The sequence below is a fragment of the Plantactinospora sp. ZYX-F-223 genome (assembly GCF_039649625.1).
In the GTDB taxonomy this organism is placed as follows: domain Bacteria; phylum Actinomycetota; class Actinomycetes; order Mycobacteriales; family Micromonosporaceae; genus Plantactinospora.
The window spans coordinates 1-52,221 of record NZ_JBDJAV010000058.1; the positions used below are offsets into that span (position 1 = coordinate 1).

Consider the following 52,221-nt stretch of genomic DNA (forward strand, 5'->3'; position numbering starts at 1 on the left):
GAGACCGGTAAGCCGAGCTACTCCGGCCGTACCTGCTCGAAACGGAACTCCCGGATGAAGCAGTCCCGGGGCTGGCCGACCGCGAACAGCACGCATTCCACCACCGACCGGGCGGTCAGCGGGTTGCCGCCGCCACGCGGCCCGTCCTGGACGAAGTCCGGCGGATACAGCGAGATCACCCGGATACCCTCGGCCCGCAGCCGGTGCGACAGGATGCCTGCGAACCCGGCCTGGGCATGCTTGGCCGCGTAGTACGCCGGGTGCGCGTCGGACCGGTGGTGGCCGACCTCGCCACAGGCGGAGACCAGGTTGACGACATCGGGCCGGTCCGAGACCCGGAGCAACGGCAGCAGGTGCCGGGTGAGCAGCACCGTGCCGGTCGCGGCACCGGCGATGGTGGCGATGATCTCGTCGTCGGAGGCGTCGTCCAGGCCGGCCCCGGGCAGGTAGTTGGCGCCGTTGTTGACCAGGACGTCGATCCGGTCGGTCCGGTCGGCCAGTGCCGCCGCGAAGCCGCGTACCGAATCGGGGTCGGCCAGGTCGCAGCGGTGCGCCTCGGCGGAGCCGGAACCGCCCCCGGCGACCAGGTCCGCCGTGCGGCCGGCCGCCGCCGGGTCCCGGGCCGAGACGACGACGTGCGCGCCGCGCTCGGCGAAGGCCAGTGCCAGGGTACGTCCGGTGCCCCGGCCCGCACCGGTGACGACGACCCGCAGTCCGTTGAAAACCACCAGCCGATTGCAGCACCTCCACCACGGTCGAGGTCAACCTCCGACCCTGGCGATCCGGTCAGCCGTCGGCAGCAGTAGCGGGGAGCGCGGCGAGCACGGTACGGACGGTCTCGGCCTCCAGGGAGTCCAGCTCGGTGTAGCCGGCGAGTGCGTGCGCGAAGTGCTGCCGCGCCCGGTCCAGGTCACCGACGTCCCTTCCACCGGGATCGCCTCGGACAGCGCCGCCCTGGTGGCCAGCGGTACCCCGATGACCAGCCCGCATGTGGCCGGCGCCGCCGTCCTCTACCTGGAGCGGCACCCGAACGCCGCGCCGGCGGGCAACCCCTGGAACCGACCGGGCCCGTCGGGCTCAGCGGTGATGGTTCAACAGCTCTGGACGGCGTACGGCGGAGATCCGCCGTACGCCGTCGACCTGGGCAGAGCACGCACTGTTCCTGCTCTGATACCCTCCGACACAGGGAGGGGCGTCGATGAATGTCGAAGTGCGGGTCGACCCGGCGCTGCTGGAGGCGAAGGCCGGCGTGGCGGCCGACCTCCAGGCGGGCCTCGACCGGGAACTGACGGACGTGGAGCCGGAGACCAGCCAGGCGGTCCGCGAGTTGCGCGGCTGGCAGACCGGGACCGCGCTGGAGAATCTCCTGCACTGGTGGCAGGACGATCTGGCCAGGCTGCGACAGTGGCTGAACGCGCTGGCCGGGGGCCTGCACCTGTGCGCCCGTGACTACCGGCAGAGCGACCGGGCCAGCGCGGAGAACTTCCGCGCCGTGGGACGGTGAACCCGGATGGTCACCTATGTCGAACTGCGGGACGCGCGGCTCGGCACCGTGACCGAGGCGGCGGAGGCGTGGCGTACGCTCGCCCGCCGCTCCGGCGAACTGGAACGGCGGGTCGTCACCGAGCTGACCGGCCCGCTGCGGACCTCCGGCTGGTCCGGGGAGGCGGCGTCCGCGCTCTTCGCCCGCCTCGACGTACTCGACGACGAGTTCGAGTTGGCGGCGCTGCTGCACCGGATGGCCGCGATCGTGCTCGGCAACGCCGCCCAGCGGCTACGTGACGTCCAGCAGCGTCTGCACGCCGCGATCGACGCCTGCGACCTGCTCGGACTGCGGGTGGAGGACGACGGGCGGGTGGTGCCGCCGCCCGCGCAGGACTGGCACATCCACCTGGACGACGGCCGGGCGGAGCGGGCGTTGCAGCACCAGAACGCCGAGATCTACACCGACCTGATCGGCCGGCTGCTCGCCGAGGCGGACGACGCGGACACGGACATCAAGCGCGCCCTCGGCAAACTGGAGCCGCTCGACCGCGGCGCCATGGACACCTTCGAGTGGAAGAACGCGATCCTGGACGCCCGGGAGGTCGCCGACCTGCTCGGCGTGGCGGAGTCCGCCATCCCGGAGGCCGGCGCCGATCCGGCGAGTGTCCGGGCCTGGTGGGACGGGCTCACCGAGGACCAGCGCCTGCTGTACCTGACCGCCCACCCCGACCGGCTCGGTGCGCTGGACGGGCTGCCGGCCGGCGACCGGAACGAGGCGAACCGACTGGCGTTGCGGGCGCACCTCGGGGAGTTGGGGCGGGCGCCGGAGTGGAGTCCGCAGAGCGGGCGTGACCAGGACCGGCTTCTCCACCTGCTCGACAAGCTGGAGGCCGCCGAGTACGGGCCACCCGGTCAGGGACTGTTCCTGCTCGGGTTGGAGAACACGAACGACGGCAGGGCGATCGTCGCGGTCGGCGATCCAGACACCGCCGCGCACACCGCCGTACTGGTCCCCGGCACCGGGACCGAACTCGACAACATGCGGGGCCAGATCGACCGGGCGGCCGAGGTCCAACGAGCGGCACAGCAGATCGGCGGCCCCACGGCCGGCGGAATCTCGGTGATCGCCTGGCTCGGCTACGACGCCCCCGGGTTCGACAGTAGCGCGATGGGTACCGGGCACGCCGAGGCCGGCGCCCCGGCCCTGGACAGCTTCGTCAACGGCCTTAACGCCGCACACGACGCCGGGCCGAGCCACACTACGGTGATCGGGCACAGCTACGGCAGCGTGGTGGTGGGCGAGGCGGCCAGCCACGGCGACGGCCTGGCCGTGCACGACATCGTCACGGCCGGCAGCCCCGGGATGTCGGTGGGCACCGCCGGAGAACTCCAGCTCGACCCCCGGCACGTCTGGGCGGGTGGCGCGGCGGACGATCCGATGACCGGCGCGACGGGCAGCATCCCGGGGATCCACGACAACGAACCGACCGACCAGGACTTCGGCGCCAACCGCTACCAGGTGGACACGTCCGGGCACAGCGGCTACTGGACGCCGGGCAGTGAGAGCCTGAAGAACCAGGGCCGGATCGTGCTCGGCCTCTACGACCAGGTGAGCCTCGATCACGGGCAGTCGCCACGATGAGGGTACGGGCGGCAGTGGTGGGGGTCGCCGCCGTGGTGGTGGTCTTCGCCGGATGCTCGGGTGCCGACAACGGGGAGGATCCGACGGTGCGAAGCCAGTCGAGGGCGGACGTCGAGGCGGCGACCCGCGCGCATCTCGGTGCTGCCACGGAGGCGATCGGCGAGGGCCTGCCGGATCCGGCGCCGTCCGTCGCACCGGCACCCTGCGACGGGTACCGTGACCACGCGGTGTTCCACGTCTCCGGGTTCAGCCATGTGACGCTCCCCGTCGAGCGCCATGCCCCGGTGCTGGAGCGGCTCCGCGACGAGTGGACCGCGAAGGGGTACGAACTCAAGAACTTCCGGCTCCTGCCCGAAGGCGCCGGTGCCGAACTGGATCTCGTCAACCCCGCCGACGGCTTCCAGTTCTCCTGGACGACCTCCGGCGACCGGGTCTGGATCGCCCTGATCGTCATGTCCCCCTGCGTCCGTTCACCGGACGGGAAGTACCCGGGCTGACCGAACTGCCGGGCCTGCCCGGTCGGGAGACGCCGAGTTGCCGGGCCCGCTCGCGCGAGGATGGCAGCCGCTCACCGGCCCGAGCCGGCCACGCCGGATCGCCCCCCGCAGTGCGCCCTCCAACCGCGCGCGGAGCGGCTCGCGGCTGTCCCGGTCGAGCGGTAGGAGAAGCTCCGGGCCGGAACCGCCCCACTCAACCACCATGGAATTCGTCGGCGCCAGCCCGCCGCGCCGCTCCGACCCGAATGACGGAGAGCCGCACACCAGGTAGGTCACACCAGGTAGGTCAGACCAGGTAGTAGGTGAGGAAGGCGAACGGGGCGGCTAGGAAGCAGATTCCAAAGCCGAGCCGGGCGTACCGGGCGGGCCGGCCGACGATCATCCGGGGCTTCCCCCAGACGCTGAGCGCGAGATAGCCGAGGAAGAAGACCATCGTCGGCAGCCCGGCACAACCCCAGGAGAAGACCGCGACCGTGCTGGCGTCGAGCCCCTTCATGCCCTGCACCTCGGCGACGGTGAGCACGATCCAGATGACGACGGTGAGCAGCCCGGCGCAGATCAGGTAGACCGTCGTCGCCCGGGCCAGCGGTGACATCGACGGAAACAGCGGCGCCTGCTGCGCCATCGTCTCCGCCTGCACGATCATCACGTCCGCGCCGTCGGCGGCCTGCCGGGCCAGTTCCAGCTCGCGCACCGGATCGACCGGCTGGGCCGGGGGCGTCCCCGGGCCCGCGCCAACAGCGGACGGCGCCGCGTCCGAGGGCAACCGAGGACCGGGCACCGGGCCGGCCGCCGGAGTCGCCGGCAGCGCGCGCCGCGCCGGACCGGCCGGCAGTTCCGGGTACGCCGCACCGGCCGCCTGCACCCCGCTCCCCGACTCTCCCGGGACGGGGCTGCCGAAGCCGCCGGGCCGGTAGACGTGCCCGGCCGGAGGCGACGGCTCGGACGGGTCGACGTGGTCCGGCCCGGCGTACTGAGCCGGCACGGTGGGGTGGCCGCCGGACCCGGGCGGGGGATATCCGGCCGGCGGCGGAGGGCCGGGCAGTGGCGGGCCGGCCGGTGGCGCCATCGACACCGACTTGCCGATCATCTGGCCGAGGGCCGTCAACCGCTGCTGCTGCACCGCGAGCCGCTGGTCCAGCCGGTCGGCGGCGGCGCCGGTGCTGCCCCGCGCCTCGGCGAGCTGGGCGGCGGTCCGTTCTCCGCTGCGGCGCAGCTCGTGCAGGTGCCGGGCCAGGGCCGCGTACTCGGCGAAGCTCGCCACCTCAGCTCCCCTCGTCGTCGTGCTCGTAACCGGCCCGGACGAACGGCACGATCAGGCGTACCCGCTGGTCGTGCCGGTCGACCAGCAGTGCCCGGTTCGCCCTCGGGGTGTAGGCCAGGTCGTGCAGCCCGAGATACATGCTCAGCTCCGACCCGGGCACGTTCAGCGCGACCAGGCAGGCGACGTCGTCCCGGTTGCTCGACCCGCCGATGTCGTCGGAGAGCCGGCGCAGCCCGCGCCACCAGCCGAGCAGGTGCACCCCGTACGCCGGGCCCTGCCGGAGCACCGCCTGGAGGTCGTCCAGCCCGGACTTGTAGTTCTCGTCCCGGGCGCCGAGGACGCCGCTGGCACCGTCCATGCCGTACCCGACCAGGAAGGTCCGGGCCGGTGGCCCGTCGGCCGGCTGTACGGCGAGCTTGCGTAGCTCGTCGCGGAGCCCGGCGGCGTCGAGCCGGTCGATCGGATGCCCGGCCGCGGTCAGTTCGGCGATCGTCTCCTCGGCGATCTCGTCGGCGACCGCGACCAGCGGGGCGACCAGGAACCGGGCGCTGCCCGGGGTGTGCTGCCGGGCCAGGCTGACCGTGGCGGCATGCAGCACGCTCGCCCCGACCGGCGAGGTGCCGACCACCGCCAGGTGCCGGCCCGGGGTGGCGTCCAGCGGGAACAGCGCCGAGGTCAGGTCCACGTCGACGGTACGGCCCACCAGCGCCAACGGCCGCCGTCCCCCCGGGACCAGTCCCCGGTACGTCGGGTCGTCCTCGACGTGCGCCGACTCGTACCCCTTGAAGACCGCCGGTGGCCGCGAGCCGGGCTTGCGGGCCTGCCACAGCTCGTGCCGTAGCTGGGCCACCTCGGCGGCGCTGGCGTGCGCGTCCGGGAACTGGACCACGGTGTTGGCGGCGGCCAGCCCGGCGGACGGGTTGACGATCGCCGAGCCGATCGGCAGGGCTCCGGCGGCATCGTTGAGCGTGTCCAGCACTCCCCCGCCGCCAGGCAGGGCCACCCGGAGCGGGAACTGCCCGAAGATCGAGTCGGTCTTTCCGTAGAGCGCCTCGATCCCGGTCATGCTCTGGCTGGCCAGCACCAGGTGGATGCCGTAGGAGCGACCCTTGCGGGCCAGCTCCTCCAGCAGCGACACCGCCTCCCTGGCCACCGCGTCGTTGCCGGCGAAGAGCACGTGGAACTCGTCGATCACCGCCACGATCCTCGGCACCGGCCTGCCGTCCCGGGGCAGGTCGGCCAGTTTGGTCACGCCGTGCCGTTTCAGCGCCGAGGCCCGCCGGTTCAGCTCCCGGCGCAGCTCGCGGAGCACGGCGACGCCGTACTCCCGGTCGGACTCGATGCCGACCGCCCTGGCATGCGGGATCCACGACGGGTCACGGCCGGTCGGCACGAACTCGGTGAAGCTGACGCCCTCCTTGAAGTCGAGCAGATAGAGCGAGAGCTCGTCCGGGGCATAGCGGGCGGCGAGTCCGTAGAGGACGTCGAGGAGGAAGACCGTCTTGCCGGCACCGGTCCGGCCGCCGACCAGCCAGTGCGGGGTCTGGTCGTCGAAGGCGCAGATCACCTGCTCCCGGCCGGCGCGGCCGACCACCGCACGCAGCCCGTTGCCGGACGACTCGGCCCAGGGCCGGGCCGGCAGCAGGTCGGTGAAGGTGAAACTCGACTCCCGCCGGTAGACCTCGCCGAGCCGGTCGGCCAGCGCCGCGACCGCGCCGGCCGGTGGTTCGCCGTCCAGGCGTACCGGGGCGGCCAGGCCGGTGCCGTCGGAGCTGAACGGGTGGCCGGGCGGATCGCCGATCCAGGCGTAGCCCTGCGGGTCGAGGCGGACCTGCGTGGTGCCGCCCAGCGGCGGCGGGGCGAGCCCAGCGCCCGGGGGCGGATATCCCGCGGCGATCACGCAGACCCCGGCGGTCGGGCCGGCGTGGGTGAGCGCGGCGAGCCGGCCGAGTTCCCGGCCCGCCGGCATCGAGGCGGCGACCAGGAGCAGCAGTTCCGGCGTGCCGGAGGTGGCCTGCTGGGCGGCCCGGGCGTGCCGTTCGGCGGCGTCGAGCGCGGCGGCGATCTCCGCATCGGTGGTGGCCGGCGGCGGCACCGCCCCGGCCTCGACCAGCACCCGCAGCGGCAGGAACGTGGCGCCGAGTGCGGCGCTGTCCAGGGTGGACACCCGGACCGAGCCGGCGGGTGCGGCGGCGAGCAGCCGGACCACCAGGGTACGCAGCAGCGCCGCCACCCGCCCGTCCCGGGCGTCGGCGTCGATCGCCAGGTGCGTGCCGCCGCTCAGCGGTACGACCGCCGGAAAGCTTCCGTCCACCGTGCTCGCCACGCCGAGCCGCACCGGCAGCGGGCCGGCGAAGAACCGGGCCGGTTCCGGTTCGCCGCTGACCGCCTCGCCGACCCGGCGCAGCCGGGCCACGACGTCGGCCGTCTCGCCGGAGTCGGGCGGCGGCCGGAGCTGGGCCAGCCCGTGCCGGGCCGCGTCCAGGTGCGCCCGGGCCTGCCGGTGTGCGGCAACCGCCCGCCCGAATGTGGCTGCGAGTCCCACCCTGCCCCCCACCGCCGGTACGCGTAGTCACCGGAACACTAACCGAAGCCGGCGCGGGAACGAACCAGGCCGGCCCCGAGCCGCGTCCCGTCCTCGACGGAGCTACGGATCGGGCCGGTCCTCAGGTCAGCGCGGGGGTGGCGGCCAGGGCGCGGACCCGGTCGTAGAGGGCCAGATAGGACCGGGCCATCACCTCGGGGCTGAACCGCCGGGCCGCCTCGGCCTGGCAGCGGCGCGGGTCGATCCGGTCGGCGGTGTGCACGAGTTCCACGAGATCGTCCTCGTCGGAGCTGAGCAGGCCCGTCTCACCATGCTGGATCAACTCCGGGAGGCAGCCCTCGGCCAGCCCGACGACCGGGGTGCCGAGGGCGAGGGACTCGACCACGGCCGTACCACCGGGCTCGGCCCAGCGCAGCGGGAAGAGCGAGGCCCGGGCGGTGGCGACCAGCTCGTCGCGCTGCCGGCCGGCCACGGTGCCGACCCAGCGCACCCGTACCCCGTCGACGTGCGGCGCGACCCGTTCCCGCCAGAACCGCACGTCGGGGTTGGCCGCCGCGACCGGATCGTGCGCGGCGGCGGCGAGGTCGGCCGGCTGCCGGTACGGGCCGACCGGCCCGGCGAGGACCAGGTCGAAGCCGGCCCGGTGGGCCAGCCGGGCGGCGAGATCCTGGCCCTTGCCCGGATGGATCCGGCCGAGCACGACGACGTGTCCGGCCTTGCCGGCGGGGCGACGCCGGTCGGCGCCGACGGCCAGCGGGGTGGCCAGGTGGACGTACCCGACCGAGTGCGCGCGGAGCGCCTCCGGTGCCCGGGCGAGCTGCGAGGCGGAGACGCCGTTGACGCGTACCCGGTCGGCGCCGTCGAAGTTGCCGTACAACTCGGGGTGCTTGGCCAGGTCCCAGTGCAGGGTGTGCAGCACCGGCGGGGCGTCCCGGCCGAGGGCGGCCAGGGTGGCCAGGCCTGCCGCCTCGACGTGGTCGTGCACCAGGTCGATGTCGTCGCGGTCCCGCAGTGTGCGCACCACCGCGTGCAGGTGGCTCTGCACCACCCCGCACGCCTGGTTGTACGGCCGTTGCAGGCTGCCGAACTGACCGTCGGCGAAGACCGCCAGCCGCTCGTCGACGGCCAGCTCACTGCTGCCGACGGTGGCCAGTACCACCCGTACGCCGAGCCGGCGCAGCTCGGGTACGAGGGTGGCGATCACGTTCTCGATGCCGCCGTACCCGTTCGGCGGCACCGGCAGCCACGGGCCGGCGTTGACCAGTACGGTGAGGCTCACGCGCCGGTCACCGCCCCGGTCACGGCTCGCCCGGCACCGGCCGGTGCGGCGACCGCCGGCCGGCGGGCCCGACCGCGGGCGATCCGGGTCCGCCGGGACAGGCTGGCCAGCGGTGGACGTTCGGCGACGGTCACGTCGGTGACGACGATCTCCCGGTCCAGGTTGGGCAGTGCCTGGTCACCGCCGCGCCGGAACTGGGTGAGCACGGCAGCCGGTGGCACCGGCTCGGCGACCAGGCCGCGCCGGTGCAGCCGGGACCAGACGGTGTAGAGGATCTGCGCCGACATCCGGCCCAGCGCCTCGGTGTCCTGGTGCCGGTGGAACCGCTCGCCGAGGTCGACCTGGGCCAGGGCGTCCAGCCCGACCAGGTCCAGCAGGTCGATCAGCATGGCGATCTCGACGCCGTACCCGGAGACGAACGGGAGCTGTTCGAGGATCTCGCGGCGGCCGGCGTACTCCCCGGCGAGCGGCTGGACGAAGCCGGCCAGCTCGGGCCAGAACATGCTGATCAGGGGCCGGGCCATCAGCTCGGTCACCCGGCCGCCGCCGTCGGGTTCGACGGCGCCGCCGCCGACCAGCGGGCGGTGGTAGAAGCCCTTGACGAACGCGACGGTCGGGTCGGCGAGCAGCGGCCCGACCAGCCCGGTGACGAACCGGGGCGAGAAGCGGCGCAGGTCGGCGTCGACGAAGGCGACGATGTCACCGGTGGCGGCGGCCAGCCCGGACCAGAGTGCGTCGCCCTTGCCGTCCAGCCGGGGCAGTCCCCGGGTCATCTCGTCCTGGCTCACCACCCGGGCCCCGGCGGCGGAGGCCACCGCCGCCGTCGCGTCGGTGGATCGCGAGTCCACCACGATCAGCTCATCGATGACCGGGGCCTTCTCGACCAGGTGTCGCCGCAGCGTGCCGACGATCGCGCCGACGGTGGCCGCCTCGTTGCGGGCCGGAAGCACCACACTGACCCGCTGCTCGCCCTTGATCTTCAATAGCCGGCGGGCCGTCCACCTTGCCGAGTTTCCGGTGCGGTACGTGGTCCACGCTTCTACGATGGGTGAAACTGTCGCTTCTGAATGCCGCACGGGCACACCCCCAATGTCGTGATCCGCGGCGCCGGGCCGAACCTTTTCCCCGAGCCGCTCGGGCAAACCCGAGACCGGCTAACAGCTTGAGCTCCGGATGACGGCGTCCCCGCACCGGCCGGGTGAACGGTTCGTTTCGGATGCCGGTCGGAGGTTTCCCGCCGGCCGCAGCCGGAGAAGGCGAGAGTCCGGTGCAGGTCGGGGAACGGGAGGTCGAGGATGCGGGTCTGCCGGGTGGGGCTGATCGGTGCGGGCGGTGTGGCGCAGCGGCACGCGCGGGTGCTGTCGGGCTTCGACGACGTACGGATCGTCGCGGTCACCGACGTGTCGACGGAGAGGGCCACCCGGCTGGCCGAGTCGACGCGGGCCCGGGTCTTTCCCGACGTCCCGACACTACTCTCCGCGGAGCTGGACGCGGCGTACGTCTGCGTGCCGCCGTTCGCGCACGGCGCGCCCGAGGAGGCGGTGCTCGGCGCCGGGCTGGCACTCTTCGTGGAGAAGCCGCTCGCGCTGGACCGGGAGACCGCGACCCGGATCAACCGGCTCGTCGAGGAGCGGGGCGCGGTGACGGCGGTCGGGCACTACTGGCGCTACCTGGCGGCGGTCGACCGGGCCCGGCGGCTGCTGGCCGACCGGCCGGTCCGGCTGGTCACCGGGGCCTGGCTGGACAAGGTGCCGCCGGTCGGCTGGTGGCCGCGCCGGGACCAGTCCGGCGGCCCGGTCGTGGAGCAGGCCGCACACGTCCTCGACCTGGCCCGTTATCTGGTCGGCGAGGTCGACGAGGTCTGGGCGGTGGGCAACGGCACGCCGCCGGCCGTGGACGGCGCGGACGTGGACGGCGCGACCGCCGCCGCGCTGCGGTTCGTCACCGGTGCGGTGGGCACGCTCGGCACGACCTGCGCGTTGGACTGGAAGCACCGGGCCGGCCTGGAGGTGTACGCCGACGGCCTGGCCCTGTCGATCGGCGAGGACGGCCTGCTGGTCCGGGACGCCGACGGTGAGCGGCGCGTCTCCGGCGACCTGGAGCAGGGCCGGACGGACGTCGACCGCGCCTTCGTCGATGCGGTCCGGGGGATCGGCGCGGACATCCGAGTGCCCTACCCGGAGGCGCTCCGGACCCACCTGCTGGCACTGGCGGTCGCCGAGTCGGCCGTGACCGGCCAGCCGGTCCGGGTGCCGCCGCTGGAGCCGGCGAATGTCTGAGCGGGACCGGAACCTGGTGGTCACCGGGGCGCACGAGGTGGCGTTCCGGTACGAGGAGCCGGAGCCGCTGACCGACGGCACGTTCCGGGTCGAGACCCTGTTCAGCGGGGTCTCCGCCGGCACCGAGCTGAGCTACGTCAAGGGCACCAACCCGTACCTGTCGGCCGGCTGGGACGACACGCTCGGGCTGTTCGTCGAGGGCGCGCCGAGCACGCCGTACCCGGTGACCCGGCTCGGCTACATGGAGGTCGGCCGGGTGACCGGCAGTCGTACCCCGGCGGTCGCCGAGGGCGCGGTGGTGGCGATGACGTACGGGCACCGGACGGCGTACCGGGGCGATCCACGCCTCGACCGGGTGGTGCCGGTGCCGCCCGACCTGGATCCGCTGCTCGGGATCTACGTGGCACACATGGGGCCGATCTGTGCCAACGGGCTGCTGCACGCCGCCGCCGACCTGTACGGCAGCGGTGTGCGGGACCTCGGCGACGGGGTGCGGGGGCGCCGGGTGGCGGTGACCGGGGCCGGGGTGGTGGCGCTGTTGACCGCGCTCTTCGCCCGGCGGGCCGGTGCCGCCTCGGTGGTGGTACTCGATCCCACGCCGCAGCGGCGGGCGGTGGCCGAGGCGCTCGACCTGGAGACGCTCGACCCGACCGACGGCGATCCGGCCGTGGTGCTGAAGACGCGGTGGCGGCACGCGGCCGACGACCGGGGCGCCGACGTCGTCTTCCAGTGCCGGGGCCAGGCGTCGGCCCTGCATCTGGCGCTGCGGCTGCTCCGCCCGCAGGGCACGGTCGTCGACCTCGCCTTCTATCAGGGTGGCGCCGACCTGGTGCGGCTCGGCGAGGAGTTCCACCACAACGGGCTGTCGCTGCGCTGCGCGCAGATCGGCCGGGTACCGCGCGGGCTGGCCCCCACCTGGGACCGCGACCGCCTGTCGGCGGAGACGATCGCCCTGCTCCGCGACTACGGCGCCCTGGTACGCGCACACCTGGTCTCGGCGGTGCTGCCGTTCGACGAGGCGCCCGCGCTGCTGACCGGCCTGGCCGCCGGCCGCCGGCACGAGGTGCAGGCGGTGCTCGCCGCCTGACCGACGCGGCCGGGCGGAGCGGTCGGTCGCGGCGGGCGGGGCGCGGCGGGCGCGGCGCGGCGCGGCGCGGCGGGGCGGGGCGGGCGGGGCGGGGCGGGCGGGGCGGGGCGGGCGGGGCGGATGCCTGCCCCTGCCGGGTCGTCGGGCATCGGTCACGGGTCGGTGCGGGGACCGACCGGCGCCAGCCGGGCCGGCCGACAGGGTCTGGTGCACACATTGTCGAGCTGGGCGCACGAACGGGGCACCGACAACGGGCTGCGCGAGCTGGGCGCCCGAACGGGGCACCGACAACGGGCTGCGCGAGCTGGGCGCACGAACGGGGCACCGACAACGGGCTGCGCGAGCTGGGCGCACGAACGGGGCAGGTCGACAGTCTCCGAACCAGACAGTCCACCGGCCGCCGAGGGCCGATCCCCGCCCTCCGCCTCACCCGGAGCGACGTCCGGCCGGCCACCACAGCAGCGCCACGAGCACCAGCGTGACCAGTGCGCCCGGGACCAGGCTGGCCCTGACCCAGGTCTCGGGGATCGCGGCGAAGACGAAGAACCTGCCGACGAACTGCACCGCGAGCAGGACCGTGAGCAGGGTCCGCTGCCAGGGCCGCGCCGTGCGCAGCCGCAGCGCCAGCCAGGCGTACGCGATGCCGAAGCTGAGGTGGAACCCGTGCTCGATGCCGAGCTCGTACGGCGGGGTGACCAGTGCGTAGAGGTGCTCCAGCACCAGCGTCCAGGTCAGCACGATCGCGATCCGCAGCCGGGTGGCCGGCTGTCCGGCCATGGGTGACGGGTACACCGTCCCGCTGACGGCCGCCACGTTCCGGGTCAAGGCTCCTCCTAGATAGGGCCGGCTGATACATTCTCAGATGAGAGTAACCGTTCACCGTCCTAAGATCCAGAGATGAGTTCCACGCGCTCCCCCGCCGACGCCTCCCGGCTCGCCTTCCTGCCGGCGGACGTCATCACCGCCATGCAGCTCAGCACGGTGCACCGGCACTCGCAGAAGCTCTTCAACGACGCGCTGCGTCCGCTCGGGATCGAGGAACGGCACTTCGCTGTGCTCGCCGTACTCGACGGGGCGGGACCGCTGACCCAGCGTCGACTGGGCGACCTGCTCGACCTGGACAAGTCGTCGCTGGGCCGGATCGTGGACGAACTCGAACGACAGCGGTTGGCGGAGCGCAGGGCCGTACCGGGTGACCGCCGCGCCCATGCCATCCACCTGACCGAGCAGGGCCGGCAGCGCGTCGAGGCGGCGCAGCGGATCGCCGACGACGTGGGGCGACAACTCTTCGGCCGCCTCAGTCCGAGCACCCGCGCCGCGCTCGACAACGCGCTACGCCAGGTGCTGGACGCATCGGCGGCCGGCTGACGGACCCACCACGACCGCTGAGTGCGCCAGCCCGGCCAGGCACCCGCTGCGCCTACCCTGCCGGGCGCTCCCGGCCGACTCTCCGACCACCCAGGTCCAGTTGCATCAGCACCGTGTCGATCCAACGCCCGTGCTTGTGGCCCACCGCCCTCAGCCGGCCGACCTCGCCGAAGCCGGCCCAGCGGTGCAGGGCGGCCGACGCGGGATCCCCGCTGTCCGCGATGACCGCGATGACCTGGCGAACGTCGCGTTCCCCGCACTGCCGCAACAGGGCAGACAGCAGCGCACGACCCACGCCCCGGCCGGTAGCGTCCGGCGCCAGATAGATCGTGTCCTCCACCGTCCTCCGATAGGCGGGCTTCGACCGCCACGGGGCGACATAGGCGAATCCGAACACCTCGTCACCGACCTTCGCCGCCAGGAACGGCAGGCCGCGAGCGGCCAACCCGTCGATCCTGCGCCACCAGTCAGCCTTGCTGGGTGGAGTCTCCTCGAAGGTCGCGACGCTGTTGAGCACGTAGTGGGAGAAGATGCCGGCGATCGCCGCCACATCGGCAGGCGTCGCCGGGCAGATGGTCACCGCATCGGTCGTCACCACGAGGCCCCGATTTCTCTATAGGAAATATTGGTACTACTATAGCAAACATGGATCTCGTCGAGCTTGGCCGCCGCATACAGCAGTTGCGATCCGATCGCCAGTTGACGCTCCAGGCGCTGGCCGAGGCCGCGTCGGTGAGCGTGAGCATGCTCTCCTCGGTCGAGCGCGGCCTCAAGGCACCGACCATCGTGGTCCTGGCCCGCATCGCCGACGGCCTCGGCGTGCCGCTGAGCACGCTGGTCGCCGCCGCCCGCGACGAGCGCCTCATCGTGCGGCGCGCCGCCGATCAGGACGTCGTCGACGAGCCGGGCGGATGGCGTCGGGTCATCCTCACGCCCGTGATCCCCGGGATCAACTTCGAGTGGATCCGCTCCACCCTGCCACCCGGCTGCGACGCTGGCAGCTATCCCGGCTACGCCCCCGGCTCGCACGAGTTCGTCGCGGTCGACTCCGGGCGGCTACGACTGACGGTCGGCGACGAGGCCGTCGAACTCGCCGCCGGCGACTCGGTCTACTTTGCCGCCGACGTCACCCACGGCTATGCCAACCCCGGATCCACGCCGTGTACGTACCACGTCGCGGCCCTCATCATGCGACCACGTCACGCGGCCGCGACCGGCGGCGACCCGGGCCGGCGGTGAGCACTTCAGAACCGTCGGCGACCGGCGGCAGCCCACTGTGGACCCGGCGCCGCCGCGGTCCCGACCCGCCGGCCAAGCCGGCCGGGACCGCCAGCGGCTACGCCGACAGCACCGATCAGCCGGCCGGGACCGCCAGCGGCTGCGCGGACGGTGCCACCGGAGCCGGGAGCTGGCTGGCCCCGCCCAGGTACCGGTGGATCGCGGCGGCGGCGGCCCGGCCCTCGGCGATCGCCCAGACGATCAGCGAGGCGCCCCGGTGCATGTCACCGGCGACGAAGACGCCCGGCGTACCGGCCTGCCACTCGGGGTCGGCGTCGATCGCGCCGCGCCGGTTGCGTACCACGCCGAACTGGTCGAGCAGCGGCTGCTCCTCGGTGCCGTCGAAGCCGATCGCCAGCAGCACCAGGTCGGCCGGCAACTCCCGCTCGCTGCCGGGCAGCACGGTCAGGAACCGCTGGCCGTCCCGCTTCTCGACGGTCACCTCGGCGATCCGGACCGCGCGTACCTGGCCGGTGCCGTCGTCGACGAACTCCTGGACCGCGACCGCGAAGACCCGCTCGCCGCCCTCCTCGTGCGCCGGGTACTCGCGCAGGATCCACGGCCAGGTCGGCCACGGGTCGCGGACCTCGTCGCGCTCTCGCGGCGGTCGCGGATACAGGTCGAGCTGGTGTACGCCGGCCGCGCCCTGCCGGTGCGCCACGCCCAGGCAGTCGGCGGCGGTGTCGCCACCACCGATGATCACCACGTGCTTGCCGGCCGCGTCGATCGGGGTCGACGACTCCCGGCCGTTGACGCTGGGCTGGCCGCCGGCCGCCGAAGCGACCGCGATGTTGGCCGCGACGAGGTGCTCCATCGCCTGGTGTACGCCGCGCAGCGAGCGGCCCGGCGTCGCCGGGGTGTCCCGGCCGGCGAGCGCACCGCAGGCCAGCAGCACCGCGTCGTGCTCGGCCCGGAGCTGCTCGGCGGTGACGTCGACCCCGACGTTCACCCCGGTGCGGAACTGGACGCCCTCGGCGGTGAGCTGGGCCAGCCGCCGGTCGATGTGCCCCTTCTCCAGTTTGAAGTCGGGGATGCCGTAACGGAGCAGGCCGCCGATCGCGTCGTCCCGCTCGTACACCGTCACCGCGTGCCCGGCCCGGACGAGCTGCTGCGCGGCGGCGAGCCCGGCCGGGCCGGAGCCGACCACCGCGACCGACCGGCCGGACGGTGCCGGCACCTCCTGCGGGGTCACCAGGTCCAGGTCGAAGGCCCGGTTGACGATCTCCACCTCGACCTGCTTGATGGTGACCGGCGCCCCGCCGCTGATCCCGAGTACGCAGGCCGCCTCGCAGGGCGCCGGGCAGAGCCGCCCGGTGAACTCCGGGAAGTTGTTGGTGGCGTGCAGCGACTCGATCGCGGTCGCCCAGTTGCCGGTCCGGACCAGGTCGTTCCAGTCCGGGATGCGGTTGCCCAGCGGGCAGCCGTCGTGGCAGAACGGGATGCCGCAGTCCATGCACCGGGTGGCCTGGTCGCGGATCAGGCCCTCCTCGGCGGAGGGGTAGACCTCGCGCCAGTCGGAGATCCGCACCGGCACCGGGCGGCGGGCCGGCAGCTTCCGGTCGTGCTTCAGGAATCCACTCGGGTCAGGCACGAGCCACCTCCTGGGACGGGCGCGAACCGGGGGCGACCGGCCGGGCCGGGGACGCGGGCGGGGCCGGTACGGCCGGCGGTGTGCTGGCGGCGGGCTGGGCCGGTACGCCCGGTGCCGCGAGTCCGCTCATCACCGCCTCGTCCACGTCCCGGCCCTCGGCCCGGGCGACCCGCATGATCTCCATGACCCGCTTGTAGTCCCGGGGCACCACCGCGGTGAACTCCCGCACCGCCTCCGGCCAGCGCTTGAGTAGCCCTTCCGCCACCGACGAGTCGGTCTCGGCGAAGTGCCGCTGCACCAGGTCGTAGAGGGTGACCCGCTCGTCGTCGGTGAGCGGAGCCAGGTCGACCAGCTCGGGATTGACCCGGCGCCGGTCGAGTTGCCAGACGAACGCCGTACCGCCGGACATGCCGGCGGCGAAGTTCCGCCCGGTGCCGCCGAGCACCACCACGATGCCGCCGGTCATGTACTCGCAGCCGTGGTCGCCCACCCCCTCGACCACGGCCACCGCGCCGGAGTTGCGCACCGCGAACCGCTCACCGACCCGGCCGCGCAGGAACAGCTCGCCGCCGGTGGCGCCGTACAGGATGGTGTTGCCGGCGATGATCTGGTCCTCGGCCCGGCCGTTCGGGCCGGGTGGCGCGTCCAGGCCGCCGGCGAACGGTGCCGCCGGGTCGGGGCGGACCACGATCCGCCCGCCGGAGAGTCCCTTGCCGACGTAGTCGTTGGCGTCGCCGGCCAGCCGCAGCGTCACGCCGCTGGGCAGGAAGGCGCCGAACGACTGCCCGGCGGTGCCGGTGAGGTCGAACTCGATGGTGTCGGCGGGCAGGCCGGCCCCGCCGAACCGCCGGGTGACCGCGCCGCCGAGCATCGCGCCGACGCTGCGGTGCTCGTTGCGGACCGCCACCGCCGCCCGGACCGGCGTGCCGTTGGCCAGCGCGGGCTCGGCGAGGGCGAGCAGTTCGTTGTCCAGCGACTTGTCCAGCCCGTGGTCCTGGGCCCGTACGCCGCGCCGGGCCGCGCCGGCCGGCAGCTCCGGTACGTGCAGCACCGGCCGCAGGTCGAGCCCGTGCGCCTTCCAGTGGTCGAGTGCCGGGGCGAAGTCGAGCAGCTCGGTCGCGCCGATCGCCTCCTCCAGCGACCGGAAGCCCAGCTCGGCGAGGTAGCCCCGGACCTCCTCGGCGAGGAAGAGGAAGAAGTTCTCCACGAACTCGGGGCGGCCGGTGTACCGCTCCCGGAGCACCGGGTTCTGGGTGGCGATGCCGACCGGGCAGGTGTCCAGGTGGCAGACCCGCATCATCACGCAGCCGGCGACGATCAGCGGGGCGGTGGCGAAGCCGTACTCCTCGGCACCGAGCAGCGCCGCGACGATGATGTCCCGGCCGGTCTTGAGCTGGCCGTCGACCTGCACGGTGACCCGGTCCCGGAGCTTGTTGAGCAGCAGCGTCTGCTGCGCCTCGGCCAGGCCCAGCTCCCACGGGGTGCCGGCGTGCTTGAGCGAGTTGAGCGGGGAGGCGCCGGTGCCGCCGTCGTGTCCGGAGATCAGGATGACGTCGGCCTTCAGCTTGGCGACCCCGGCCGCGACCGTGCCGACCCCGACCTCGCTGACCAGCTTGACGTGCACCCGGGCGGCCGGGTTCACGCTCTTCAGGTCGTGCACGAGCTGGGCCAGGTCCTCGATCGAGTAGATGTCGTGGTGCGGCGGCGGGGAGATCAGCCCGACGCCGGGGGTGGCGTGCCGGGTGCGGGCGATCCACGGCCAGACCTTGTTGCCGGGGAGCTGCCCGCCCTCGCCGGGCTTGGCACCCTGGGCCATCTTGATCTGGATGTCGTCGGCGTTGACCAGGTATTCGCTGGTCACCCCGAACCGGCCGCTGGCGACCTGCTTGACGGCCGAGCGCCGGGTCGGGTCGTAGAGCCGTTCGACGTCCTCGCCGCCCTCGCCGGTGTTGGACTTGCCGCCGAGGGAGTTCATCGCGACCGCGAGGGTCTCGTGCGCCTCGGCCGAGATCGACCCGTACGACATGGCGCCGGTGGCGAACCGCTTGACGATCTCGCTGACCGGCTCCACCTCTTCCAGCGGTACCGGCTCGCGTACCCCGGTGCGGAGCCGGAACAGCCCGCGCAGCGAGCCGGCCTGCTCGGCCAGCCCGTCGACCTTCGCGGTGTACTCGCGGAAGACGTCGTACTGCCGGCTGCGGGTGGCGTGCTGGAGCAGGAAGACCGTCTCCGGGTTGAACAGGTGCAGTTCACCCTCGCGGCGCCACTGGTACTCGCCGCCGACCTCCAGCGGCCGGTGGGTGCGCTGGCCGGCGTTCACCGCGTACGCCCGGGCGTGCCGGGCGGCCACCTCGGCGTGGATCTCGGTCAGTCCGACCCCGCCGATCTTGCCCGGCGTTCCGGCGAAATACCGCTGCACGAGCCGGTTGTCCAGGCCGACCGCCTCGAAGACCTGGGCACCGCAGTACGACGAGACCGTCGAGATGCCCATCTTCGACATGATCTTGAGTACGCCCTTGCCGAGCGCCTTGACGTAGTTGCGGACCGCCGTGGCCGGCTCGATCCCGGCCAGCGCCCCGGTGATGATCAGGTCCTCGACCGACTCGAAGGCCAGGTAGGGGTTCACCGCCGCCGCGCCGTACCCGATCAGCAGCGCGGTGTGGTGCACCTCGCGGCAGTCGCCGGACTCCACGATCAGCGCCGCCTGGGTGCGGGTCTGCTCCCGCACCAGGTGCTGGTGCACGGCGGCGGTGAGCAGCAGCGACGGGATCGGCGCCAGGTCGGCGGTGGAGTCCCGGTCGGAGAGGACCAGAATGCGTACGCCGTCCTCGATCGCCTCCGAGACGTGCCGGCAGATCTCGGTCAGCCGCGCCTTCAACCCGGCCGCGCCGTCCCGGACCCGGTACAGCCCGGAGACCCGGACCGCCTTGAAGCCGGGCAGGTCGCCGTCCTCGTCGATGGAGAGGATCTTGGCCAGCTCGTCGTTGTCGATCACCGGGTAGGGGAGCACGACCTGCCGGCAGCTCGCCGGGTTCGGGTCCAGCAGGTTCCCCTCCGGCCCGATGGTCGCCTGGAGGCTGGTCACCAGCTCCTCCCGGATGGCGTCCAGCGGCGGGTTGGTGACCTGGGCGAAGAGCTGGTGGAAGTAGTCGTAGAGCAGCCGGGGCCGGGTCGACAGCGGCGAGATCGGGGTGTCGGTGCCCATCGAGCCGACCGGCTCGGCACCGGCCCGGGCCATCGGGCCGAGCAGGATCTTCAGCTCCTCCTCGGTGTAGCCGAAGGTCTGCTGCCGGCGCCGTACCGAGTGGTGGGCGTAGACGATGTGCTTGCGCGGCGGCAGGTCGGCCAGGTCGATCAGGCCGGCGTGCAACCAGTCGTCGTACGGGTGCTCGGCGGCCAGCTCGGACTTGATCTCGTCGTCCAGCACGATCCGGCCGGCGGCCGTGTCGACCAGGAACATCCGGCCCGGCTGGAGCCGCCCCTTGGCGACCACGGTCGCCGGGTCGAGGTCGAGCACTCCCGCCTCGCTGCCCAGCACCACCAGGCCGTCGGAGGTGAGCCACCACCGGCCCGGGCGCAGCCCGTTGCGGTCGAGCACCGCGCCGACCAGCGAACCGTCGGTGAAGGCGACCGAGGCGGGGCCGTCCCAGGGCTCCATCAGGCTGGCGTGGAAGCGGTAGAAGGATCTCCGACCGTGGTCCATGTCGTGGTCGTTCTCCCAGGCCTCCGGGATCATCATCAGCACCGCGTGCGGCAGGCTCCGCCCGGCCAGGTGCAGCAGTTCGAGGACCTCGTCGAAGTTGGCCGAGTCGGAGGCGGCCGGGGTGCAGATCGGGAAGAGCCGCCGGATGTTCCCCGGGATGTTCGGGCTGCGCAGCAGCGCCTCCCGGGCCTGCATCCAGTTCTTGTTGCCCCGGATGGTGTTGATCTCGCCGTTGTGCGCGATGAACCGGTAGGGGTGGGCCAGCGGCCAGGACGGGAAGGTGTTGGTGGAGAACCGGGAGTGCACCAGGGCGATCGCGCTGGCCACCCGGGGGTCGGTCAGGTCCGGGAAGAACTCCGGGAGCTGGTCCGGGGTGAGCATGCCCTTGTAGACCATGGTCCGGGCGGAGAGCGACGGGAAGTACGCCGGCACGCCCCGCTCGGCGGTCTCCCGCTCGGCCTGCTTGCGGACGCAGAACGCGACCCGGTCCAGGTCGATCCCGGTCAGCGGGGTGCCGGCCCGGCCGGCCGGGGAGTCGGTCAGCCGGTGCGCGGCCAGGAAGACCTGCCGGATCACCGGCCGGGCCGCCAGCGCGCTCTCGCCGAGGTCGCCCGGGCGGACCGGTACGTCCCGCCAGCCGAGGATGTCGGCCCCCTCGACCAGGGCGTACTTCTCCAGCACGGTCCTGGCCCGGGCCTCGTCGGCCGGGTCGGTGGGCAGGAAGACCAGGCCGGTGGCGTACTGCCCGGCCGGCGGGAGCGGGAAGTCGACGACCGCCCGGAGGAACTCGTCCGGCACCTGGAGCATGATCCCGGCGCCGTCCCCGGTGTTCTGTTCGGCACCCCGGGCACCCCGGTGGTCCAGCCGGCAGAGCGCGGCGAGGCCCTTGGCGACGACGTCGTGCGAGCGGCGGCCGTGCAGGTCGGCGACGAAGGCGACCCCGCAGGCGTCCCGCTCCGCAGCCGGGTCGTAGAGCCCCTGGGGCTCCGGCGTCCGGGCCGTCCGGGCGGTGTGCTCCGGGACCCGACCGGGGCCGGTCGACGCGGAGTCGGCACCCGCCGACGAGGAGAGGTGCGGTTCCTGGGGGTACGGAAAGGCCACCGGGGCTCCTGTCGTCACTCACGTTCAATCATTAGGTCGGGACGACGTCGGCCCTGCTGGGTCTCTTGAGTCTACGTTAGGGGCCGGCGGGGTCCACCAGTACAACCGATCACAGGCAGCGGAATTGATCACATGCCCCGGATCCCGTACGTGTACGCTCCCCCGGTGGCATCTGTACGAGACGAGCCGTTTGACCGGTTGGAACGCTTTTACGATGCGGTGCCGCGTGACGGGGCACACACGGAGGATTTCGGCGGGCTGGTGCTGTTCGTCCGCGACGGGGCGGGATGGCCATTCTACGCCCGACCCAGGTTGGGCGCCACGGAGCCGCCGTCGGCCGCCGACGTGACGGCGGTCCGCCAGCGCCAGCGCGACCTCGGGCTGCCCGAGGCCTTCGAGTGGGTACACGAGAACCACCCGGACCTGCTCGCGGTGGCCCGGTCGGCGGGGCTGGCGGTGCTGGAGGCGCCGCTGATGGTGCTCGATCCGGCCGCCCTGCCCCCGCCCGAGGACTTCGCGGCGACGCCGGTGCGGATCCTGGACCCGACGGCGCCGACCTTCGCCGCCGACGTGGCGGCCCGGCGCGCGGTCGCGGCGGTCGGCTTCGCCGCGCCGGGCACCGAGGTCGGCGTGGCCGGCCCGACCGCCCGGGACACCGCCCTGGTCGAGTTGCCGGTGGACTCGCTGGACGAGGAGCGCACCCGGACCGCCGCCGGCCGCCGGATCTCCGCCGTGGTCGAACTGCCCGGCCAGGGCCCGGTGGCCAGCGGCATGGCGCTGCGGGTCGACGACGTCGCCGAGATCGCCGGCATCGCCACCCTGCCCACGGCCCGCCGCCGGGGCCTGGGTGCCGCGGTCACCGCCGCGCTCGCCCGCCGGCTGCTCGACGACGGTACGAACCTGGTCTTCCTCTCCGCCGGCAGCGAGGAGATCGCCCGGGTATACCTGCGGGTCGGCTTCCGCCGGATCGGCACCGCCTGCATCGCCGAGCCCGCCCTGGTGGGCTGAGCCGAGGGGCGGGAGTCGGGGACGGCCGAGGATCCTCAAGACATCCTCAAGATCATTGCATCGCCGCACGTCGGGGATCATGATGACCCGCAGTGCTGTCCCCCCGGCTCCTCCCCCTCGGAGTTCACATGCGTTCAAGAAAACCGACGGTAGTCGTACTGTCTACATTGCTCGCGGCCACCCTCGGCACCGTCACCGCCCCCTCGGCGGCGCTCGGCCAGCCGACCTCGACGGTGCCCGGCACCACGGCCGCGGAGCCCAACCAGGTCACCGGACTCACCGTCACCCAGGCCGACGGCTACGCCACGGTCGCCTGGACGCCGGTCCCCGATGCCACCGACTACCAGATCGAGCGCACCCCGGTCGACGCTTCCGACGTGGCCACCGGCCCGGCGGTGGTGGTCGGCGTCTGGCGGCCGAACCGTCAGATCAACAACGAGTCGCCGACCTTCGCCGACGCCGGCTTCGACCCCGGCCTGCGGTTCCAGTGGCGGGTACGGGCCCGGATCGGCACCGCCGAGCAGCCGTACTCGGCACCGGTCACCGGTACCACCCAGCAGCCGTGGGGCGACCCGGCGGTCCCCGGTGAGAACCTGCGCACCCAGTGGGAGACCACCAAGGCCGCGCAGTACACCGGCGATGTCGACGAGTACGCCTACACCGCCGAGATCGATCGGCGGAGCGACCGGGTGCGGGTGGTGGAGCTCGGGCGTACCGTGCTGAACCGGCCGATCAACATGTTGGTGATCGGCTACCCGGCCCCGCCGGTCACCCCGGCGGCGGTCGCCGCGACCTCGCCGCTGGCGATCAACTGCAATGTGCACGGCAACGAGCCCGGTGACCGGGAAGCCTGCCTGGTGCTGGCCCGCAAGCTGGCGTTCGGCTCCGATGCCAAGACGATCGACCTGCTCAAGCACACCACCGTGCTGATCGTGCCGACCATCAACGGTGACGGCCGGGCCGCCAACACCCGGGGCAACTCGACCGGGCAGGACCTCAACCGCGACTACTCGCTGATCCGCCAGCCGGAGACCGCGGCGTACGTGAAGATGCTCCGCGACTACCGGCCGGTGGCCGGCTACGACGGGCACGAGTACGGCAACTCGACCGCCGGCGACCTGCCGATGCTGCCGCCACGGCACCAGAACGTGGCCAAGCAGATCTTCGACGAGTCGCTGGACATGATCGAGGGTCACATGTACGTCGAGGGCGCCAAGGACGGCTGGTGGGCCTGCCCGTACGGCTGCCAGGGCGGCAGCGGCGTGGGGCTGAGCGAGGAGACCATCCTGCGCAACACCCTGGGGCTGAAGAACACCGTCAACTCGCTGCTGGAGCTGCGCAGCTCCGGCGGGCAGACCCGGCCGGACGAGGGCAACTCGGCGAACAACCGGCGCCGCAAGACGTACTCGGCGCTCTGGACGTTCAGCCAGTTCCTCGACTACCACCGGGCCAAGCTGCCGGAGATCAAGAAGGCCCGCGGCGAGGCGATCGAGTTCCAGGCCAGCAACACCGGCCGGCTCGTCTTCCGGGGCTCCCGGCCGATCCCGCTGCACCCGGCGCCGCACCCGGGCGAGGCCGGCCCTCGGGACGACCTGCCCGTGCCGGAGATGATCCTCGACAACGCGCCGTGCGCGTACAAGCTCACCGAGGAGCAGTACAACGGGGCGCGTACCGACGGTCCGGGCGGGGTCGGCGCCACGGTGGCGCAGCGGATCGTCGCGCACGGCTGGAAGGTCGTCAAGGGCACCGACGGGTACTACGTGCCGCTGGCCCAGCCGGAGCGGGGCCTGATCCCGCTGCTGCTGGACGCGCAGGGCGCCGAGGAGTGGGTGGACGGCACCCGGGTCTACCCGACCCGTACCGGCCGGCACAACGGGCCGCTGACCATCTCCGGCTTCGCCTGCCTGTCGGACGCCACGGTGAACGGTCCGGTCACCGTCCGGCCCGGCGCCATCCTGATCGCCACCGGTACGACGATCAGCGGCCCGGTCAGCGCGGCCGGTGCCACCGGCGTCTTCCTGGCGGACAGCACCGTCCGGGGCCCGGTGTCGGTCTCCGGCACCACCGGCGCGGTCTCGCTGGTCGACAACACGATCTCCGGCCCGGTCTCGGTGGCGGTGAACAACACCGGCAGCGACCCGGCCCTGATCGCCGGCAACTCGGTGAGCGGTCCGCTGAGCTGTGCGGTCAACAGCCCGGCACCGACCAACATCGAGGTCGCCAACTCGGTGAACGGGCCGAAGTCGGGCCAGTGCGCCGCGCTGTGACCGGCGCGGCGCACCGCTGAACCCCGCACCATCCGCCGTACCGGCGGGTCGGGCCGCCGACGCCCGGCCCACCGGTACGGCACCCGTCCGTCAGTGAACCTCTTCAACCTCCCCTTGCGGTCCGTGGTGTCCGCAGGTGTGAGTCGGGGCGTACGCGCCGCGCTGTCCAGGTGGAAAGACGTTCAGTCGTGGAGGTTGCCGTGACCGAGCCGTACATCCCGCCGTCCCCGGCCGACGATTCCGCCGGGCGGCGACCGGCCAGCCGTACCCGGATCGGCCGCGCCCGGTTCCGGGCCGCGCTGGCGCTGGCCACGACCGCGCTGCTGGCCGGCACGGTCGCCGGCTGCACCGACGACGGTCCCGACGAGCGGGACGCGGCGGCGGCCGGTTCCGGCGGGGCAGCCGGCCCCGGGGTGACCGGACCGCTCTGCGACGCGCTGCCCTCCGGCACCGATCCGGGCAACCCGGCCGCGCTGGCCGGCCAGCCCGGCGACGTGGCCTTGCAGTGGATCCCCGTGTTGACCCGGTTCGAGGCGGCGGTACGCGCCGCCGACCTCTCGGCCGAGCTACGCGCCCCGGGTGGGGTGACCATCCTGGCCCCGACCGACGACGCCTTCGCGAAGAAGTTCTCCGAGGACAACCTCGACGACCTGATGATCCACCGCAAGGACGAGCTGCGCGACCTCGTCCGGGCCCACCTGGTGGCCGGCGCGCACCCACTGGCGGACCTGGTCGCCGACGGCTCGCTACGCACCCTCGACGGCAGCACGGTGCCGGTCAGCGCGGCCGGGGCGATGGCCCGGATCGGCGAGCACGTGCAGAGCGTCTGTGTCGACTACCAGGTCGCGGGCGGCCGGATCCACATCGTCAACGGCGTACTCGGCAAGCTGCCGACCACCTACGACCCCAACGCCGGCTCCGGCCACTGAACCACCTCAGCCTGGACGGCTCTCTTTCGACCGGGCACCGCCGGCACCACCGGCCAGCACGGCGTCCAGCGGCGCCTCCCGACCGTACCGGTGCGCCCGGGCGAAACCGCCGCTGCCGGTGACCCCGGGCTGGCGTACCGGAGCCTCCAACTGGGCTCGCAGGGCCCGCTCCGTCGCCTCGGTGTCCGCCCGTTCGCAGGCCGGTATTGGGGCGCCGATCTCCTCCCGGATCCGGTCGGCCGCACCGAGCAGCCGGGCCCCGCGTACCGGGTCGCCGTCCTGCCGGGCCACCTCGGCGAGCGCCTCCAGCACACTGGCGGTACGCCACCGGTCGCCGACCTGGCGGTGCGCGGCCAGGCTGAGCCGCAGGTGCCGGGCGGCCCGCCGGGTACGCCCACCGCGCAGTTCGACCAGGCCGCGCAGGTTGTGTGCCCAGCCCACCCCCTCCGGGAACCCGATCGCGGAGTACCGCTTCAGGGCCACGTCCAGCAGCGACGCCGCCCGGTCGATGTCCCCCCGGTACAGCGCGACCGCGCCGAGGTTCATCAGCGCGCTCGCCGCCGCCAGCGCGTCGCCCAGCCGCTCGTGCCGGCGCAGGCTCGCCCGCAGCCGCGAGTCGGCCCGGTCCAGGTCACCGGCGAGCCAGGCGGTGAAGCCGCGCAGCTCGGTGGTCTGCGCCTCGCCCCACTCGTCGTCGCAGTCGGCGAAGATGGCACCGGCGGTGGCCAGGTGAACGGCGGACTCGGCGTACCGGGCCTGCTCCCGGGCCACCGAACCGAGGATCTGTTCCAACTGCGCCTCGGCGCGGCGGTTCCGGGTGATCCGGCAGGCGGCCCGGGCCAGCTCCGCGTGCCGGATCGCCGCCGGGTAGTCGCAGGCCAGCATCGCCAGCATGGCCGCACCGATCCCGGCCCGGGACCGCAGCGCGGCCGGGGCGTCCGGGTGCCGGGCCAGCGCCGTCGACAGCCAGGCGTGGCCCTCCCGGTAGTTCCCCTCCAGCCGGCAGTACATGGCGAGCGCGGCGGCCAGCCGCAGGTCGCCGTGGGCGGGCCCGCCGGCGCCGGCCTCGGCCAGCCAGGTCAGCGCGGACCGCAGGTTGGGCTCCTCGGCGCGCAGCCGGGCCAGCCACCAGTCCCGGGCGGCGCCGCGCAGTCGGGCGTCGGCCCGCTCGGCCAGGTTCAGGCAGTACGTCGCGAGCGCCTGCCGGGCGGCCACCTCGGCACCGGAGCCGACCAGCCGGGCCAGCGCGTGCCGGCGGACCGGCTCCAGCATCCGGTAGCGGGTCCGGCCGCCCTCGCCCGGGCCGGGCAACCCGGCGCCGCCACTCGGATCGGCCGGCTCCGCCGAGCCGAGCGACTCGGCTGGCCCGGCCGGCTCGGCTGGCCCGGCCGGCTCGGCTGGCCCGGCCGGCTCGGCCGGCTCGGCTGGCCCGGCCGGCTCGGCTGGCCCGGCCGGCTCGGCTGGCCCGGCCGGCTCGGCTGGCCCGGCCGGCTCGGCTGGCCCGGCCGGCTCGGGCGGATCCACCGGCCCGGCCGGCGCACCCGGCTCGGGCGGCCCGGCCGGATCCACCGGCTCGGCCGGGCCGGTCGATAGGGGTTCCACCAGGGACGCCTCGACCAGGGCGGCCAGGGCGGCCGGTGCGGACGGGCCGCCGATCGACCGGGCCGCCTCGGCGTCGAACCCGGCCGCACAGATCGAGAGCCGGTCGAACAGCCGGCAGGCGTCGGCGGCCAGCAGGGCCAGGCTGGACTCCACCGCGGCGGCGACACTCCGGTGCCGGTCCGGTGGCCTCGGGTCCGGACTGCGCAGCAGCCGTACGTCGGTACGCAGCCGCGCGACGATCTCCTGCACCGTCAGCATCGGGGTACGCGCCGCGGCCAGTTCGATCGCCAGCGGCAGCCCGTCCAGCTCGGCACAGAGCCGCACGACCGCCTCGGCACTGGCCTCGGGGACCGGCCGGCCGGCGAACTCCCGGGCCCGTTCGAGGAAGAGCCGGGTGGCCGGATGTGCGGCCAGTGCCGCGAGGCTGTGCCCGGTGCCCACCTCGGGCACGGCGAGCGCCGGCACCCGGATCCGCGCCTCGGCCGGCAGCCGCAACGCGACCCGGCTGGTCGCCAGCACCCGCAGCCCCGGGCAGCGGGACAGCAGCCGTTCCACCAGCTCCGCGCAGCCGGTGACCAGGTGTTCGCAGTTGTCCAGCACCAGCAGTGCCCGGACCGGGCCCAGGTCGGCGGCGAGCGCCTCGACGATGTCCCGCCCCACGTCCGGTACGCCGAGCGCGGCGGCCACCGCCCGCGGTACCCGTACCGGGCTCTCCACGGCGGTCAGGTCGACGAACCAGACCGGCCGGTCGGTACGGCTCCCCGCCACCGCGACCGCCAGCCGGGTCTTGCCGGCTCCGCCCGTTCCGGTGAGCGTGACCAGGCGGTGCCGGTCCAGCCGTTCGGCGACGACGTCGAGCAGGTCGTCCCGGCCGAGCAGGGCGGTGAGCGGGACCGGCAGCCGGGCGGCCGGACGCGGTCGGGACGCCGGCGGGCCGGCGGTGAGGTCGATCGTCGGCGCCGGACAGGCCCCCGTGGCCCAGTCCTCGGGCAGCTCACCGGCGCGCACCGCCGCCGCGAGTACGCACACCCGGCCGGCCGGCTCGACGCCCAACTGCTCCTGGAAGACCTCCCGGGCCCGCTGGTGCACGTCGGCGGCGGCCCGGCGCCCCTGGTCCAGGTACGCGGCGACGAGCAGCAGCTCCCACAGCCGCGCCCGCAGCGGATGGGCGGCCACCGCCGTGGTCAGCTCGGCGACCGCCGCCCCGGCTACCCGGGCGGCCGTCGCCCCGGCGGCCACCACCGCCCGGTCGGCGACCGGTCCACCGGCGGCGCTGTGCGCCGCCACGGCGAGCCGCAGCGCGCACTCCCAGCGGTCCTCGAAGGCGTCGATCCGGGCCTGCCGCAGCCGCCCCAGCTCGACGGCGGCCCAGCCGGACGGGCAGAGCCGGTAGGGATCGCCGGCCTCGACGCCGGACTCCGGCCACCGCCCGGCGGACCGGTCCGGCAGCGGTTCCGGCCAGATGGCCAGAGCGGCCTGGAACAGCCGGGCGGCGGCGCGCAGCTCCCCGGCAGCCATCCGACGCCGGGCCCGGTCCAGCAGTCGGCTGAACCGGCTCGCATCGATCCGGCCGCTCGGCATCTGGAGCAGGTATCCGGTGGGTCGGATCTCCAGCGTGCCCGGTGATCCGCAGCCGGCCAGCGCGGCCGCCAGCAGGGTCGCCGCCGGGTCCAGGGGACGGGCACCGGCCCGGGACAGCGCGTCCCGACCGGCGAGTGCGGCCAGCAACTCGGCGTCCGGGACGGGTTCGTTCGGCCGCAGCGCCAGCAGTCCGAGGAGCGGGCCGGCACCGTCCGGCAACGCGACCGGCCCCCGGGGCCCGACCAGGCGGACCGGCCCGAGCAGCCGTACCTCGCCCGGGGTGCCGTGCCGCCGCTCCGTACTCGCCTGTTGATCAGGCACGCTGTGCCGCAACTGGGAGCCCTCTCCTTCGCTCCCGGGTAGTGTGCGCGACGCGGCGGCGTGCGGGGCATCCTCCCGATCGGTCGGTTGGCCGCCGAACCGGAGGGTCCGGCGCGACCCGCTCGGGCAGCGGCCCGCTTCGATTCGGACACCGGCCGGTCGACCGGATCCGGACCCGGCGACCGAAGAGACGCCGATGGTCAGCCGGTGGCCGATGCCCGGTCGATCACCGAACCTTTTTCCACCTGGCCAGCGCGGCGTGTCCGCCCCGACCCGCGCCTGCGGTCAGCGCGGACCGCAGGCCGGGCGGAAAACGCTTCACTCCGGTGGCCGCCACTGGGCCGCCACGCTCGCCGCGCTGCCCAGCAGCCGGGGCGTGATGGTGCCGAGGGCGGCGTCCCGGGCGCGCAGCGCCAGCCGCCCCCGGGCCTGCAACACCGCCGACATCCGCCGGGTCTGCCGGACCACCGTCACGGTCCGGGGACGGCGCAGCCGGTTGTACGACTCGACCGCCTCGCGCAGCGGCGCACCGGGGATCGCCTCCCGGACCAGCGAACGCAGCGTCGCGGCGTCCTCCAGGGCGAGGCAGGCGCCCTGACCCAGGTGGTGCGGCATGGCGTGCGCGGAATCGCCGATCAGCACCACCCCACCGGTGCCGGACGGGAAGCCGTACGCGCGGGGCAGCGGGCGCAGCTCGCGTACCTCCTGCTGGACCAGGTCCTCCGGCTCGGTGGCGGCGAGCAGGTCGCCGATCGGCGACGGCCAGTTCGCGAACCAGCGCCGGAGCAGGGCGAGCTGGGTGGCCGGTGGCTCGGGGCGGGACGCGCCGGCCGCCGTCGCCACCCAGTAGATCCCGCCCCGGGTGGAGCCGCCGGAGTCGCCGCGATCACCCAGCGAGGCCGCGACGAACCGGTAACCGGCGCCGAGTGTCTCGCCGTCCACCGGCCGGTCGGCCGGAAGCTGCGGCGCCCGGTACCACGGGATGACCGCCCGCCACGCCGCGCAGCCGGAGCTGACCACGGTGGCCTCCGGCGCGAGCCGGCGGCGTACCGTGCTGTCGATGCCGTCGGCGCCGACGACCAGGTCGGCCTCGTAGTTGCCGCGCCCGTCACCGACCGCCGGCCGGTCGCCGTCGCCGACCCGGACGGTCCGGACCTCGACGCCGGTCCGGATCTCCACCCGGTCGCCGAGGCCGGCGACAAGCGCGTCGTGCAGGTCCTCCCGGTGTACGACGACCGGCGCGCGTTCGCCGAGCCCGGGGCGGGGCTGCACCAGCCAGTGCCCGTCGGGGCGCCGGACGCCGACGTCGGGCAGCGGGGTCGCGATGGCGGCCAGCCCCTCGCCGAGGCCGAGTGCGCGCAGCGCGCGTACCCCGTTGGGCCAGAGCACCAACGCGGTGCGCTCGGCGCGTACCCGGTCGGCCTGCTCCAGCAGGGTCACCTGCCACCCGGAGCGGGCCAGTGCCCCGGCGGTCGCCAGCCCGCCGATTCCGGCGCCCACCACCACGGCCGTACGCATCGGGCCGGCTCCCCCGCTCAACGGTCCCGGTCGGCGGTCCCCGGCGCGGCCCCGGCGTCGGCGGGCTCGCCGTCCCGGGCGTCGGCCGACTCTGCGGCGGCGGCCGGCTCCCCGGCGGCCTCGGACGACCCGGCCGGAGTCTCCGGCCGGCTCTCGCCATCGCCGCCATCGCCGTCATCGGTGGGCCCGCCGTCGGAGTCGCCGTGCTGGACCGAGGCCGGTTCGGCCGGCTCCTCGGCCGGCGGGACCTCCCCGGTCTCCTGGAAGCGCCGGAACTCCTCCTCGGTCACCACCCGGTACGCGGTGGGCGCGCCGACCGCCGCCGGCTCCCGGGAGACGTCGACCTGGGACACGTCGCTGGTGGCGGCATCGCCCGCGGCCAGCGGGGCGGGTGCGCCACCGACCGGCACCAGGAACTCCTGCGGACCCCGGACCCGGACGAAGTAGACCAGTGCGCCGAGGAAGACCAGGACCGCGGTCCAGACGTTCAGCCGCGCCCCGAGGATCTCGGTCGCCGGGTCGGTACGCATCATCTCGATCCAGAACCGTCCGGCGGTGTAGCCCATGACGTAGAGCGCGAACGCCCGCCCCCGGCCGAGCTTGAACCGCCGGTCGAGGAAGAAGACCAGGCCGGCGACGCCGACGTTCCAGAGCGCCTCGTAGAGGAAGGCCGGATGGAAGAGCCCGGGTTCGAGAACCGGGTTGCCGCTGTCGTCGCGGAGCGCGTGCCCGGGGTTGGTGGGGTCCATCCGGTGGATCTCCAGGCCCCACGGCAGCGTGGTCGGGCCGCCGAACAGCTCGTTGTTGAACCAGTTGCCGATCCGGCCGACGGCCTGGGCCAGCGGCAGGCCCGGGGCGAGGGCGTCGGCCACCACGGTCAGCGGCAGGCCGAGCTGCCGCACGGCGAGCCAGGCACCGACGGCGCCGCCCGCGACGGCGCCCCAGACGCCGAGCCCGCCCTCCCAGATGTAGAGGGCCCTGACCGGGTCACCGCCCTCGCCGAAGTAGGACCCGGGTGAGGTGATCACGTGGTAGATCCGGGCGCCGACGATGCCGAACGGCACCGCCCAGACGGCGATGTCCAGCACCGCCCAGGGGGCGACGCCACGGCGGCGCAGTCGCAGCTCGGTCACCACGCAGGCGACCACGATTCCGAGCACGATGCAGAGTGCGTACGCCCGGATCGGCACCGGCCCGAGTTGCCACACGGCGGTGGCGGGACTCGGCAGGGCCGCCTGAGGAGAGAGCGAGGCGAGGGTCACGGGTGCACAGGCTACCGTCGCGACCCCTGCCGGCGGCACCCCGGTCCGGTTGTCGACCCCGGGCGATTCCCGCCTGTTTCATCCCGTTACCTGCGTTGAGCTGGCCGGTCGTCCCTTTCCGCCACCGGCACGGCGGCCGGATCGAACACCGCGACTTCAGCGCTCGACGGTCCGCGGAGCAGTGCGAGGCAGCGACAACCGACCCACGGAGCGGTGCGGGTCCGGGCAGCGACCGGCCTGGAGCGCGGGTACGAGATCAGCGGGGGCGACCGGCCCGAGCCGGAGCCGGGGCTACCCGTCAGCGTCGGATGGCTCGAACGCCCTCGGCTAGTTCGGCGCTGAGCGTGCCGAGCGCGGCCAGCCCGGCCGCCTCGTCGGGGGCGTCCAGCAGGCAGCGGATCAGGGCGCTGCCCACGATGACGCCGTCGGCGTACCGGCCGACCTCGGCGGCCTGTGCGCCGGTGCCGACGCCGAGGCCCACCCCGACCGGCAGCCCACTGATCGCCCGGACCCGGCCGACCAGGGTGGGCGCGGCGTCCGAGGTCTTCTCCCGGGCACCGGTCACCCCCATCAGCGCGGTGGCGTAGACGAATCCCCGGCAGTGCTCGACGGTCAACGCCAGCCGCCGGTCGGTGGACGAGGGCGCGACCAGGAACGTCCGGTCCAGGCCGTACGCGTCGGAGGCGGCCAGCCACTCGCCGGCCTCCTCCGGGATCAGGTCCGGAGTGATCAGGCCGGTGCCGCCGGCGGCGGCGAGGTCCCGGGCGAAGGCGTCGACGCCGTAGCGCTCGATCGGGTTCCAGTAGGTCATCGTGACCACCGGAGCCCCGGTCGCCGCCACCGCCTCGATGATCCGCAGCGTGTCCCGGGTGCGTACGCCGCCAGCCAGGGCGATGTCGCTGGCCCGCTGGATGACCGGCCCGTCCATCACCGGGTCGGAGTAGGGGATCTCCACCTCGATCACGTCGACCCCGGCGTCGACCATGGCACGCATCGCGGCGATGCTGCCGTCCACGGTCGGAAAGCCGGCCGGCATGCAGCCGACCAGCAGCGCCCGCCCCTCGGCCCGGGCCTTCTCGAACGCGACCCCGATGCTCCGCTCGGACGTGGTGGCCATCCCGCTCACCTCTGGTCCCCGTCGAGGATGCCGAAGTATTCCCCGGCGGTGTGCACGTCCTTGTCCCCCCGGCCGGAGAGGTTGACCACGATGGTGGGCTCGCGACCGAGTTCGGCGGTGAGCTCAGGGATGATCTTCAGCGTGCCGGCGAGCGCGTGCGCGCTCTCGATCGCCGGAATGATCCCCTCGGTCCGGCAGAGCAACTGGAACGCGTCCATCGCCTCCGCGTCGGTGACCGGCGCGTACCGGGCCCGCCCGGCGTCGTTGAGCCAGGCGTGCTCGGGGCCGACCCCGGGATAGTCCAGCCCGGCCGAGATCGAGTGCGACTCGACCGTCTGCCCGTCGGAGTCCTGCAGCACATAGGTGCGGGCGCCGTGCAGCACTCCGGAGGAACCGCCGGTGATACTCGCCGCGTGCCGCCCGGTCTCCACACCGTCGCCGCCGGCCTCGAAGCCGTACAGCCGGACGTCGGTGTCCGGCACGAAGGCGTGGAAGATGCCGAGCGCGTTGGAACCGCCGCCGACGCAGGCGGTCACCGCGTCCGGCAGCGCGCCGGTCAGCTCCAGGCACTGCTGCCGGGCCTCCACCCCGATGCCCCGGACGAACTGGCGGACCATCGCCGGGAACGGGTGCGGGCCGGCGGTGGTGCCGATCAGGTAGTGCGTCCGGTCGACATTGGCCACCCAGTCCCGCATGGCCTCGTTCATCGCGTCCTTAAGGGTGCGCGAGCCGGCGGTCACCGGGACGACGGTGGCGCCGAGCATCCGCATCCGGGCGACGTTGAGGGCCTGCCGCTGGGTGTCCAGCTCGCCCATGTAGACCACGCACTCCAGATCGAGGTACGCGGCCGCGGTCGCGCTGGCCACCCCGTGCTGGCCGGCGCCGGTCTCGGCGATCACCCGGGGCTTGCCCATCCGCTTGGTCAGCAGCGCCTGGCCGAGCACGTTGCGCACCTTGTGCGCGCCGGTGTGGTTGAGGTCCTCGCGCTTGAGCAGCACCCGCGCCCCGACCCGGGCGGAGAGCCGCTCGGCCCGGTAGAGCAGGGACGGGATGTTGGCGTACTCGCACAGCATCCGGGTGAACTCGGCGGTGAACGACTCGTCGGCCAGCGCCTCCCGGTAGGCCGTGTCGAGTTCGTCGAGCGCGGCGACCAGCGCCTCGGGGACGAACCGGCCGCCGTACGGGCCGAAGTGCCCGGCGAGGTCGGGCAGCGCCGCCTCCCCGGTCGGCAGGATGGCGGCGCTCATGCCGGCACTCCGCTTCGCTCCGTGCCGCCATGAGGCACAACCGCACTGAGCCGACTGATCCGCTCGCTACGCTCGCTCATCCCGGCACTCCGCTTCGCTCCGTGCCGCCATGAGGCACAACCGCACTGAGCCGACAGATCCGCTCGCTACGCTCGCTCATCGGACCGGCCGGGGGGTTGCCGGGTGGTTGCCGGCGTTGACCAGCTCGGCCACCGCCTCGCGGGGACTCTTCTGGGTGACCAGCCCCTCGCCGACCAGTACGGCGTCGGCGCCGGCCGAGGCGTACCGGATCAGGTCGTGCGGGCCGCGTACCCCGGACTCGGCAATCTTGACGACCTTGTTCGGCAGGCCGGGGGCGATCCGCTCGAAGACCGACCGGTCGACCTCCAGGGTGCGCAGGTTGCGGGCGTTCACCCCGATCACCCGGGCACCGGCCTCCAGGGCGCGGTCCGCCTCCTCCTCGTCGTGCACCTCGACCAGTGCGGTCATGCCCAGCGACTCGATCCGCTCCAGCAGGCCGACCAGGACGTTCTGCTCCAGCGCGGCGACGATCAGCAGCACCAGGTCGGCGCCGTGCGCCCGGGCCTCGTGCACCTGGTAGCTGGAGACGACGAAGTCCTTGCGGAGCACGGGAATGTCCACCGCGGTCCGGACCGCCGCCAGGTCCTCCAACGAGCCGCCGAACCACCGCCCCTCGGTGAGTACGCTGATGCAGCGCGCCCCACCGGCGGCGTAGTCACCGGCCAGGTCGGCCGGATCGGCGATCTCGGCGAGCTGCCCCTTGGACGGCGAGGAGCGCTTCACCTCGGCGATCACCCCGACGCCCGGACGGCGCAGTGCCGCGTACGCGTCCCGAGGTGGCGCGGCCGCCGCCGCCAGTTGCTTGATCTGCTCCAGCGGCACCTCTTCCTGCCGCCGTGCGACGTCCTCACGGACTCCGGCGAGGATCTCGTCGAGCACGTTGGCGGACGTGGCCGATCCGGCTTCGTCTCCCGCCGTGTGCGGATGCTCAGCAGTCACCAACGGACTCCCCTCTCCGGGTGTCATGGGCCGATGCTAGGCGCCGCCACCGGACGGACGCCCTCGGGGGTATGGCGTGCTTCACGAGATGGGCTGGGGCATAATGGCCGACCCTGTGAGCGGAATGTCACGCTGCGCCATCAAGGGCGCCGGCGCAGCTCGCCCGCACCCGGCGGTGCCCGGGGACGACGGCTGTGACCGACGTCAAGGAAGCCGGACGCGGCGGCGGGAGTTGTCCCGGATGGTGGACCGGGCCCGGGACGAACCGTTGATCCGGGGGTGACCGGCCGGAAACACCGGATGGGCACCATCAACGTCGGGCACACTGGTCGCGGGGCCGCCGCCGACCAGTCGGATCGATTCCGTGCGGGGAAGACCATGAGCGCTGCGAAGCCTGACTCGACCATCGACCTGACCCGCATCCCCCGGGCCGTACTCTCGGTCGCCGTCGGCATGGTGCACAGCGTGGAGCGGGCGGTGATCGGCGACGCCCGGATGCGGACCGCCCGGGGCAACGCCTGGGAGGCGATCTGCGCGGACCGGGACCGGGCGCTGCGCCGCGACGAGATCCGGGCCGTGGTGGCGGCGCTCGCCGCCGCACCACCGACCGGACCCGTGCACGCCGCACGCGGCAACACCGCACGCCCGTCCGGCGGTCAGGTCACCCGCACCGCGGCGGTACCCGGCCCGACCACCGGCCGCGGTGCCGCGCGACGCGGTGCGACGGCCGCCCGGCAGCCGGTCAGCTAACCGTCGGGTCCTCGCCCCGGTCCAGCGCGTCCCAGGCGGCCGTCGTCCGTCGGCCGTCCACCCGGCCGTCGGAGGCGAGCACCGGACTCTCCCGGCCCGCCCCGGCCGGCCGGGCCCGCTCGTAGCGGGCACCCATCACCGGCCATCCACCGCTCCGCACCGCCGTGAGGCCGCCGGCCGCGCCGGCCAGCAGGCCACCCAGCACGCAGAGCAGTGGCCAGCCGGCACTCACCTCGCCACCGGTGCCGAACCCGGCGTAGCCGGCACCGGCCGCCACGCCGACACCGAGGAGCGCCAGTAGCCCGCCGACCAACCGGCGCCCGATCCCCCGGGTGCCGAGCACGGCTCCGGCGGCGGCCAGCCCGACCAGGGCCAGCGCCGGCAGCCAGGGCAGCAGGTCGCCGCCGGTCCGGGTCACCCGGCCGGGGGGCAGCGGCGCCGGACGGGCGGTCAGCTCGACGGACCAGGTCCGGGTCGCCGCGAAGACCGCCAGGCCGGCACCGAGCAGGCAGAGCAGCACGGCGTACGTCAACTCCCGCCGCCCCGCCGCCCGGGCCCGGTCGGTGTTCACCGGGCCGGCCGCAGCGTCTCGGCCGCCGCGATCGCGGCCAGTACCGCCGCCGCCTTGTTCCGGGTCTCCCGGTCCTCGGCAGCGGGGTCGGAGTCGGCGACGATCCCGGCACCGGCCTGCACGTACGCCCGACCGTGCCGGATCAGCGCGGTCCGGATCGCGATCGCCATGTCCAGGTCGCCACCGAAGCCGAAGTAGCCGACCGTGCCGCCGTACAGGCCGCGACGGGTCGGCTCCAACTCCTCGATGATCTCCATCGCCCGTACCTTGGGTGCGCCGGAGAGGGTGCCGGCCGGGAAGGTGGCGGCCAGTGCGTCGAACGCGGTCCGGTCCTCCCGCAGCGTCCCCACCACCGTGGAGACGATGTGCATCACGTGGCTGTACCGCTCGATGGTGGCGAACTCCGGCACCTCGACCGTGCCCGGCCGGCAGACCCGGCCGAGGTCGTTGCGGCCCAGGTCGACCAGCATCACGTGCTCGGCCCGCTCCTTCGGGTCGGCGATCAGCTCGGCGGCCAGCCGGCCGTCGTCGGCCGGGCTGCTCCCCCGGGGGCGGGTGCCGGCGATCGGGTGCAACATCGCCCGGCGCTGGCCGTCGGCGCTGTTGCTGACCTTCAGGTGCGCCTCCGGGGACGACCCGACGATGTCGAAGTCGTCGAACCGGAGCAGATACATGTACGGGCTCGGGTTGGTGGCCCGCAACACCCGGTAGACGTCCAGCGGGTCGGCCGCGGTCTCCCGCTCGAAGCGCTGGGCCAGCACGATCTGGAAGCACTCGCCGGCCCGGATCGCCTCCTTGGCCACCTCAACCGCCTTCGGGTACTCCCCCTCGGCGGTCCGGCTGAACACCTCACCCGGGGAGGGCCGGTCGACCGTGGCGATCATCGGCGGGATCGGTCGGGACAGCGCGGTGGTCATCGCGTCCAACCGGCCGACCGCCTGGTGGTACGCGGCGGTCACCTGGGCCGCCCGCTCCGGGTCGTCGGCATCGGCGTCGGCCGCCCCGTCGGCACCGAGCGTCGAGCCGTCGGCGGTGCCGCTCGGCGGTGCCGGCAGCAGGGCGTTCGCCACCAGGATCGCGGAGCCGTCGAAGTGGTCCAGCACGACCAGGTCGGTGGCGAGCATCATGCCCAGTTCGGGCAGGCGCAGGTCGTCCTCGGTCAGCGACGGCAGCCGCTCGAACCGGCGTACGACGTCGTAGCCGAGGTAGCCGACCATGCCGCCGAGCAGCGGTGGCCTGGAGTCCCGCTCGGATCCGACCGGACCGTGGACGGCCGGGCCGGTCAGCGCCGCCACGGTGGCCCGCAGCGCCGCCATCGGGTCGCCGCCGGTCGGCAGGCCGGCGGGGGGCGTACCGAGCCAGTGCGCCTGGCCGTCCCGCTCGACCAGGGTGGCGGCGCTGCGTACCCCGACAAAGGAGTAGCGCGACCAGGCGATCCCGGCCGCACCGGCCCCCTGCTCCGCCGACTCCAGCAGGAACGTCCCGGGCCCGCCGGCCAGTTTGCGGTAGACCCCCACCGGGGTCTCCCCGTCGGCGAGCAGCCGCCGGACCACCGGCACCACCCGCCGGGTCCGGGCCAGCTCCCGGAAGGTCACCTCGTCCGGGCTCACCGCTCCGGTGGTCATCGGGTCACCGCCCCAGCGTCGGTCATGTCGTCGGCCCGGCGGAGGTCGCCCCGGTGACCGGCAGTTCGTCGGAGAAGCAGGTCCAGTTTCCGGTGTGGCAGGCCGCGCCCACCTGCTCGACGCTGACCAGCAGGGCGTCGCCGTCGCAGTCCAGCGCGACCGAGCGGACGTACTGGTGGTGGCCGGAGGTCTCGCCCTTGACCCAGTATTCCCGGCGGCTGCGCGACCAGTAGGTGGCCCGGCCGGTGGTGAGGGTGCGGTGCAGCGCCTCGTCGTCCATCCAGGCAACCATCAGCACGTCACCGGTGTCGTGCGCCCGGACCACGGCGGCGACGAGTCCGTCGGGGGTACGGCGCAGGCGCGCGGCGATCGCCGGATCGAGGGCCGAGGGCCGCGCGGGGCCGCTGCGCGCCGGCCCGGGCGCGGTCACCGGGGAGAGATCGGGTACGGGCATAGTTCCCGATTGTTTCGCACGCGGCACCGGAACCGTCCACCCGTCCCCGCTCCCGGCCCCCGAAGTGGCCCGCGCCACGCCTCCCGGCGGGCTGACCGCCCCCGGCGGGCTGACCGTCCCGGTCGGGTCCGGGCCGGCGAGTTGGGCGACGTAGCGGTCGAGCCGGCCGTCGCGCAGGGCGGCGGCGAGATCCGCGCCGACCACCTCGGCCAGCTCCTCGGCGTACGGACGGGCCAGCGCCACCGTGCCGACGACCAGGCGGTACGCGGCGGCATGCAGCCGGGGCAGGGTGTCGGGGCGCAGCCCGAGGCAGGTGAGCATGTCGTCGCGGTAGCCGTCCGGCGCGACCGGCAGGTCCAGCGCGGCGGCCAGCGCGTCCCGTCGGCTGGCCACCGTGACCGCCGGGTTGGCGAGCCGGAGCACCGACGGGCAGCGCCGGGCCAGTTCGGCGGCGGCGAGCCGGGCGTCGTACTCGGCACCGCTGGCCCGGGCCCCGCCGACCTTGCCCAGCGCGGCCACCAGTTCCGCCAGATCGGGGTCGGCGGGGCGCTGGCGGATCTCGGACACGTCGACGGACGAGCGCCAGGCGCCGTGTGCCCAGAGTAACCGTATGGGCGCGACGACCGGCAGTCCGAAGGACCATTCGGCGGGCTGGTCGAGCCGTTCGAGCCAGGATTCGACGTCCCGGACGGCGACCGAAAGGTGGGTCAGCCGGCCGCCCGCCTCCACCAGAAAGGCCGGATAGGCGGCGTACGGCCCCCCGCTGACCAGGACATCGATGTCCACGTCGCTGTACGGGGTGGCGGCACCCCGGGCATAGCTGCCGCGCAGCAGCACCCCGACGACGGGCGGGCCGGGCATCCGGCGCAACCGGTCCGTCCAGTCGTCGAGGAACCCAAGTTGCCGTAACGGACCGTGACCCACGGCGTCATCGTGCCGCAGCTCCGATCATGACGCAACGCCCGATCATGCGTTGCCTGGGCGTTTCGTCCGTTACATACCGATAAATCGCATTGACTGCTCCGGGTAACGTTCGCCGGCCGCCACGCCGACCGGTACCGCGGCGGAGAGCCGGGCCACCTGGTCGCCGGTGAGCCGCAGGTCCACGGCGGCGGCGTTCTCCTCCAGGTAACGCACCCGCTTGGTGCCGGGGATCGGCAGGATGTCGTCGCCCTGGGCGAGCAGCCAGGCCAGCGCGGCCTGCGCCGGGGTACAGCCGATCTCGGCGGCCACCGCCCGGACCCGGTCGACCAACTCCAGGTTGGCGCCGAGGTTCTCCTCGGCGAACCGGGGCACTCGGTTGCGGAAGTCCTCCGCGTCGAGCTGTTCCCGACTGCTGATCGTCCCGGTCAGCAGTCCCCGACCCACCGGCGAGTACGCCACCAGCGCCACGCCCAGGTCCCGGCAGGTCGCCAGCATCTCCCGCTCGACGTCCCGGCTGAACAGCGAATATTCCATCTGCACCGCCGCGACGGGATGCACGGCGTGCGCGGCCCGCAGCGTCGCCGGGCTCACCTCGGAGAGCCCGATGAACCGGACCTTGCCGTCGACCACCAGGTCCGCCATCGCCCCGACGGTCTCCTCGATCGGCGTGGCCGGATTGCGCCGGTGCAGGTAGTAGAGGTCGATGGTCTCCACCCCGAGCCGGGCGAGCGAGGCGTCGCACGCCTCGCGGGCCCACTCCCCGGAGCTGTCGACGTACGCCCCCGGCGAGGCGGTGGTGCTGCCCTCGCCGGTGAACCGGTTGCCGAACTTGGTCGCCAGGAACACCTCGTCGCGACGCTTGCGGACCACCGGGCCGAGCAGTTCCTCGTTGTGCCCCCGCCCGTACATGTCGGCGGTGTCCAGGTGGTTGACGCCCAGGTCGAGGGAGCGGTGCAGGGTCCGGGTCGACTCCTCGTCGTCCGCGGCCCCGTACGCCATGCTCATTCCCATACAGCCGAGCCCGATCGCCGACACCTCCGGCCCGATGGCACCGATCCTGCGCTTCCGCATCGCTCCCGCTCCGTCCGCCGTACGTTCCGTCTGCCCGGTCCAGGCTTCCACTTCCGCACCGACCCGGCCATCCCGACCGGCGATCGCCCGCAGTCGACGATTGTCCGCGACCAAGATTTCAACTAGCGTTGATTTCAACACTTGATGAGTTTCTGAGGGAGGCTCCAATGGAGACCGCGATCGAGGTCCGCGACCTCGTCGTGACCCGCGGGAAGCGGCAGGTGCTGCACGGGATCAACTGCACCGTCCCGCGTGGCAGCGTCACCGGCCTGCTCGGCCCGAGCGGCAGCGGCAAGACCACGCTGCTACGGGCCATCGTCGGCGTGCAGATCGTGTCCGGCGGCACCGTCACCGTGCTTGGCGAGCCGGCCGGCACCCGCGGCCTGCGGCGGCGCCTCGGCTATCTGACCCAGGCGCCGAGCGTCTATCCGGACCTGACCGTCCGGGAGAACACCCGCTACTTCGGCCGGCTCTACGGCCTCGGTCGGGCCGACTCCGACCGGGCGATCTCCGACGTCGGCCTGGCCGACGCGGCCGACCAACTCGTCGGGACCCTCTCCGGCGGCCAGCGCAGCCGGGCCTCGCTGGCCTGCGCCCTGGTCGGCCGCCCCGAGGTGGTGATTCTCGACGAGCCGACGGTCGGCCAGGACCCGGTGCTCCGGGCCGAGCTGTGGCAGCGGTTCCACGCGATGGCCGCCGAGGGCACCACGCTGCTGGTCTCCAGCCACGTGATGGACGAGGCGGCCCGGTGCGACCGGCTGATGCTGATCCGGGAGGGCCGGCTGATCGCCGACGACACCGTGCCGGCGGTACGCACGGCGGCCGGCACCGACGACCTGGAGGAGGCGTTCCTGCGGCTGATCCGGGCGAACGAGCTGGCCGACCAGGACCGGTTGACCCGCACCGGCGACGGGAGGCCGGCCCGATGAACCCGCGGATCCTCGCCGTCACCACCGGCCGCATCCTGCGCCAACTGCGGCACGACCGGCGTACGGTGGCGATGCTGCTGGTGGTGCCGGTGGTGCTGGTCACCCTGCTCTACTACATGTTCGGCGACCAGCCCGCGCCACCGGGACAACCGGCCATCTTCGACCGGATCGCGCTGGTCATGCTCGGCGTCTTCCCGTTCGTGATCATGTTCCTGGTCACCAGTATCGCGATGCTCCGCGAGCGCACCTCCGGCACGCTGGAACGGCTGCTCACCACCCCGCTGGCCAAACTGGACCTGCTCTTCGGGTACGGCCTCGCGTTCGGGCTCGCCGCCACGGTCCAGGCCGGCGTCGCGGCCGGCGCGGCGTACTGGCTGTTCGATCTCTCCACCGCCGGCAACGCCGGGCTGGTGGTGTTGATCGCGGTGGTCAACGCCGTACTCGGGGTGGCGCTGGGTCTCTTCTGCAGTGCCTTCGCGCAGACCGAGTTCCAGGCCGTACAGTTCATGCCGGTCGTGGTGGTCCCGCAGATCCTGCTCTGCGGTCTGTTTGTCGCCCGCGACCAGATGGCCGGCTGGCTACAGGCGATCAGCGACGCGCTGCCCCTGTCGTACGCGGTCGAGGCGCTGCAGGAGGTCGGCACGCACGCCGAGCCGACCGGCACGATGTGGCGGGACGTGGCGGTGGTGGTCGCGGCGGTGGTCGCCGCCCTGGTGCTCGCCGCGGCAACGCTGCGGCGGCGCACCGGCTGACGGTCCGGCTCGCCGGTCGGCGCCCCACCGCGGGCGGCGCCGACCGGCACCGGAGGAAACGAGTACGAGGACGGCGATGGCACGACGGAGCGGACGGCGACCGGGCAACCCCGACACCCGGGAGGGGATCCTGAGAGCCGCCCGGGAGGCGTTCGCCGAGCGCGGCTTCGACCACACCTCGATCCGGGCCATCGCGACCGCCGCCGGGGTCGACCCGGCCCTGGTGCACCACTACTTCGGCACCAAGGACCAGCTCTTCCTGGCCACCATCGACATCCCGTTCGACCCGCAGGAGCTGCTGCCGCAGATCGCCGCCGGTGGGCTCGACAGGGTCGGCGAACGGCTGGTCCGGACGTTTCTGCGGGTCTGGGACTCCCCCGCCGGTACGGCCGCGGTGGCGCTGTTCCGGTCGGCGGTGAACAACGAGTGGACCGCCCGGCTGCTCCGGGAGTTCCTGGAGACCCAGGTGCTCCGCCGGGCGACCGGGATGCTCGAGATCGACCCGGCCGAGGCGCCGCTGCGCTCGTCGCTGGTCGCCACCCAGATGGCCGGCATGGTCATCGTCCGCTACATCCTGCGGCTGGAGCCGCTCGCCTCGGCACCGCCGGACGTCGTGGTCGCGGCGGTCGGGCCGACCGTGCAGCGCTACCTGACCGAGGACCTGACCCGGCTCACCGGCCGGCCGGCCGGTCCCGGCACGCCGAGCGGGCCGTAGCGCGCGGCCGATTCCCGGAGGTCAACGGCCGATTCCCGGAGGTCAACGGTCGGACCACGCCTGGTCGGCGGAGCTGGCGACCGGGCACTCCCGGTCCGGGCGCTGCGACTGGTGCCGACGCCGGCAGAGCACCGGATGCAGCAGCTCGACCAGCTCCACCCGGCCGGCGAGCGGGCGGGGGAAGGCGAGCCGGGCCCGGCAGCGGGTACCGCGTCCGCCGAGGGCCACCACCATGCCGTACCGGTCCAGCCGGACCACCCGGGGCGGCGGCTCGTCCGCACCGCCCGGCGGTACGAGGTCGCCGAGCTGGCGCCGGAGGAACGCGGCGATCTCCGGCCCGTGGTGGTCCGCGAGGTCGGCCAGCAGTTCCCGTTCCAGCGCGTGCAGCGGGTCCGGCTCGGCGGCGGCGTACTCGGCCGGTTCGACGTGCCGCACCGTGCCGGCACGTTCCAGCCGGATCTCGGCCGGCTCGAACCGGTAGAGCGTGAAGCCCCGGCCGACGTCCAGCAGGTCTCCGGTCGGGATCACCTCGGCGAAGTCGACGGCCGCCTGCCGCGCCTCGACACCGGCGAGCGGCTCCGGCCAGCCGGAGATCCAGACCCGGCCGAGCGGCGGCGCCCCGGCGGCCGGCGGCAGGTCGCGGACGTCGAGCACCAGCGCGGTGCCCCGGCTGTCCCTGGTCGGCCGGAGCGCCGCGGCCAGATCACTGACGATCGAGACGAGCAACAGTACCCGGCCGGACGAATCGGTGGCGTGCCGGACCTGGTGCGGCCCGGGCCGGTACGCGGCCTGGGCGGTGCCGGGAAGTCGACCGGCGGCCAGGGTACGGGCCACCTCCGCGGAGCTGGGCTGCATGACGTCGACCTCCGACGAGTTAGCCTGACCTTAGTAAGGGGAGGCTAACCTATCGCGCAGTCGGCGTCCATCTCGTCGCCGTCACCGCTCCTCGCCCGCTCCTCACCGGGTCTGCTCCAACCAGGACGCGTAGAGCAGGCCGTAGACCGAACCCGGGTCGCTGACCAGTTCCTCGTGCGGGCCCCGCTGCACGATCCGGCCCCGGTCCACCACGATCACCTCGTCGGCGGCCTGTGCGGTGGAGAGCCGGTGCGCGATCGCCACCGTGGTCCGGCCCCGGGTCACCGCGTCCAGGGTGCGTTGCAGGCGTACCTCGGTGGCCGGGTCGACCGCACTGGTCGCCTCGTCCAGCACCAGTAGGTCCGGGTCGGCCACGTACGCCCGGGCCAGCGCGACCAACTGCCGCTCGCCCACGCTGAGCGCCTCGCCGCGCTCCCCCACCGGCGTCGCCAGCCCGAGCGGCAGCCCCTCCACCCAGTCGCCGAGACCCAGCTCGGTGAAGGCCAGCGCCAGTTCCTCGTCGGTCAGCTCCGGCCGGCCGAACCGGACGTTCTCCGCCACCGTGGAGTCGAAGAGGAAGCCGTCCTGCGGCACCATCACCACCCGGGAGCGCAGCGAGCCGAACCGGACCCGGTCCAGCGGCACCCCGGAGAGCAGCACCGCCCCGCCGGACGGGTCCATCAGCCGGGTCAGCAGCTTCGCGAAGGTGGTCTTGCCGCTGCCGGTCTCGCCCACCACCGCGACCCGGGTCTTGGCCGGGATGTCCACGGTGACGTCGACCAGCACGGGCGGGCCGCCCGGATAGCGGTAGTCGACGCCGGCGAAGCGGATGTCGATCGGCCCGGCCGGCAGGTCGACGCCCTGCTCGCCGGGGTCGGCCACATCCGGCGCCACGTCGAGGACGTCCAGCACCCGCCGCCAGCCCGCCACCGCGTTCTGCGCCTCGTTGAGTACCTCGGTGGCGATCTGCACCGGCTGGATGAAGAGGGTGACCAGGAAGAGGAAGGCGGTGAGTTCGCCGATCCCCAGCGAGCCGTCGACACCCAGCTTGACGCCGAGCACCACCACCCCGGCCAGGGCCAGCCCGGCGGCGATCTCGCCGGTCGAGAAGCTGATCACGCTGGTCCGGATAGCCCGCTGCTGGGCCCGGCGCTGCGCGTCGATGGTCCGGTCCAGCCGCTCGGCGGTCCGGCCGGAGACCCCGTACGCCCGGATCACCGGCGCGCCCACCACGCTCTCCGAGACCGCGGCCAGCATCGCGCCGAGCCGCTGCCGGACCACCCCGTAGGCGGCGGCGAGCCGCTTCTGGAACACCCGGATCACCGCCAGGGCGGGGATGAACGCGCCGAACACCACCAGGGTCAACTGCCAGGAGTAGACCGCCATCACCACGGTGGTCACCACCACCTGACCGAGGTTGATCAGGAGGATGACCCCGCCCCACTGGAGGAACTGGGTGATCTGGTCCACGTCGCTGGTGACCCGGGAGACCAGCGAGCCGCGCCGCTCCGCCTGCTGGTGCAGGGTCGACAGGTCGTGCACGTGCCGGAAGGCCCGCACCCGTACCCCGGCCAGCGCCGTCTCGCTGACCGTGAACAGCCGGCGCATCATCAGGTAACCGCAGATCGTGGTCACCACCAGCACCGCCGCGGTGGCCGCGACCACGATGCCGACCACCCCGATGTCCGGCCCGCCGGGAGCACGCAGCCCACGGTCGATGCCCTGCTGGATCGCCACCGGTACGGCGGCCCGGCCGACCATCGAGACCAGGGCCAGCCCGAGGGTGCCGGCCAGGCCGGTACGCAGCTCCGGGGAGAGCGCCAGCCCTCGCCGGAACGTCCCCCAGGCGCTCTCCGCCCGCTCCGGCACCGCCCCGGCCATGGTCGTGGTCGTGCTCACGCGTCCACCTCTTCGCCTCGCCGGGTCGCCGGATCCTCGTACGCCCGCTCCCGCTCCCGCTCCGCCTCGGCCCGCTCGTACGCGGTGACCAGCGCCGCGTACCCGGGCGTGGTACGCAGCAGCGTGGCGTGGGTGCCCCGGCCCACCACCCGGCCGTGCTCGACGTAGACCACCTCGTCGGCCAGCGCGATCGTCGCCCGCCGGTACGCCACCACCAGGATCGAGGCCCCCGGTCCCGGCGGGCCGTCGGCGTCGGCCGGCTCCGACCGCCCGCCCCGCAGCGCCGCCAGGATCGCCGCCTCCACCCTCGGGTCGACCGCGCTGGTGGCGTCGTCCAGCACCAGCAGCCGGGGCCGGCCGGCCAGCGCCCGGGCCAGGGTGAGCCGCTGCCGCTGGCCGCCGGAGAGCGCCGCGCCGCGCTCCCCGACCAGGGTGTCCAGCGCCTCCGGCAGGGCCGCCACGAAGCCGTCCGCCTCGGCCAGCCGCAGCGCCGCCCAGACGTCGTCGTCGGTGATGCCCTCCCGGCCGAGGGTGATGTTCTCCCGGATGGTGTCGTCGAAGACGAACGGCACCTGGGCGACCAGCGCGGTGTTGCCGGCGAGCGAGGCGGCGGTGAGGGAGCGCACGTCGACCCCGTCCAGGGTCACCGTGCCGGCGTCCGGGTCGACCAGCCGTACCGCGAGGGAGACGATGGTCGATTTACCGGAGCCGGTCGGCCCGACCAGCGCCACCGTGCGGCCGGCCGGCACGGTGAACGAGACGTCACGCAACACCGGCACCGGCCCGGGTGCCGGCGGCTCGAACGGAGCCGGTTCGACGAGAACCGGATCAGGGGAAGCCGGATCCGTCGGCGCTGCCACCCCGGTCGGCCGCGCCGCCGCCTCCGGCTGCTCGGTGGCCAGGCCCGGCTCGGCGGCGGCGGTCGCCGGCGGCGGTTCGGCCGGGGCGTACCCGAAGGTGACCCGGTCGAAGACGAGGGTGGCCGGGCGGCCGTCCCGGCGGTCCAGGGTGGTGTCGCCGTACGGCATCTCGCCGGTCGCGGTGAGCACGGACTGCAACCGGTCCCAGCCGGCGACGCTGCGCGGCAGCTCGGCGAGGACCCAGCCGATCGCCCGGACCGGGAACGCCAGCACGGTGAAGAGGAACGCCACGCTGACCAGTTCGGTGATGGTGACCGCGCCCTGGTTCAACCGGACCGCGCCGACCAGCAGCACGGCCAGGGTGCCGAGGCTGGGCAGGGTCTCCAGCATCGGGTCGAAGACGCCCCGCAGCCGGCCGACCGAGATCAGCGCGTCCCGCAGCTCGCCGGCCTGGGCCGCGAACCGGGCCGTCTCCCGGGCCTCCTGGCCCATGGTCTTGACCACCAGCGCCCCGTCGAAGCTCTCGTGCGCGATCGCGCTGACCTGGGCGCGCATCTGCTGGGCCCGGGCCTGCCGGGGCGCCATGCGTCGGGAGTAGACGACGTTCAGGGCGAACAGCGCGGGGAAGATCGCCACGCCGACCAGCGCGAGCACCCAGTCGGTGACGAAGAGCGAGCCCATCGCCGCGACCAGCATCACCAGGGTGCCGACCGCGAACGGCAGCGGCGCGATCGGGAACCAGGCCGCCTCGACGTCGGAGTTGGCGTTGGACAGCAGCGTGCCGGTGGCGTGCCGGTGGTGCCAGGACAGCGGCAGTTCCAGGTAGCGGCGGGTGATCCGGCGCCGGTAGCTGGCCTGCAACCGGTACTGCATGAATCCGGCGCCGAGCCGGCGGCCGAACATGCCGAGTACCCGGCCGAGGCTGACCGCAAGCAGCGCGGCGGCGCCGAGCAGCACCGCGGCCAGGTCGGCCCGGCCGGTCTCCAGCGACGGCACCACCACGTCGCCGACTACGGCACCGACCACGTACGCGCTGGCGATGATCAACAGGCTGTAGAGAACACTGCCACCGACCGCGACCGCGAAGATCCGTGGCTCGTCGCGGACCGCGTAGCCGAGGACTCTGATCCCCCGGATGAGTATGTCCCGGCTTGTCTTGCCCGCCACGCTGTCCCCCGCCGTAAGCCTCTTGCGTCCAGCTCATCCTTACTGATCAGATGCGGGGTTGACGAACCGATTGGCGTGGGTGATACCGACTCGGCCCTGATTGTGTCTGCTGTCACAACCGGGTCCCCGGTGCCGGACCACGCGCGGGGCGGAGACGGCCGGCCCATGGCGCGCCGGTCGACCGGATCAGCATTTACGATCAAGGCATGCCCCGCTACGCGGACACGGAGCGACAGTCGCTGGCCGATCTCCTCCTGGCGATCGGGCCGGACGCACCCACGATCATCCCGGAGTGGGCCGCCCGGGACCTCGCCGCCCACCTGGTGGTCCGGGAGCGCCGCCCGGACGCGGCGGCCGGCCTGCTGCTCCCGCCGTTACGGCGGCACGGGGCACGGGTCCAGGCGGCGGTGGCCGGCAAGCCGTACCCCGCGCTGGTCGAGCTGGTCCGGCGTCCGCCCCGGTGGAGCCCGCTGGCGCTGCCGCCGGTCGACGAGCTGGCGAACCTGATCGAGTTCTTCGTGCACCACGAGGACGTCCGGCGGGCCCGGCCCGACTGGCAGCCCCGGCAGCTTCCGGCCGGGCAGCAGGCCGCGCTCTGGAAGCGCATCCCGACGATGGCTCGGATATCGCTGCGCCGGTTTCCGGCCGCGCTGCTGATCCAGGCGCCGGAGCACGGCGAGACCACCGCCGGAGCCGGCGGCGAGCAGCTCCGGATGGTCGGGTCGCCCGGCGAGTTGCTGATGTTCCTGTTCGGCCGGCAACGGGTCGCCCGGGTGCAACTGGTCGGCCCGCCCGCGCTCACCGAGCGGTTGCGGACCGCGAAACTCGGACTCTGACCCACGAGCCGGCCGGACGTGCCGATGCGCGCCTTCGCCCTGGCGTGGCTGACCCGGCCGCCCTTCCCGGAACGGGTCAGCGCGCACGTCGGGCAGGTCGGGCCGCAGTCGACCCGGTGGGCCGCCGAGCTCGGCCTGGTCGGCAGCTCCGCCGCGGCCCGCCGGCTGGACCGGGCGAACGCGGCCGACCTGGCCGGCCGGGCCTGCCCGGACGCCCGGCCCGAGCAGCTCCGGCTGCTGGCCGACCTGTTCACCTGGCTGTTCACCTTCGACGACCGCTGCGACGACGACGGACTGGGCGACGCCCCGGGCCGGCTCGCCCCGGTCGTCGGGCAACTGCTCGACGTACTCGACCTGCGCGGCGGGCCGGCACCGCCCGGCTCGGCCACCGTCGCCGGCCCGACCGCCGCCGGCCTGCACGACCTCTGCCGACGGGTACGCGCACACGGCCCACCCCGGCTGCTGCTCCGGTTCGCCGCCCAGATGCGGGACTACCTGCTGGCGCTGCTCTGGGAGGCGGCGAACCGGGAACGGGACCGGGTACCGGCGGTGGCCGAGTACCTCCAGATGCGCCGGCACACCGGCGGGGTACGCCCCAGCTTCACCCTCACCGACCTGGCGTACGGCGGACTGGCCGAAGCCGTCTGCCAGGCCGACCTCGACGCGTCCCAGCTCGACGACCTCGCCGCCGACCTGGTCTGCTGGTGCAACGACGTCTTCTCGTACGCCAAGGAGCGCCGGCAGGGCCGGGACGGGCACAACCTGATCGTCGTACTGGCCCGGGAGGCGGGGCGGGAGGAACACGCCGGACTCCTCGACGCGGCCCGCCGGTTCAACGCCGGGCTGCGGGCGTACCTGAGGCTGGAGTCCGAGCTGCTGGCCGGCGGAGACCCGGACACTTTACGGTTCGTCGCCGCCCGCCGGGCCTGGATCCGGGGCAGCTACGACTGGTCACTCGGGGCGGGCCGCTACCGCTGAATCCGCCGCCGTGCGGCCGGTGCGGCCAGCCGCGGCGCGACCGGTGCGGTCAGTCGTCGTCGCTGTGCGACTTCCAGGTCGGCACCGGCCTGCCGGCCACGCACTCGACCTCGACCTCGATCCGCCCACCCGAGCCGTGGAAGGTCACCTCGGCATCGTCGTCCGGGCCACGCTCGACCTCGCCGACCCGGTAGCCCTGGGCCGGGGTCCAGGCGGTCAACCACACCTGGCGGCCGGCGCACTCGGCCAGCACCGTACCCCCGGGGGTGGAGACCAGCCGGCGCGCGTCGTCCGCGCCGGCCGGCGAGCCCGGTGCGGCGGAGGGGATCGGCCCCGCGCTGGCGGTGCCGCCGGACGGCGCCGGACCGCCCGGCGGGACAGCACCCGGGGCGGACGGCGGCGGGGTGGCGGCCAGCGCCCGGGCCACCTCGTCCGGGCTGCGCACCTCACCCGCCGGCCCGGTCAGCCCAGCCCCGATCACCTGTACGGCCGCCAGCCCGGTACCGGTCGCGACCAGCGCGGCGAGCAGCCAGCCGGCCACGGCGAGCAGGGTACGTCGACGCATGCTCCGATGATGCCCGCCGCCGCGTTAAGGCCGGCGCCGGCGGACCCTAAGGGACCGTTAACGGACCCGTTCCGCCGGCACGGCGCGCTGCCGGTGGGTGTCCGGCGGGACGGTCCGCGACGTGGCATACGACCAGCCCGGTCCCGCCGCCACGGCACCGCCGACCGGGTGCCGGTGGGCGTTTCCGGGTTACCGTGCCGGGTGTGGCGCGCCTACTGCTGATCGAGGACGACCCGGCCATCCGTACCCCGCTGCTGCACGCGCTGCGCGACCGGGGGCACGCGGTGGCCGCCGTGCAGTCCGCGATGGCCGGGCTGCAACGGGTCCTCGACGACCGACCCGACCTCGTCGTACTCGACCTCGGGCTGCCCGACCTGGACGGGCTGGAGCTGCTCCGGATGCTCCGCGCGGTGAACAGTACCCCGGTGATCATCGCCACCGCCCGGGACGAGGAGGCCGAGATCATCCGGGGGCTGGACGCCGGCGCCGACGACTACGTGGTGAAGCCGTTCACCGCCGCCCAACTCGACGCGCGGATCCGGGCGGTGCTGCGCCGCGGTGCCGGCCCGGCGAACGGCCCGGCGGTGTTGACCGTCGGCGAGCTGCGGGTCGATCCGGCGGCCCGGCAGGCGACCCTGGCCGGCGCACCGCTGGAACTGACTCCCCGGGAGTTCGACCTGTTGCACCACCTGGCCGCTCGGGCCGGTCGGGTGGTGAGCAAGCGCGAACTGCTGACCGAGGTGTGGCAGCTCCCCTACGGCGGCGCGGACAAGACGGTGGACGTACACCTGTCGTGGCTGCGCCGCAAGCTCGGCGAGACCGCCCAACAGCCCCGCTACCTGCACACCGTGCGCGGGGTGGGGGTCCGGCTCGACGTACCCGGGACCGCGTCGTGAGGCGCCGGCTCACCCTGCTCGTCGCGGCCACCACCGGCCTGGTGCTGCTGGCCTTCCTGGTCCCGCTCGCGGTGCTGCTGCGCGGGGTTGCCGCCGACCGGGCGGTGGTGGCCGCCACCGCCGACGTACAGGCGCTGGTCCCGCTGGTCGGCACCGCCGGCCAGGACGGGCTGCGGCTCGCCGCCGAGCAGGTCGGCGCCGCGGCCGACCGGCCGGTCACGGTCTTCCTGCCGGACGGCGCGGTGCTCGGCGACGACGCGCCGCTGACGGACGGGGTGGAGCTGGCCGCCCGGGGCGAGAGCCTCACCGTCGCCCGGGAGGACGGCCGGGAGATCCTGGTCGCCGTGCAGGGCCGTCCGGACGGTACGGCGGTGATCCGCACCTTCGTCTCCGCCGACGAGTTGACCCACGGCGTCTACCGCTCCTGGCTGGTGCTGGCCGCGCTCGGGGTGGCGCTGCTGCTGCTCGGCCTCGCCGTCGCCGACCGGCTGGCCCGGTCGCTGACCGCCCCGATCACCGAGCTGTCGGCGGTCTCGCACCGGCTGGCCGGCGCGGAGCTGACCGCCCGGGCCACCCCGTCCGGACCGGCGGAACTACGCGCGGTGGCGGGCGCGCTCAACCACCTCGCCACCCGGATCCAGGAGTTGCTGCGGGACGAACGCGAGCAGCTCGCCGACCTGTCGCACCGGCTGCGTACCCCGTTGACCTCGCTGCGGCTGGAGTCCGAGTCGCTGGCCGACCCCGGGGAGGCGGCCCGGATCACCGAACGGGTCGACGCGGTGGAGCGGGCGGTGACCGGGCTGATCCGGCAGGCCCGGCGGCGGGGCACCGACACCGGTACCGAGCCGGCCTGCGACGCCACGGCGGTGGTCCGGGAGCGGGTCGCGTTCTGGACCGTACTGGCCGAGGACACCGGACGGTCGCTCGGCCTCGACCTGGCCGACCACCCGCTTCCGGTACGGCTGCCCGCCGACGAGCTGGCGGCGGTGCTGGACGCGCTGCTCGGCAATGTCTTCGCGCACACCCCGGACGGGACCGGCTGCACCGTCGCGCTGGCGCCGCGCCCCGGCGGCGGTGCGCTGCTGACGGTCACCGACAGCGGCCCCGGACTGCCACCCGCCCTGGTCGGCCCCGCCTCGACCCCGCTCGACCAGGCCGGCCTGGTACGACGCGGGGCGAGTGCCGCCGGCTCCACCGGGCTGGGCCTGGACATCGCCCGCCGGGCGGCCCGGGCCAGCGGCGGCCGGTTCGAGCTGTCCGACTCCGACGGTGGCGGCGCCCGGGTGGCGGTCGTCCTCGGCCCACCGCTCGCCGCCCGCCAGTCGCCGTCCGGGATGGCACCGAGCTGACCTAGTGCGGTGTCCACTATCGTTCACCGGGTCT

The 52,221-nt window shown here is 74.1% G+C and carries 41 protein-coding genes and 2 pseudogenes; 18 read left to right on the forward strand and 25 right to left on the reverse strand.

Going from position 1 to position 52,221, the window contains the following annotated elements:
• Nucleotides 1-17: 17 nt before the first annotated feature.
• Nucleotides 18-728, reverse strand: a complete 711-nt coding sequence (locus AAH979_RS36965; RefSeq protein ID WP_346262782.1) for an SDR family oxidoreductase — start codon at nucleotides 726-728, stop codon at nucleotides 18-20.
• A 58-nt stretch (nucleotides 729-786) separates the two neighbouring features.
• The gene (locus AAH979_RS36970) at nucleotides 787-1,026 is read right to left on the reverse strand and encodes a hypothetical protein (protein WP_346262783.1); all 240 of its coding nucleotides are present in this window, start codon (nucleotides 1,024-1,026) and stop codon (nucleotides 787-789) included.
• Nucleotides 1,027-1,198: 172 nt separating this feature from the next.
• On the opposite strand from AAH979_RS36970, the gene AAH979_RS36975 reads away from it, so the two are divergent.
• The 3 genes from AAH979_RS36975 to AAH979_RS36985 are packed head-to-tail and all read left to right on the forward strand — an operon-like array spanning nucleotide 1,199 to nucleotide 3,624.
• A complete protein-coding gene (locus tag AAH979_RS36975; protein ID WP_346262784.1) occupies nucleotides 1,199-1,504 on the forward strand; it encodes a hypothetical protein in 306 nt (101 codons plus the stop codon).
• 6 nt (nucleotides 1,505-1,510) lie between these two features.
• Entirely contained in the window at nucleotides 1,511-3,127 is a 1,617-nt protein-coding gene (locus AAH979_RS36980) for an alpha/beta hydrolase (RefSeq protein WP_346262785.1), read from the forward strand.
• Nucleotides 3,124-3,624 carry a hypothetical protein gene (locus tag AAH979_RS36985; RefSeq protein ID WP_346262786.1) on the forward strand — a complete coding sequence of 167 codons (501 nt, stop codon included), beginning with the start codon at nucleotides 3,124-3,126 and terminating at the stop codon, nucleotides 3,622-3,624. The genes AAH979_RS36980 and AAH979_RS36985 overlap by 4 nt, the downstream gene beginning before the upstream one ends.
• Nucleotides 3,625-3,910: 286 nt before the next feature.
• On the opposite strand, the gene AAH979_RS36990 is transcribed toward AAH979_RS36985, so the two are convergent.
• The 4 genes from AAH979_RS36990 to AAH979_RS37005 all read right to left on the reverse strand — a co-directional run bounded on the left by AAH979_RS36990 (nucleotide 3,911) and on the right by AAH979_RS37005 (nucleotide 9,695).
• Nucleotides 3,911-4,888: a hypothetical protein gene (locus tag AAH979_RS36990; RefSeq protein ID WP_346262787.1), complete on the reverse strand. Its 978-nt coding sequence runs from the start codon at nucleotides 4,886-4,888 to the stop codon at nucleotides 3,911-3,913.
• A 1-nt stretch (nucleotide 4,889) separates the two neighbouring features.
• Nucleotides 4,890-7,433, reverse strand: coding sequence for an FtsK/SpoIIIE domain-containing protein (locus tag AAH979_RS36995; protein ID WP_346262788.1), 2,544 nt, complete (start codon nucleotides 7,431-7,433; stop codon nucleotides 4,890-4,892).
• Nucleotides 7,434-7,554: 121 nt separating this feature from the next.
• The gene (locus AAH979_RS37000) at nucleotides 7,555-8,712 is read right to left on the reverse strand and encodes a glycosyltransferase (protein ID WP_346262789.1); all 1,158 of its coding nucleotides are present in this window, start codon (nucleotides 8,710-8,712) and stop codon (nucleotides 7,555-7,557) included.
• Nucleotides 8,709-9,695: a glucosyl-3-phosphoglycerate synthase gene (locus AAH979_RS37005; RefSeq protein ID WP_346262790.1), complete on the reverse strand. Its 987-nt coding sequence runs from the start codon at nucleotides 9,693-9,695 to the stop codon at nucleotides 8,709-8,711. The genes AAH979_RS37000 and AAH979_RS37005 overlap by 4 nt, the downstream gene beginning before the upstream one ends.
• A gap of 312 nt (nucleotides 9,696-10,007) precedes the next feature.
• Between AAH979_RS37005 and AAH979_RS37010 the strand changes: the two genes are divergently transcribed.
• Both AAH979_RS37010 and AAH979_RS37015 read left to right on the forward strand, forming a co-directional pair.
• Nucleotides 10,008-10,991, forward strand: coding sequence for a Gfo/Idh/MocA family oxidoreductase (locus AAH979_RS37010; RefSeq protein ID WP_346262791.1), 984 nt, complete (start codon nucleotides 10,008-10,010; stop codon nucleotides 10,989-10,991).
• Complete coding sequence (locus tag AAH979_RS37015; protein WP_346262792.1) at nucleotides 10,984-12,078, forward strand: zinc-binding alcohol dehydrogenase; 1,095 nt, start codon at nucleotides 10,984-10,986, stop codon at nucleotides 12,076-12,078. The genes AAH979_RS37010 and AAH979_RS37015 overlap by 8 nt, the downstream gene beginning before the upstream one ends.
• A gap of 426 nt (nucleotides 12,079-12,504) precedes the next feature.
• On the opposite strand, the gene AAH979_RS37020 is transcribed toward AAH979_RS37015, so the two are convergent.
• Nucleotides 12,505-12,903 carry a hypothetical protein gene (locus AAH979_RS37020; protein ID WP_346262793.1) on the reverse strand — a complete coding sequence of 133 codons (399 nt, stop codon included), beginning with the start codon at nucleotides 12,901-12,903 and terminating at the stop codon, nucleotides 12,505-12,507.
• Between the two features lie 72 nt (nucleotides 12,904-12,975).
• Between AAH979_RS37020 and AAH979_RS37025 the strand changes: the two genes are divergently transcribed.
• Nucleotides 12,976-13,446, forward strand: coding sequence for a MarR family transcriptional regulator (locus AAH979_RS37025; RefSeq protein ID WP_346262794.1), 471 nt, complete (start codon nucleotides 12,976-12,978; stop codon nucleotides 13,444-13,446).
• Between the two features lie 52 nt (nucleotides 13,447-13,498).
• On the opposite strand, the gene AAH979_RS37030 is transcribed toward AAH979_RS37025, so the two are convergent.
• Complete coding sequence (locus AAH979_RS37030; protein WP_346262795.1) at nucleotides 13,499-14,044, reverse strand: N-acetyltransferase family protein; 546 nt, start codon at nucleotides 14,042-14,044, stop codon at nucleotides 13,499-13,501.
• Between the two features lie 47 nt (nucleotides 14,045-14,091).
• On the opposite strand from AAH979_RS37030, the gene AAH979_RS37035 reads away from it, so the two are divergent.
• Nucleotides 14,092-14,685 carry a cupin domain-containing protein gene (locus AAH979_RS37035; RefSeq protein WP_346262796.1) on the forward strand — a complete coding sequence of 198 codons (594 nt, stop codon included), beginning with the start codon at nucleotides 14,092-14,094 and terminating at the stop codon, nucleotides 14,683-14,685.
• Between the two features lie 115 nt (nucleotides 14,686-14,800).
• Here AAH979_RS37035 and AAH979_RS37040 read toward each other — a convergent pair whose 3' ends face one another.
• Nucleotides 14,801-16,315, reverse strand: a complete 1,515-nt coding sequence (locus tag AAH979_RS37040) for a glutamate synthase subunit beta (protein WP_346262797.1) — start codon at nucleotides 16,313-16,315, stop codon at nucleotides 14,801-14,803.
• Complete coding sequence (gene gltB / locus AAH979_RS37045; RefSeq protein ID WP_346262798.1) at nucleotides 16,308-21,119, reverse strand: glutamate synthase large subunit; 4,812 nt, start codon at nucleotides 21,117-21,119, stop codon at nucleotides 16,308-16,310. The genes AAH979_RS37040 and gltB overlap by 8 nt, the downstream gene beginning before the upstream one ends.
• 165 nt (nucleotides 21,120-21,284) lie before the next feature.
• Here gltB and AAH979_RS37050 point away from each other — a divergent pair, with 165 nt between their 5' ends.
• The 3 genes from AAH979_RS37050 (at nucleotide 21,285) to AAH979_RS37060 (ending at nucleotide 25,323) form a co-directional block, all read left to right on the forward strand.
• Nucleotides 21,285-22,127 (forward strand): GNAT family N-acetyltransferase, encoded by an 843-nt coding sequence (locus tag AAH979_RS37050; RefSeq protein ID WP_346262799.1) that lies wholly within the window; start codon nucleotides 21,285-21,287, stop codon nucleotides 22,125-22,127.
• A gap of 128 nt (nucleotides 22,128-22,255) precedes the next feature.
• On the forward strand, nucleotides 22,256-24,394 hold the full coding sequence (locus AAH979_RS37055; protein ID WP_346262800.1) for a M14 family zinc carboxypeptidase: 2,139 nt from the start codon (nucleotides 22,256-22,258) through the stop codon (nucleotides 24,392-24,394).
• Nucleotides 24,395-24,594: 200 nt separating this feature from the next.
• Entirely contained in the window at nucleotides 24,595-25,323 is a 729-nt protein-coding gene (locus tag AAH979_RS37060; RefSeq protein WP_346262801.1) for a fasciclin domain-containing protein, read from the forward strand.
• 6 nt (nucleotides 25,324-25,329) lie between these two features.
• Here AAH979_RS37060 and AAH979_RS37065 read toward each other — a convergent pair whose 3' ends face one another.
• The 6 genes from AAH979_RS37065 to trpC all read right to left on the reverse strand — a co-directional run bounded on the left by AAH979_RS37065 (nucleotide 25,330) and on the right by trpC (nucleotide 34,931).
• Entirely contained in the window at nucleotides 25,330-28,839 is a 3,510-nt protein-coding gene (locus AAH979_RS37065) for a BTAD domain-containing putative transcriptional regulator (protein ID WP_346262802.1), read from the reverse strand.
• A gap of 306 nt (nucleotides 28,840-29,145) precedes the next feature.
• Nucleotides 29,146-30,345 carry an NAD(P)/FAD-dependent oxidoreductase gene (locus AAH979_RS37070; protein WP_346262803.1) on the reverse strand — a complete coding sequence of 400 codons (1,200 nt, stop codon included), beginning with the start codon at nucleotides 30,343-30,345 and terminating at the stop codon, nucleotides 29,146-29,148.
• Nucleotides 30,346-30,362: 17 nt separating this feature from the next.
• Nucleotides 30,363-31,607, reverse strand: a complete 1,245-nt coding sequence (lgt, locus tag AAH979_RS37075) for a prolipoprotein diacylglyceryl transferase (protein WP_346262804.1) — start codon at nucleotides 31,605-31,607, stop codon at nucleotides 30,363-30,365.
• A 298-nt stretch (nucleotides 31,608-31,905) separates the two neighbouring features.
• A complete protein-coding gene (gene trpA / locus AAH979_RS37080; protein ID WP_346262805.1) occupies nucleotides 31,906-32,724 on the reverse strand; it encodes a tryptophan synthase subunit alpha in 819 nt (272 codons plus the stop codon).
• Nucleotides 32,725-32,729: 5 nt separating this feature from the next.
• On the reverse strand, nucleotides 32,730-33,971 hold the full coding sequence (trpB, locus tag AAH979_RS37085) for a tryptophan synthase subunit beta (protein WP_346262806.1): 1,242 nt from the start codon (nucleotides 33,969-33,971) through the stop codon (nucleotides 32,730-32,732).
• Nucleotides 33,972-34,127: 156 nt separating this feature from the next.
• Entirely contained in the window at nucleotides 34,128-34,931 is an 804-nt protein-coding gene (gene trpC, locus AAH979_RS37090) for an indole-3-glycerol phosphate synthase TrpC (protein ID WP_346262821.1), read from the reverse strand.
• A 438-nt stretch (nucleotides 34,932-35,369) separates the two neighbouring features.
• Between trpC and AAH979_RS37095 the strand changes: the two are divergent.
• A pseudogene (locus AAH979_RS37095) lies at nucleotides 35,370-35,588 on the forward strand (hypothetical protein); the annotation flags it as partial.
• A gap of 145 nt (nucleotides 35,589-35,733) precedes the next feature.
• Here the strand turns inward: AAH979_RS37095 and AAH979_RS37100 are convergent.
• From AAH979_RS37100 to AAH979_RS37120, 5 genes and pseudogenes are all read right to left on the reverse strand, one after another.
• Nucleotides 35,734-36,312: a Trp biosynthesis-associated membrane protein gene (locus AAH979_RS37100; protein WP_346262807.1), complete on the reverse strand. Its 579-nt coding sequence runs from the start codon at nucleotides 36,310-36,312 to the stop codon at nucleotides 35,734-35,736.
• Nucleotides 36,309-37,937, reverse strand: coding sequence for an anthranilate synthase component I (locus AAH979_RS37105; RefSeq protein WP_346262808.1), 1,629 nt, complete (start codon nucleotides 37,935-37,937; stop codon nucleotides 36,309-36,311). The genes AAH979_RS37100 and AAH979_RS37105 overlap by 4 nt, the downstream gene beginning before the upstream one ends.
• A 22-nt stretch (nucleotides 37,938-37,959) precedes the next feature.
• Nucleotides 37,960-38,391 carry a phosphoribosyl-AMP cyclohydrolase gene (gene hisI, locus AAH979_RS37110; RefSeq protein ID WP_346262822.1) on the reverse strand — a complete coding sequence of 144 codons (432 nt, stop codon included), beginning with the start codon at nucleotides 38,389-38,391 and terminating at the stop codon, nucleotides 37,960-37,962.
• A gap of 237 nt (nucleotides 38,392-38,628) precedes the next feature.
• Nucleotides 38,629-39,252: pseudogene (locus AAH979_RS37115) on the reverse strand (nucleotidyltransferase domain-containing protein); the annotation flags it as partial.
• 132 nt (nucleotides 39,253-39,384) lie between these two features.
• A complete protein-coding gene (locus AAH979_RS37120; RefSeq protein ID WP_346262809.1) occupies nucleotides 39,385-40,386 on the reverse strand; it encodes an aldo/keto reductase in 1,002 nt (333 codons plus the stop codon).
• Between the two features lie 167 nt (nucleotides 40,387-40,553).
• Here AAH979_RS37120 and AAH979_RS37125 point away from each other — a divergent pair, with 167 nt between their 5' ends.
• The 3 genes from AAH979_RS37125 to AAH979_RS37135 all read left to right on the forward strand — a co-directional run bounded on the left by AAH979_RS37125 (nucleotide 40,554) and on the right by AAH979_RS37135 (nucleotide 42,782).
• On the forward strand, nucleotides 40,554-41,315 hold the full coding sequence (locus tag AAH979_RS37125) for an ABC transporter ATP-binding protein (RefSeq protein WP_346262810.1): 762 nt from the start codon (nucleotides 40,554-40,556) through the stop codon (nucleotides 41,313-41,315).
• Nucleotides 41,312-42,067 carry an ABC transporter permease gene (locus AAH979_RS37130; RefSeq protein WP_346262811.1) on the forward strand — a complete coding sequence of 252 codons (756 nt, stop codon included), beginning with the start codon at nucleotides 41,312-41,314 and terminating at the stop codon, nucleotides 42,065-42,067. Before AAH979_RS37125 ends, AAH979_RS37130 begins: the two co-directional genes overlap by 4 nt.
• A 76-nt stretch (nucleotides 42,068-42,143) precedes the next feature.
• Nucleotides 42,144-42,782: a TetR family transcriptional regulator gene (locus AAH979_RS37135; RefSeq protein ID WP_346262812.1), complete on the forward strand. Its 639-nt coding sequence runs from the start codon at nucleotides 42,144-42,146 to the stop codon at nucleotides 42,780-42,782.
• 42 nt (nucleotides 42,783-42,824) lie between these two features.
• Here AAH979_RS37135 and AAH979_RS37140 read toward each other — a convergent pair whose 3' ends face one another.
• The 3 genes from AAH979_RS37140 to AAH979_RS37150 all read right to left on the reverse strand — a co-directional run bounded on the left by AAH979_RS37140 (nucleotide 42,825) and on the right by AAH979_RS37150 (nucleotide 47,563).
• The gene (locus tag AAH979_RS37140) at nucleotides 42,825-43,637 is read right to left on the reverse strand and encodes a DUF2470 domain-containing protein (RefSeq protein ID WP_346262813.1); all 813 of its coding nucleotides are present in this window, start codon (nucleotides 43,635-43,637) and stop codon (nucleotides 42,825-42,827) included.
• Nucleotides 43,638-43,739: 102 nt separating this feature from the next.
• On the reverse strand, nucleotides 43,740-45,536 hold the full coding sequence (locus AAH979_RS37145; RefSeq protein WP_346262814.1) for an ABC transporter ATP-binding protein: 1,797 nt from the start codon (nucleotides 45,534-45,536) through the stop codon (nucleotides 43,740-43,742).
• Nucleotides 45,533-47,563 (reverse strand): ABC transporter ATP-binding protein, encoded by a 2,031-nt coding sequence (locus tag AAH979_RS37150; RefSeq protein WP_346262815.1) that lies wholly within the window; start codon nucleotides 47,561-47,563, stop codon nucleotides 45,533-45,535. The genes AAH979_RS37145 and AAH979_RS37150 overlap by 4 nt, the downstream gene beginning before the upstream one ends.
• 206 nt (nucleotides 47,564-47,769) lie before the next feature.
• Between AAH979_RS37150 and AAH979_RS37155 the strand changes: the two genes are divergently transcribed.
• Nucleotides 47,770-48,399: a TIGR03085 family metal-binding protein gene (locus AAH979_RS37155; RefSeq protein WP_346262816.1), complete on the forward strand. Its 630-nt coding sequence runs from the start codon at nucleotides 47,770-47,772 to the stop codon at nucleotides 48,397-48,399.
• 24 nt (nucleotides 48,400-48,423) lie between these two features.
• Complete coding sequence (locus AAH979_RS37160) at nucleotides 48,424-49,377, forward strand: terpene synthase (RefSeq protein WP_346262817.1); 954 nt, start codon at nucleotides 48,424-48,426, stop codon at nucleotides 49,375-49,377.
• A gap of 49 nt (nucleotides 49,378-49,426) precedes the next feature.
• Here the strand turns inward: AAH979_RS37160 and AAH979_RS37165 are convergent, their stop codons facing one another.
• Entirely contained in the window at nucleotides 49,427-49,942 is a 516-nt protein-coding gene (locus AAH979_RS37165; protein WP_346262818.1) for a septum formation initiator, read from the reverse strand.
• Between the two features lie 203 nt (nucleotides 49,943-50,145).
• Between AAH979_RS37165 and AAH979_RS37170 the strand changes: the two genes are divergently transcribed.
• Complete coding sequence (locus AAH979_RS37170; protein ID WP_346262819.1) at nucleotides 50,146-50,838, forward strand: response regulator transcription factor; 693 nt, start codon at nucleotides 50,146-50,148, stop codon at nucleotides 50,836-50,838.
• Nucleotides 50,835-52,187: a HAMP domain-containing sensor histidine kinase gene (locus AAH979_RS37175; protein ID WP_346262820.1), complete on the forward strand. Its 1,353-nt coding sequence runs from the start codon at nucleotides 50,835-50,837 to the stop codon at nucleotides 52,185-52,187. The genes AAH979_RS37170 and AAH979_RS37175 overlap by 4 nt, the downstream gene beginning before the upstream one ends.
• Nucleotides 52,188-52,221: the final 34 nt, after the last annotated feature.

Coding starts and splice junctions, on each gene's coding strand:
- hisI (WP_346262822.1), bottom strand. CDS start 38,391: ATGCCCGTACCCGATCTCTCCCCGGTGACCGCGCCCGGGCCGGCGCGC.
- AAH979_RS37070 (WP_346262803.1), bottom strand. CDS start 30,345: ATGCGTACGGCCGTGGTGGTGGGCGCCGGAATCGGCGGGCTGGCGACC.
- AAH979_RS37035 (WP_346262796.1), top strand. CDS start 14,092: ATGGATCTCGTCGAGCTTGGCCGCCGCATACAGCAGTTGCGATCCGAT.
- AAH979_RS37025 (WP_346262794.1), top strand. CDS start 12,976: ATGAGTTCCACGCGCTCCCCCGCCGACGCCTCCCGGCTCGCCTTCCTG.
- AAH979_RS37155 (WP_346262816.1), top strand. CDS start 47,770: ATGCCCCGCTACGCGGACACGGAGCGACAGTCGCTGGCCGATCTCCTC.
- AAH979_RS37125 (WP_346262810.1), top strand. CDS start 40,554: ATGGAGACCGCGATCGAGGTCCGCGACCTCGTCGTGACCCGCGGGAAG.
- AAH979_RS37120 (WP_346262809.1), bottom strand. CDS start 40,386: ATGCGGAAGCGCAGGATCGGTGCCATCGGGCCGGAGGTGTCGGCGATC.
- AAH979_RS37105 (WP_346262808.1), bottom strand. CDS start 37,937: ATGACCACCGGAGCGGTGAGCCCGGACGAGGTGACCTTCCGGGAGCTG.
- AAH979_RS37055 (WP_346262800.1), top strand. CDS start 22,256: ATGCGTTCAAGAAAACCGACGGTAGTCGTACTGTCTACATTGCTCGCG.
- AAH979_RS37135 (WP_346262812.1), top strand. CDS start 42,144: ATGGCACGACGGAGCGGACGGCGACCGGGCAACCCCGACACCCGGGAG.
- AAH979_RS37160 (WP_346262817.1), top strand. CDS start 48,424: ATGCGCGCCTTCGCCCTGGCGTGGCTGACCCGGCCGCCCTTCCCGGAA.
- trpB (WP_346262806.1), bottom strand. CDS start 33,971: ATGAGCGCCGCCATCCTGCCGACCGGGGAGGCGGCGCTGCCCGACCTC.
- trpA (WP_346262805.1), bottom strand. CDS start 32,724: ATGGCCACCACGTCCGAGCGGAGCATCGGGGTCGCGTTCGAGAAGGCC.
- AAH979_RS37015 (WP_346262792.1), top strand. CDS start 10,984: ATGTCTGAGCGGGACCGGAACCTGGTGGTCACCGGGGCGCACGAGGTG.
- AAH979_RS36985 (WP_346262786.1), top strand. CDS start 3,124: ATGAGGGTACGGGCGGCAGTGGTGGGGGTCGCCGCCGTGGTGGTGGTC.
- AAH979_RS36980 (WP_346262785.1), top strand. CDS start 1,511: ATGGTCACCTATGTCGAACTGCGGGACGCGCGGCTCGGCACCGTGACC.
- AAH979_RS37130 (WP_346262811.1), top strand. CDS start 41,312: ATGAACCCGCGGATCCTCGCCGTCACCACCGGCCGCATCCTGCGCCAA.
- AAH979_RS37165 (WP_346262818.1), bottom strand. CDS start 49,942: ATGCGTCGACGTACCCTGCTCGCCGTGGCCGGCTGGCTGCTCGCCGCG.
- AAH979_RS37140 (WP_346262813.1), bottom strand. CDS start 43,637: ATGCAGCCCAGCTCCGCGGAGGTGGCCCGTACCCTGGCCGCCGGTCGA.
- AAH979_RS37010 (WP_346262791.1), top strand. CDS start 10,008: ATGCGGGTCTGCCGGGTGGGGCTGATCGGTGCGGGCGGTGTGGCGCAG.
- AAH979_RS36975 (WP_346262784.1), top strand. CDS start 1,199: ATGAATGTCGAAGTGCGGGTCGACCCGGCGCTGCTGGAGGCGAAGGCC.